This window comes from Streptomyces sp. NPDC001514 (assembly GCF_053597075.1).
This window is the reverse complement of record NZ_JBSFHO010000014.1, coordinates 60,528-117,300: the sequence shown is the minus strand read 5'-3', so window position 1 is coordinate 117,300 and position 56,773 is coordinate 60,528. Positions and strand designations below refer to the sequence as shown.

Annotated in this window: 51 protein-coding genes and 3 pseudogenes; 21 read left to right on the top strand and 33 right to left on the bottom strand. The window is 67.9% G+C overall.

The window, feature by feature from the left end:
* Window positions 1-172: 172 nt before the first annotated feature.
* The 7 genes from ACWCXB_RS17210 to ACWCXB_RS17180 form a co-directional block, all read right to left on the bottom strand.
* Window positions 173-1,327: a GNAT family N-acetyltransferase gene (locus ACWCXB_RS17210; protein WP_450723611.1), complete on the bottom strand. Its 1,155-nt coding sequence runs from the start codon at window positions 1,325-1,327 to the stop codon at window positions 173-175.
* Between the two features lie 363 nt (window positions 1,328-1,690).
* Window positions 1,691-2,962 (bottom strand): aspartate kinase, encoded by a 1,272-nt coding sequence (locus tag ACWCXB_RS17205; protein ID WP_450723609.1) that lies wholly within the window; start codon window positions 2,960-2,962, stop codon window positions 1,691-1,693.
* 38 nt (window positions 2,963-3,000) lie between these two features.
* Window positions 3,001-3,567, bottom strand: coding sequence for a nitroreductase family protein (locus tag ACWCXB_RS17200; RefSeq protein ID WP_450723607.1), 567 nt, complete (start codon window positions 3,565-3,567; stop codon window positions 3,001-3,003).
* Window positions 3,568-4,565: 998 nt separating this feature from the next.
* Window positions 4,566-5,342, bottom strand: a complete 777-nt coding sequence (gene dapF, locus ACWCXB_RS17195) for a diaminopimelate epimerase (RefSeq protein WP_450723605.1) — start codon at window positions 5,340-5,342, stop codon at window positions 4,566-4,568.
* 465 nt (window positions 5,343-5,807) lie between these two features.
* Entirely contained in the window at window positions 5,808-7,139 is a 1,332-nt protein-coding gene (locus ACWCXB_RS17190) for a cation:proton antiporter (protein ID WP_450723603.1), read from the bottom strand.
* Between the two features lie 797 nt (window positions 7,140-7,936).
* Entirely contained in the window at window positions 7,937-8,854 is a 918-nt protein-coding gene (locus tag ACWCXB_RS17185; RefSeq protein ID WP_450723601.1) for a phytanoyl-CoA dioxygenase family protein, read from the bottom strand.
* A gap of 603 nt (window positions 8,855-9,457) precedes the next feature.
* Window positions 9,458-10,417 (bottom strand): LysR family transcriptional regulator, encoded by a 960-nt coding sequence (locus ACWCXB_RS17180; protein WP_450723599.1) that lies wholly within the window; start codon window positions 10,415-10,417, stop codon window positions 9,458-9,460.
* Window positions 10,418-10,489: 72 nt separating this feature from the next.
* On the opposite strand from ACWCXB_RS17180, the gene dapA reads away from it, so the two are divergent.
* The 5 genes from dapA (at window position 10,490) to dapD (ending at window position 15,907) form a co-directional block, all read left to right on the top strand.
* Window positions 10,490-11,389 (top strand): 4-hydroxy-tetrahydrodipicolinate synthase, encoded by a 900-nt coding sequence (gene dapA, locus ACWCXB_RS17175; RefSeq protein ID WP_450723597.1) that lies wholly within the window; start codon window positions 10,490-10,492, stop codon window positions 11,387-11,389.
* A gap of 524 nt (window positions 11,390-11,913) precedes the next feature.
* On the top strand, window positions 11,914-13,125 hold the full coding sequence (locus ACWCXB_RS17170) for an ATP-grasp domain-containing protein (RefSeq protein ID WP_450723595.1): 1,212 nt from the start codon (window positions 11,914-11,916) through the stop codon (window positions 13,123-13,125).
* Window positions 13,122-13,430: a hypothetical protein gene (locus ACWCXB_RS17165; RefSeq protein ID WP_450723593.1), complete on the top strand. Its 309-nt coding sequence runs from the start codon at window positions 13,122-13,124 to the stop codon at window positions 13,428-13,430. The genes ACWCXB_RS17170 and ACWCXB_RS17165 overlap by 4 nt, the downstream gene beginning before the upstream one ends.
* 31 nt (window positions 13,431-13,461) lie before the next feature.
* Window positions 13,462-14,703 (top strand): MFS transporter, encoded by a 1,242-nt coding sequence (locus ACWCXB_RS17160; RefSeq protein WP_450723591.1) that lies wholly within the window; start codon window positions 13,462-13,464, stop codon window positions 14,701-14,703.
* Window positions 14,704-14,917: 214 nt separating this feature from the next.
* Window positions 14,918-15,907 carry a 2,3,4,5-tetrahydropyridine-2,6-dicarboxylate N-succinyltransferase gene (dapD, locus tag ACWCXB_RS17155; protein ID WP_450723589.1) on the top strand — a complete coding sequence of 330 codons (990 nt, stop codon included), beginning with the start codon at window positions 14,918-14,920 and terminating at the stop codon, window positions 15,905-15,907.
* 24 nt (window positions 15,908-15,931) lie between these two features.
* Here the strand turns inward: dapD and ACWCXB_RS17150 are convergent, their stop codons facing one another.
* Window positions 15,932-16,105 (bottom strand): hypothetical protein, encoded by a 174-nt coding sequence (locus tag ACWCXB_RS17150; protein WP_450723587.1) that lies wholly within the window; start codon window positions 16,103-16,105, stop codon window positions 15,932-15,934.
* Window positions 16,106-16,219: 114 nt separating this feature from the next.
* Between ACWCXB_RS17150 and ACWCXB_RS17145 the strand changes: the two genes are divergently transcribed.
* The 4 genes from ACWCXB_RS17145 (at window position 16,220) to ACWCXB_RS17130 (ending at window position 21,307) form a co-directional block, all read left to right on the top strand.
* Complete coding sequence (locus ACWCXB_RS17145; RefSeq protein WP_450723585.1) at window positions 16,220-17,191, top strand: GNAT family N-acetyltransferase; 972 nt, start codon at window positions 16,220-16,222, stop codon at window positions 17,189-17,191.
* A 328-nt stretch (window positions 17,192-17,519) separates the two neighbouring features.
* A complete protein-coding gene (locus ACWCXB_RS17140) occupies window positions 17,520-18,089 on the top strand; it encodes a 2Fe-2S iron-sulfur cluster-binding protein (RefSeq protein ID WP_450723583.1) in 570 nt (189 codons plus the stop codon).
* Window positions 18,086-19,069, top strand: coding sequence for an FAD binding domain-containing protein (locus ACWCXB_RS17135; RefSeq protein ID WP_450723582.1), 984 nt, complete (start codon window positions 18,086-18,088; stop codon window positions 19,067-19,069). The genes ACWCXB_RS17140 and ACWCXB_RS17135 overlap by 4 nt, the downstream gene beginning before the upstream one ends.
* A gap of 9 nt (window positions 19,070-19,078) precedes the next feature.
* Window positions 19,079-21,307 (top strand): molybdopterin cofactor-binding domain-containing protein, encoded by a 2,229-nt coding sequence (locus ACWCXB_RS17130; RefSeq protein WP_450723580.1) that lies wholly within the window; start codon window positions 19,079-19,081, stop codon window positions 21,305-21,307.
* Window positions 21,308-21,376: 69 nt separating this feature from the next.
* Here the strand turns inward: ACWCXB_RS17130 and ACWCXB_RS17125 are convergent.
* Both ACWCXB_RS17125 and ACWCXB_RS17120 read right to left on the bottom strand, forming a co-directional pair.
* Window positions 21,377-21,936, bottom strand: a pseudogene (locus ACWCXB_RS17125) (winged helix-turn-helix domain-containing protein); the annotation flags it as partial.
* 2,526 nt (window positions 21,937-24,462) lie between these two features.
* Window positions 24,463-24,954, bottom strand: coding sequence for a hypothetical protein (locus ACWCXB_RS17120; protein ID WP_450723578.1), 492 nt, complete (start codon window positions 24,952-24,954; stop codon window positions 24,463-24,465).
* A 193-nt stretch (window positions 24,955-25,147) separates the two neighbouring features.
* On the opposite strand from ACWCXB_RS17120, the gene ACWCXB_RS17115 reads away from it, so the two are divergent.
* From ACWCXB_RS17115 to ACWCXB_RS17105, 3 genes and pseudogenes are all read left to right on the top strand, one after another.
* Window positions 25,148-25,318, top strand: a complete 171-nt coding sequence (locus tag ACWCXB_RS17115) for a hypothetical protein (protein ID WP_450723576.1) — start codon at window positions 25,148-25,150, stop codon at window positions 25,316-25,318.
* Between the two features lie 167 nt (window positions 25,319-25,485).
* Window positions 25,486-26,025, top strand: a pseudogene (locus ACWCXB_RS17110) (helix-turn-helix domain-containing protein).
* A gap of 21 nt (window positions 26,026-26,046) precedes the next feature.
* Window positions 26,047-26,484, top strand: a complete 438-nt coding sequence (locus ACWCXB_RS17105) for a cytidine deaminase (protein ID WP_450723574.1) — start codon at window positions 26,047-26,049, stop codon at window positions 26,482-26,484.
* A 610-nt stretch (window positions 26,485-27,094) separates the two neighbouring features.
* On the opposite strand, the pseudogene ACWCXB_RS17100 reads toward ACWCXB_RS17105, so the two are convergent.
* From ACWCXB_RS17100 to ACWCXB_RS17060, 9 genes and pseudogenes are all read right to left on the bottom strand, one after another.
* A pseudogene (locus ACWCXB_RS17100) lies at window positions 27,095-27,253 on the bottom strand (ribonuclease BN); the annotation flags it as partial.
* Window positions 27,254-27,346: 93 nt separating this feature from the next.
* Window positions 27,347-28,063, bottom strand: coding sequence for a GAF and ANTAR domain-containing protein (locus tag ACWCXB_RS17095; protein WP_450723572.1), 717 nt, complete (start codon window positions 28,061-28,063; stop codon window positions 27,347-27,349).
* Window positions 28,064-28,147: 84 nt separating this feature from the next.
* Entirely contained in the window at window positions 28,148-28,876 is a 729-nt protein-coding gene (locus ACWCXB_RS17090; protein ID WP_450723570.1) for a GAF and ANTAR domain-containing protein, read from the bottom strand.
* 29 nt (window positions 28,877-28,905) lie between these two features.
* Window positions 28,906-29,511: a hypothetical protein gene (locus ACWCXB_RS17085; RefSeq protein WP_450723568.1), complete on the bottom strand. Its 606-nt coding sequence runs from the start codon at window positions 29,509-29,511 to the stop codon at window positions 28,906-28,908.
* A gap of 56 nt (window positions 29,512-29,567) precedes the next feature.
* A complete protein-coding gene (locus tag ACWCXB_RS17080) occupies window positions 29,568-29,993 on the bottom strand; it encodes an STAS domain-containing protein (RefSeq protein WP_450723566.1) in 426 nt (141 codons plus the stop codon).
* 790 nt (window positions 29,994-30,783) lie between these two features.
* A complete protein-coding gene (locus ACWCXB_RS17075; protein ID WP_450723564.1) occupies window positions 30,784-30,912 on the bottom strand; it encodes a hydrophobic protein in 129 nt (42 codons plus the stop codon).
* Window positions 30,913-31,234: 322 nt separating this feature from the next.
* Window positions 31,235-31,570 (bottom strand): hypothetical protein, encoded by a 336-nt coding sequence (locus ACWCXB_RS17070; RefSeq protein WP_450723562.1) that lies wholly within the window; start codon window positions 31,568-31,570, stop codon window positions 31,235-31,237.
* 87 nt (window positions 31,571-31,657) lie between these two features.
* Window positions 31,658-31,831: a CsbD family protein gene (locus tag ACWCXB_RS17065; protein WP_450723560.1), complete on the bottom strand. Its 174-nt coding sequence runs from the start codon at window positions 31,829-31,831 to the stop codon at window positions 31,658-31,660.
* 103 nt (window positions 31,832-31,934) lie between these two features.
* Window positions 31,935-32,117, bottom strand: coding sequence for a hydrophobic protein (locus ACWCXB_RS17060; RefSeq protein WP_328403548.1), 183 nt, complete (start codon window positions 32,115-32,117; stop codon window positions 31,935-31,937).
* Window positions 32,118-33,265: 1,148 nt separating this feature from the next.
* On the opposite strand from ACWCXB_RS17060, the gene ACWCXB_RS17055 reads away from it, so the two are divergent.
* Window positions 33,266-33,535 (top strand): hypothetical protein, encoded by a 270-nt coding sequence (locus tag ACWCXB_RS17055; protein ID WP_450723558.1) that lies wholly within the window; start codon window positions 33,266-33,268, stop codon window positions 33,533-33,535.
* A gap of 345 nt (window positions 33,536-33,880) precedes the next feature.
* Here the strand turns inward: ACWCXB_RS17055 and ACWCXB_RS17050 are convergent, their stop codons facing one another.
* Window positions 33,881-34,498, bottom strand: a complete 618-nt coding sequence (locus ACWCXB_RS17050; RefSeq protein ID WP_450723556.1) for a TetR/AcrR family transcriptional regulator — start codon at window positions 34,496-34,498, stop codon at window positions 33,881-33,883.
* 71 nt (window positions 34,499-34,569) lie between these two features.
* Between ACWCXB_RS17050 and ACWCXB_RS17045 the strand changes: the two genes are divergently transcribed.
* Window positions 34,570-35,046 (top strand): DUF1453 domain-containing protein, encoded by a 477-nt coding sequence (locus ACWCXB_RS17045; protein ID WP_450723554.1) that lies wholly within the window; start codon window positions 34,570-34,572, stop codon window positions 35,044-35,046.
* Between the two features lie 205 nt (window positions 35,047-35,251).
* Here ACWCXB_RS17045 and ACWCXB_RS17040 read toward each other — a convergent pair whose 3' ends face one another.
* Window positions 35,252-37,153: an ABC transporter ATP-binding protein gene (locus ACWCXB_RS17040; RefSeq protein ID WP_450723723.1), complete on the bottom strand. Its 1,902-nt coding sequence runs from the start codon at window positions 37,151-37,153 to the stop codon at window positions 35,252-35,254.
* Window positions 37,154-37,323: 170 nt separating this feature from the next.
* Here ACWCXB_RS17040 and ACWCXB_RS17035 point away from each other — a divergent pair, with 170 nt between their 5' ends.
* A complete protein-coding gene (locus ACWCXB_RS17035; protein WP_450723552.1) occupies window positions 37,324-37,890 on the top strand; it encodes a PadR family transcriptional regulator in 567 nt (188 codons plus the stop codon).
* 70 nt (window positions 37,891-37,960) lie between these two features.
* On the top strand, window positions 37,961-39,679 hold the full coding sequence (locus tag ACWCXB_RS17030) for an acyl-CoA dehydrogenase family protein (RefSeq protein ID WP_450723550.1): 1,719 nt from the start codon (window positions 37,961-37,963) through the stop codon (window positions 39,677-39,679).
* Window positions 39,680-40,168: 489 nt separating this feature from the next.
* Here the strand turns inward: ACWCXB_RS17030 and ACWCXB_RS17025 are convergent, their stop codons facing one another.
* The 10 genes from ACWCXB_RS17025 to ACWCXB_RS16980 all read right to left on the bottom strand — a co-directional run bounded on the left by ACWCXB_RS17025 (window position 40,169) and on the right by ACWCXB_RS16980 (window position 49,779).
* Window positions 40,169-41,440 carry an acyl-CoA dehydrogenase family protein gene (locus ACWCXB_RS17025; protein ID WP_450723548.1) on the bottom strand — a complete coding sequence of 424 codons (1,272 nt, stop codon included), beginning with the start codon at window positions 41,438-41,440 and terminating at the stop codon, window positions 40,169-40,171.
* A 206-nt stretch (window positions 41,441-41,646) separates the two neighbouring features.
* Complete coding sequence (locus tag ACWCXB_RS17020; protein WP_450723546.1) at window positions 41,647-42,105, bottom strand: RrF2 family transcriptional regulator; 459 nt, start codon at window positions 42,103-42,105, stop codon at window positions 41,647-41,649.
* Window positions 42,106-42,222: 117 nt separating this feature from the next.
* The gene (locus ACWCXB_RS17015) at window positions 42,223-43,134 is read right to left on the bottom strand and encodes a TauD/TfdA dioxygenase family protein (RefSeq protein WP_450723544.1); all 912 of its coding nucleotides are present in this window, start codon (window positions 43,132-43,134) and stop codon (window positions 42,223-42,225) included.
* Between the two features lie 14 nt (window positions 43,135-43,148).
* Window positions 43,149-43,373: an FAD-dependent oxidoreductase gene (locus ACWCXB_RS17010; RefSeq protein ID WP_450723542.1), complete on the bottom strand. Its 225-nt coding sequence runs from the start codon at window positions 43,371-43,373 to the stop codon at window positions 43,149-43,151.
* Window positions 43,370-44,725, bottom strand: coding sequence for an LLM class flavin-dependent oxidoreductase (locus ACWCXB_RS17005; protein ID WP_450723541.1), 1,356 nt, complete (start codon window positions 44,723-44,725; stop codon window positions 43,370-43,372). The genes ACWCXB_RS17010 and ACWCXB_RS17005 overlap by 4 nt, the downstream gene beginning before the upstream one ends.
* A gap of 46 nt (window positions 44,726-44,771) precedes the next feature.
* Window positions 44,772-45,725: an ABC transporter permease gene (locus ACWCXB_RS17000; RefSeq protein WP_450723539.1), complete on the bottom strand. Its 954-nt coding sequence runs from the start codon at window positions 45,723-45,725 to the stop codon at window positions 44,772-44,774.
* A complete protein-coding gene (locus ACWCXB_RS16995; protein WP_450723537.1) occupies window positions 45,722-46,603 on the bottom strand; it encodes an ABC transporter ATP-binding protein in 882 nt (293 codons plus the stop codon). The genes ACWCXB_RS17000 and ACWCXB_RS16995 overlap by 4 nt, the downstream gene beginning before the upstream one ends.
* A gap of 4 nt (window positions 46,604-46,607) precedes the next feature.
* Window positions 46,608-47,681 carry an ABC transporter substrate-binding protein gene (locus tag ACWCXB_RS16990; protein ID WP_450723535.1) on the bottom strand — a complete coding sequence of 358 codons (1,074 nt, stop codon included), beginning with the start codon at window positions 47,679-47,681 and terminating at the stop codon, window positions 46,608-46,610.
* 84 nt (window positions 47,682-47,765) lie between these two features.
* The gene (gene ssuE, locus ACWCXB_RS16985) at window positions 47,766-48,323 is read right to left on the bottom strand and encodes an NADPH-dependent FMN reductase (protein WP_450723533.1); all 558 of its coding nucleotides are present in this window, start codon (window positions 48,321-48,323) and stop codon (window positions 47,766-47,768) included.
* 964 nt (window positions 48,324-49,287) lie between these two features.
* Window positions 49,288-49,779, bottom strand: coding sequence for a cupin domain-containing protein (locus ACWCXB_RS16980; RefSeq protein ID WP_450723531.1), 492 nt, complete (start codon window positions 49,777-49,779; stop codon window positions 49,288-49,290).
* A gap of 224 nt (window positions 49,780-50,003) precedes the next feature.
* Between ACWCXB_RS16980 and ACWCXB_RS16975 the strand changes: the two genes are divergently transcribed.
* Entirely contained in the window at window positions 50,004-51,824 is a 1,821-nt protein-coding gene (locus ACWCXB_RS16975) for a glycoside hydrolase family 15 protein (RefSeq protein WP_450723529.1), read from the top strand.
* Window positions 51,825-51,902: 78 nt separating this feature from the next.
* On the opposite strand, the gene ACWCXB_RS16970 is transcribed toward ACWCXB_RS16975, so the two are convergent.
* A complete protein-coding gene (locus tag ACWCXB_RS16970) occupies window positions 51,903-52,124 on the bottom strand; it encodes a hypothetical protein (RefSeq protein ID WP_450723527.1) in 222 nt (73 codons plus the stop codon).
* 417 nt (window positions 52,125-52,541) lie between these two features.
* Window positions 52,542-52,706, bottom strand: a complete 165-nt coding sequence (locus ACWCXB_RS16965; RefSeq protein ID WP_450723525.1) for a hypothetical protein — start codon at window positions 52,704-52,706, stop codon at window positions 52,542-52,544.
* A gap of 188 nt (window positions 52,707-52,894) precedes the next feature.
* On the opposite strand from ACWCXB_RS16965, the gene ACWCXB_RS16960 reads away from it, so the two are divergent.
* Genes ACWCXB_RS16960 through ACWCXB_RS16945 form a run of 4 tightly spaced genes read left to right on the top strand, consistent with a single transcriptional unit; the run spans window position 52,895 to window position 56,677 of the window.
* The gene (locus ACWCXB_RS16960) at window positions 52,895-54,232 is read left to right on the top strand and encodes a beta-ketoacyl-[acyl-carrier-protein] synthase family protein (protein WP_450723721.1); all 1,338 of its coding nucleotides are present in this window, start codon (window positions 52,895-52,897) and stop codon (window positions 54,230-54,232) included.
* Entirely contained in the window at window positions 54,229-55,452 is a 1,224-nt protein-coding gene (locus tag ACWCXB_RS16955; protein WP_450723523.1) for a ketosynthase chain-length factor, read from the top strand. Before ACWCXB_RS16960 ends, ACWCXB_RS16955 begins: the two co-directional genes overlap by 4 nt.
* Before the next feature lie 20 nt (window positions 55,453-55,472).
* Entirely contained in the window at window positions 55,473-55,736 is a 264-nt protein-coding gene (locus ACWCXB_RS16950) for an acyl carrier protein (RefSeq protein WP_450723521.1), read from the top strand.
* Window positions 55,733-56,677 carry an aromatase/cyclase gene (locus ACWCXB_RS16945; RefSeq protein WP_450723519.1) on the top strand — a complete coding sequence of 315 codons (945 nt, stop codon included), beginning with the start codon at window positions 55,733-55,735 and terminating at the stop codon, window positions 56,675-56,677. Before ACWCXB_RS16950 ends, ACWCXB_RS16945 begins: the two co-directional genes overlap by 4 nt.
* The last annotated feature ends 96 nt before the right edge of the window (window positions 56,678-56,773 follow it).

Genomic DNA, 56,773 nt, shown 5'->3' with positions numbered 1-56,773 from the left:
ACGCGCGGTCGGCAGGTGCTTTTCAGATATGGAAGGCCAGCTGGGTGCACGACATTCTTGGCCGGATAATCCGCAGCATAGCCCCAACGAAGCCTGCCCTCCGCGAGTGGCCACTGATGGCACCGGATCCGTGCCGCCTGTGCGGCATCAGCACCGACTGGCTGACTCCCGTTCAGTGCTTCCCGAAAGCAGCCATGACCAGCGAGCGATCGCCCGATGCTGCCGCGTCCAGGCGCGCGCCGTTCCACTGCCGAAACGCGGGTTGCGCGTCAGGGGAGCCAGCAGTCGCTGACCAACATGCACCGAACAGGGGACGCGCCTTGGCACCCCGGAACATTTTGGCGTCATATGAGGCGCGCCCGTAGTGGACACGCTTGTAGGAATACTTGATCGCATACCGGATCGGCTCATATATTGCGAGGTTGAAATATTCGGATGCGCCGGCCAGGCGCTCGTAATCCAGGCCGAGCTGGCGTACGTACACCGTGTCGCCCCACAGGAAGGTCAGGCAGACGCCGAGGATCTCGCCTCTCGAGCGCATGACAAAGAGGTGACTGTAATCGTCGACCTCGCTCGCCAGAATACGCAGATACCGCGCTCGCTCCTCCAGCGATGTGGTGTCGCCGTACTTGCTCTGCAGCTTGGTGAAAAGTGAATTCGAGGTGTCAAGCAACTCGCTCAGCCGGACCGCCGAGACGTCATATCCGGCCTCGCTGAAGACCTGTGACTCGCGACGAGCCGCCGCCGAACGCTTCCGTCCCAGGGAGTGGAGATATTGCACGTACCCATCCCAGGAATCCCATTCGATGTCCACCTCACACTCGACATCGCAGACGAACGACGTCGACAGCCCCCGGACACCCTGGAGCTGTCGGCTTCCAGCCTCGTTCAGGTACAGAGCGGAGGTGGAGGGAGAGCCCCACTCTTGCCGCTGTGCGTCGGCTGCCCGAAGCATCTCCTCAAGAACCTCGGCCCCGGCCTCCGGTGTCACCGCGTCGACAAGGAACTCGTTCGAGTAGGCGGCGCTCTGGCCGAGCACCAGGTTCGGCGACCAGTCCTGAGCCTTGAACCCGCCCGCGGCGTGCAGGAAACCGCTGAAGGCGTCGTATGGAGCCAACGTACCCGGCCGTTGCCGGTAGACCGGCAGCACCCCGTCGAGCCGGCCGTCACCGTCCCTGTGCGTGATGTAGACGACGTCCGGCGCGCGAAGGTGCTCATATGCGCGAAGCCAGGGCCCGCTGACGTAGAAGGAACGGCCCTCCGAGAGAAGAAACAGGTCATCCTCATCGATCTCGCTGAGGCTTTGCACAAGATGGATCCCAGTCACCACAGCAACCTCACATTCCGCCTGCGAGCATGTCAATCCCTATCCTGAACTGGAGGTTTCCCTGTGACGCCCGTCCCGCCGAGCAACTCCCAGCAAACGTGACAGACTTGGCTTGCGAACATGCCTGAGCTGCCGTCAGCGCACTGCTGGCCCCCTTCACGCACGGGGCGCCCAGGCAGCCAAACACTCTCCTGGTGCAGCTGATGAGCGAATTGACGGGTCGTCATGCTCCACGAATCCGGTAGCTACACGCCTTTGCTCGCGTTCGGCACCATCAGCGGCGAGATCCACGAGAAGCCAAGGGCTCTGTCGCAGCGCCCGACCTGGCAAGCTCGGCTACCGAGGCGTGCGGCGGCTTCGGCGCTATCGCCCGGTGCCGCCATAGACAACGGCCTCGTCGGAGTCGCTGTCGAGCCCGAAGGCGGTGTGAACGGCCGTCACGGCCTCGTTGACGTCGTCGGCACGGGTGACGACCGAGATGCGGATCTCGGAGGTGGAGACCAGCTCGATGTTCGCGCCCGCGGCGGACAGCGCCTGGAAGAACCCTGCAGCGACGCCCGGGTTGGTCTTCATTCCGGCGCCGACCAGCGAGATCTTGCCGACATGGTTGTCGTAGCGCAGGGACTTGAAGCCTATGACCGAGCGCTGCTTCTCGAGGGCGTCAATGGCCTTGCGGCCCTCGGCCTTGGGGAGGGTGAAGGAGATGTCCGTCAGACCGGTGGAGGCGGCGGACACGTTCTGCACGATCATGTCGACGCTGACCTCACTACCCGCCATGGTGCGGAAAATGGCCGCGGCTTCGCCCGGCTTGTCCGGCACGCCGACGACGGTGATCCTCGCCTCGGAGGTGTCGTGGGCGACTCCGGAGATGATGGCGTGCTCCACCTTGCGGTCCCCTTGCGGTTCGTTGCTGACCCAGGTGCCCCGCAGCCCCGAGAAGGACGAGCGGACGTGGATCGGGATGTTGTATCGGCGTGCGTACTCGACGCAGCGGTGCAGCAGCACCTTGGAGCCGGAGCTGGCGAGCTCCAGCATGTCCTCGAAGGAGATCCAGTCGATCTTGCGGGCCTTCTTCACGACCCGCGGGTCGGCGGTGAAGACACCGTCCACATCGGTGTAGATCTCACAGACCTCGGCGTCCAGCGCGGCGGCCAGCGCGACGGCGGTCGTGTCGGAGCCGCCGCGGCCGAGGGTGGTGATGTCCTTCTTGTCCTGGGACACGCCCTGGAAGCCGGCGACGATGGCGATGTTGCCCTCGTCCAGCGCCGTCCGGATGCGGCCCGGCGTGACATCGATGATGCGCGCTTTGTTGTGGACCGAGTCGGTGATGACGCCTGCCTGGCTGCCGGTGAACGACTGGGCCTCGTGGCCCAGGTTTTTGATCGCCATCGCCAGCAGGGCCATGGAGATCCGCTCTCCGGCGGTCAGCAGCATGTCGAACTCGCGCCCGGCAGGGATCGGGGATACCTGCTCGGCGAGATCGATCAGCTCGTCCGTCGTGTCGCCCATCGCCGAGACCACGACGACCACTTGGTGGCCGTTCTTCTTGGCATCGACGATTCGCTTGGCGACGCGCTTGATGCCTTCGGCATCGGCAACGGAGGACCCTCCGTACTTCTGCACGACGAGGCCCACGTGTGCTCCTCGCTTGTTCCGGTTCCCACTCACCCGGCTTACACCCCTGCCGGCACTGGCCGCGAGTTGAAGGTGGATACTCTGTCGGCATAGTTCCCGCTCCGCCGGCGGTCCGGTGCCTGCGATGTGTCGGGTGTGCCGATGTCCAGAGAGCCAAGCAGTCGTTCTTCCCCCACCAGGCCCAAAAGATCACGAGCTGCACGGCTCTCGCACAGACGACCGGTGCGCCAGATGCTGCCGTATCCGCGGGCGTGCAGCAGCAGCATCAGTCCGTAGGCCATGGAGCTCACCGCAGCCATCTGCTCCCACTCTGCGACTTTGTGCCCCAGCGTTGGGCAGAAGACCAGTGTCGCCATCAAGGGCGCCCGCAGCATCTTCTGAGCAATGTGCTCTTGGCTCTCAGGGGGCGCCTCACTGGCCAGGCATGCTCCGAGGGCTTCTCGGTCTTCATCCCGTAGCAGGATCCAGCGCCACGGCCGCAGGCTCCCGTGGTCGGGAGCTGCTGCCGCCCCATTGAGGAGATAGGTGAACTCGGCATCACATGGTGCCGGTTCGTGCAATACGTGTCTACTGCGCCGGGTAAGGACAGCAGTCATGACGTCCATTACGTTGCTCCTTGAGGGGTCGGTGCCATAGGCGAATCTCGTTTGCTGGCGGCAGTCGCGCACGGTGGCGCACCCGGCCAGGCATGCCGAGGGAATCGCCGTGACCGTGTGGTCAGCCATGGCACCCACGTCGTCTGCTGGCAGCGAGTTCGACGAGGCCGTACCCGACGACAGGCTCAGGAGTTCCTTGATGAGACCGAGAAGCTCGCATGTGGTGATCGCACCCGCTCGAGTAACTGATGCCGAACACCCGTGAAGCGGATGGGACTTCGTCGTCCCCCGTGACCTAAGCCCGCTACTCGCTAGGAAGTCTGGGCCAGATGCAGCCGATGCATCTGCCGGGCACCATCTGGGCGCTGTAAGAGCCCCCGCTGGCACCTTGTCGATCATGCACTTTAGTCATACGTATGGGGTCAGGCAATGCGTCCCCGCAGATGTGAGATGCCGCACTGAGTCCTGGTCCTGAGCTGCCCCTTGGCAACACGATGGCCCAGCGCGGGCCGGGCGCACGGAGATTCCCGGCGTGGCCTGCCCGTGCCGCCCCTACGGCAAGTTCGTCATGCCGGTGTTGCTGGAGCTGTACAAAGGGAAGTCAGGCATGGCGCGATGAGATGTCGTCAGCGCCCCCGGGGTTGCCTGCGGGTGATGGGCTGGCCTTGCGCCACTCCGGGAGACCTGTGGTACGTAGGGGTGAACCGGGCAAGAGCCCTCGCCGTGGGAGGCTCTGATCCATCGCTGCGGCTGTCATGACCGGCTTTCCCAGCCCAGAGCACAGGACGCGTGGCCCGGCCTGGCGTCGCGTGTGCCGGCTCTTCACCAGCTACCCGCCTGGTTGCTCCGCGCTCCGGCGGGAACGTCCGGCTGCCGTGATCCGGCGGGAACGTCCGGCTGCCGTGATCCGCGCGCAAGGTGCCGTTCAGCGACCGCAGACTGCTGCGGACTGGTGTGGTGGGTGCTGAGTCTCTTCGCCGCTCCCGCCAGTCACCTACAGAGGCTGGTCACAGTGAGACCTCGCCCTCGGCGACGATGACTGCCGGGCCGCGCAGATAGGTCGACTTCTCGGCGAGGATGACCTGCAGCAACCCACCGACTACGCGGATCTCCCACTCGCCGCCGTCTTCCCCCACAGCCGCTGCAGCGGCGACGGCCGACGCTACTACTCCCGTCCCGCAGGACCACGTCGTCCCTACGCCCCGCTCGTAGACGCGCATCTCTGCACGACGGTCGCCGGTCAGTCGAATGACCTCGACGTTGGCACCCTGAGGAAATGTCGATCCGTCCAGCTCCGGTGCCCGACGCAGGTCGAACGCGTTCACCGGGCGGTCGACCACACATGCCAGGTGCGGATTGCCCAGCGTCACGTGGAGGCCGTCGACCGCTTGGCCGCCGATCGATGCGGTGGAGGTGCCCAGAACCTGGGCCGGCCCCATATCCGCCATCACCGCACCGGTAGCGCCGAGCTCCACTGTCCGCAGGCCGGCTCTGGTGGCTACATCGAACCGCCCCGGAGCCGCGAGGCCGTACTTCACCAGATACCGTGCGAAGACGCGAAGGCCGTTGCCGCACATCTCGGCGATGCTGCCGTCGGCGTTGCGGTAGTCCATGAACCACTCGGCATCCTGGCCGCGTACGACCCGCAGCACGCCGTCTGCGCCGATCCCCGTGCGCCGGTTGCACAGGTCCGACACAAGCTGCGGTGTCAGATCGAGTGCGCCATCCGGGTCGGGAAGAATGATGAAGTCGTTCTCGGTGCCGTGCCCTTTTGCAAATCTCACTCGTTCACCTTACGGCTTGTCCTGCGCTGCGCATAGTGGGTGCTGGAGCTGCTTCCGGGGCGAAACGACCAGGTCAGCGAGTTGACGTCGGACCAACCCGCCGAGCAAGACCCTTATTTGAGGGTTCATGGTGCGGCGAACGCGACTTGCCACCGACCGACTTCCGTGGATGCAGACGTACCCCCACGTTCCTGATGCCGCTGCTCGTTGTGAGGCCAGGTCGCCGGCCCGTGGCCAGGTCTTCATCTGATCACGGGCCGACGACTGGGGCCCCGGCAGCGCTAGGAGCTCCAGCCCACGCCAGTCCCGGGCCATGGGGGCCGGGCACACGCGGTGCTCAACTCCCAGCGCCCTCTGCATTGGCAAGGTGGCGACGAGCAGCATGGGGGCAGGTCATGAACTTCACGGGTGTACCGTCGCTCAGCCTGTCTGCGCTGCGGCGTGCGGGGCCTGATCGGAGCAAAATCAGCGGATGGCAGTGGGCCGGCGTGCGGGTGGGGCGGGCGAGTCCGCGGGATCGGGCTCTGCTCCGTCCGCAGGGTGCTCCGGCCGCTCGTCCTCGGGCAGCCGGCCGCGAATCAGGTTCAGCGCGGGCGACGTCACCGCCGTCGTCAGCAGAGCCATGAGCACGAGTATTGTGAAGAGATCGGGCCCGATGACGCCCAGGCTGAGCCCGATGTTCAGCACTACTAGTTCCGTCAGCCCACGGCAGTTCATCAGCGCACCGATCGACAGCGCGTCGCGCCAGTTCTGCCCGGCCAGCCGGGCTGCGCCGGTACCACCGCCCCATTTCGCGATTACGGCCACGGCGAGTACCGCGGCTGCCCAAAGCCACTGCCGCGGGTCGCTCGCCAGAAGAGACAAGTCGGTCTTCAGGCCTGTCGTCACGAAGAACAGTGGCAGCAGCACCGGCACGGTGAACGCCTGCAGCCGGGCTGCCTGACGCTCGATCATCCGGTTGCCTCGCGGCGTGGCGACGCCGAACAGGAAGGCCCCGAACAGAGCGTGCACCCCGATCTCCTCGGTGGCCAGTGCGGACAGGCACAGACCGCTGAAGAGCACGACCAGCACGACGCTGTCGGTGTATGCGCGCTCGGCTCGAGCAGCCCAGCGGGTGAGGGCCGGCCGTACCGCGAAGTACATGAAGAGGGTGAAGGCGAGGGCCAGGACGGCGGTCGTCACGGCGTCGAGCGGCGAGCTGCTCTTGGCCACTGCGACCACCAGGGCCAGCAGGCACCATGCGGTGACGTCGTCCACCGCTGCACAGGCCAGCGCGAGCGCCCCCACCCGGGTCCGGTACATCCCTCGGTCGGTCAGGATCCGGGCCAGCACCGGGAAGGCGGTAATGCTCATCGACACGGCGAGGAACATGGCGAACTGCAGACGCCCCACGCCCTGGGGCGCGAAAGACCCGTACATGCCCCATGCGAGGAGCACTCCCAGGACAAGAGGCAGGGCGATGCTTGCCTGGCTCACTGCCACGGCGGTTTTGCTGTGGCCGCGGAGCGAGCGGAGGTCGAGCTCCAGCCCGACCACGAACATGAAGGCCAGCAGTCCCAGGTTGCCCAGAATACTGATGTATGGCAGCACGGAGCCGGGGAACAGCCAGCTCTGTGCCTGCGGCCACAACCAGCCCAGCAGGGACGGGCCGAGCAGGATGCCCACCGCGATTTCGCCCACCACGGGCGGCTGGCCGATTCGGCGGACCAGCTGTGCCCCGGCCTTGCAGGCCAGGATCACCAGGGGCAGTGCTATGAGGAGATCGGAAAGTGGATCACGGATTGCGCCCGTTGCCATCGGGTCTCCAGGTGAAGGGAGGAAGCGTGCAGAAGTCGGATTCGGCGTCGCGTTCGGTGGTCGTCATGGCGTAAGAACGTGCTCTTGCACAGTGCGCGTGGACGCACCCGGGTGCGGGACCAGCTTCGTATCCGGGCTGCTGAGCCGCCGCCCGGAACAAGGGCCACCAACCAGTTCAGGAAAGCCGCTGGCCTTGAATTCGCCCGGCGAACTGATTCGAATTTCTCGCCATATGGAGGGTCGATGCCTGCTCCGAAGGCCGGCCCCAGAGTCTCGTGCGGTGGGATGCACTGGGCTTCGGCAGGCGGGGCGGGAAGCGCCCCATGAGAAGAGGGCGGTTGCCTGTATAGGCGGGTGTCGATTGCTGCTGCGACGGTGACCAGTGGGCACCGGAAGAGAGCCGATTCAAAAAGGAGACAGGCGGGCGGCCCGGTCGTGGGCCGCCCGCCTACATAACTCCGAGAATACGGGCTGCAGTATCAGCGTGGAGCATGCTCCTGGCGCTGTCGCCCAGGCTTGACCGGCGGCGAATTCTCTCCTGCCGTCGAAAGTCCTTCGACGATTTTCCGGAGCACCCTTCGCTGCATGCGATCCACGTGTGCCATGGGCGAAATATCGCTAGCGATATTTTCCAGTTGCGCATTATCGCAAGGCCTGACCATTCACCGATTGCAGCTATATTCGGAGCCCCTGCCAGATATGTCTACCGCAGTCTCAACGGCGCGATGCACCGAGAGGGAATCGCAGGACGGTGCAATGCCGATATGCAGGAGCGGGGGCACCGATTCAGGCGGAGTTCAGCCGGCGACCGGAGTAAGCGTGCGGGCCTCACGGCTGCCGTCGAAGTACGGGCTGTCGTAGATCCGCTCGCCGTCCACGGATGCGACGGTCTCGTTGTAGTTGCTGGGAACGGTGTAGTTGAAGACAGCCCGCGGGTAGCCGAGCTGCTCGACACGGTTCTTGTCGTACTGCGCGTCGGTGGAGGAGAACCGCAGCACGTAGGCCAGACGGGACGGGATCGGGCCGTCACCCAGAGGGACGCTGCCATGGAGAACGTACTTGTCGAATAGCAGGGCGTCGCCCAGCTCGAACGTGTCCTCGGTCGCGAAGTGGTCCAGAAGGGCCAGCATCTCAGGCGAGTTGATGATGTCGTTCTTCATCGCACTGAAGTGCTCCCAAGTGAGCTCCTTGCCGGCCTCGACCTGGTGCTTCAGGTACTCCGGAACCAGGTTGATCTGCTGGTAGATGAACTCGCCGGACAGCAGGTCCTTGGAGATGTACTTCATGCCACCGCGCTGCTCCTTGTTGATCTGGCAGAGCGGCGTCCAGAGCGTGTAGCCCCAGTCTTCGCGGCGCTGGTATCCGAAGCTCTGGCTGCCCACGTGCCAGGGAGCTCCGGTGCTCTTGTTCTTCTCAAGCTCGAATCCAAGCCCCTGCGTGAAGAAGACTTCGCGGCCCATCAGCGAGGTGAGAGCGTTGGAGAAAGCCGGGTCATCCATCAGCTTGAGAATGCCCGGGTCATCGTTGCACATGTCGTACTTCAGGCGGCTGAAGCCCTTGCCGTAGTTGTCGGACGGTGCGGAAACCTGGGAGGTGCCCAGACTCTGCATGTGCTCGACTACCTCAGGCGCAAAGAAGTTCCTGAGTTTTACGAAGCCGTGCTTCTTGAAGTGCTGAATGTCTTCTGCAGTGATGGAGAAGTTCGGGTTAATCACTAAAGCTCCCCGGAAGATTCATAAATGCCAGGGCGGCCCGCAATGGCGATCGCCGCGGCAACTGACACACACGACAGTACGTGTCGATGATCAACATAAACAACCCGATCAAAAGTGTCGTAGATCACACCGGTATCGATTGCGGCGAGTGAGGGATTCTTCTATTTCGCGCGAGGGTTTCCGGAGTTAAATACGCATACCTAGATGATCTTGTCCGTTTTGGTGATGCCGGTGGCGTATTGCGCGGAAACTGATGGGTTTTCAGCTGGTGTGTACGGCAGGGGTGCTGGCGGGTTGGGAGCCGCCTCTGGCGGGCGGATGGCGCCTGGCAGGGCAGCTGTACCTCACGGCTGAGAGGGCCTGGCGAACCGCTGGGTACGGCATCTGCGGTGAGCGTTTCAGCGGTTCGCCAGGGCGGGCGTCGGGGGTCTGCGCCAGGCATGGGACGGCCCGAAGGTGTGGGCCGTTGGCCCTCTGGCTGCCTTGCCGTCGCAGAGGCCCGGGGTACCGGGCCGGCATCGCTAGGTGCCGCCCCTGGTGGGTCTTGGCATCTGGGTAGCTGGCGGTTGCCTGTGCGGAGCAACCTGACTTGCCCAGGTTTGCCTATGCGGGTACGCCGACCCGCGGGTCTTCCGGCGCGCTCGGGATATGCGCCCGTCTGTTGATGAGACCCCCCTGCACCTCGTGAAGTGCGACCATGAAGGCCTGGATGGAGGGATCTGTTCCAGCGCCGCTGCGGAAGGCGACGGCACTGCGCCGCGTCATCGGGAGCGCGGTCAGCGTGATGCCGGGGGAGGGCAGTGCGCTGAGCTCGGGTACCACCGCGACACCTACGCCGGCCTTGACCAGCTTCAGAGTGGTGTCGTAGTCGTCCACGCGGTGCCATGAGTCGGGCTGGAAGCCGTTTGCCTCGCACAGGCGTGTCACGGCTGCGTGGCACAGGGTGTCCTCCGCGGGAAGGATCCACGGTGCGCGGCTCCACCTGCGGACGGGTTCAGCCACGTCAACGAGCTTCCACCCGAGCGTCGTTGGGTCGGCGGGAGCGGCCAGGAGCATGCGTTCCGTGAAGACCGGCTTGCTCTCGACACCCGCCTCGACCGGCGACAGGAAGCCTTCGTAGGAGTGGACCAGAGCCAGATCCAGCTGACCCGCGCGCAGGGCGTCGGGGGCGTCCACAGGGTCTATCTCCTGGATCCACAGCTCCAGTCTCGGGTGGGAGGCGCGCAGCGCGGTGTACACGCTGGCGGACAGGAATCCGGCTGCTGAGGGGTAGAAGCCCGTGCGCAGCGGGCCTGTCGCCCCCCGGCTTTCCACGAGTTCGGCCTGGGCCGCCTCTAGGTGTTCGAGTATGGCTTCCGCGCGGCGCACCAGCTTGGTTCCAGCTGGGGTCAGAGCCACCCGACGGCCGCTGCGTTCGAGGAGTGTGATGCCCGTCTTGCGTTCTAGCTGTGACAGCTGTTGTGAGACCGCGGAGGGGCTGTAGGAGAGAGCTTCGGCCACGGCGGCGATCGTCCCGCGGTGGGCGAGCTCCCTCAGGAGGCGGAGTTGGTGCAGGTTGAGCATCAGCCCAGCTTATGAGAACCATCAGATCTTCCTGCTGGACCGTGGTGTTGGTGCCGGGCAGGATCCATGCACATGGGAAGCAGCACGCTGGCAAGCGGGGTTTACATCCCGCTCATCACGCCTTTCACCGCTACCGGTGATGTCGCTCTCGGGGCTCTGGAGCGTCTGGCTCATGAGGTCCTGGATGAGGGAGCCGTCGGTCTGGTGGCACTCGGCACGACGGCCGAGGTGGCAACGCTCGATGCCGGGGAGAAAACGGCTGTCGTGGATGTGGTCGCCCGGGTGTGCCGCGAGCGGGCCGCCTCCTTGATGGTCGGTGCTGGAAGCAACGACACCGCGGCAAGTGTCGAGGCGTTGACTGCCCTCAAGTCGGTGCCCGAAGCAGTGTCGTCGCTGACGCTGGTTCCGTACTTCACAAGGCCCTCCGAAGAGGGCGTGGTCGCTCACTTCACCGAGTTGGCAGCCACTAGTCCAGTGCCGCTGACGATCTATCACATCCCGTACCGCACAGGCCAGGAGCTGAGCGCCCAGACGCTGCGGCAGCTGGGGGCTCTGCCAGGTATCGCCGGGGTGAAGTACGCGGTCGGCGGGATCACCCACGCCACTGTGGACCTGATGGCCGACTGCCCCGACGACTTCGCCGTGATGGCCGGGGATGACGCCTTCCTCTCACCGTTGCTGGCCATGGGTGCACACGGGGGCATCCTGGCCTCCGCCCATCTGGCAACCAGCGATTTCGCCGAGTTGGTCCGGGCCTGGCAGGCAGGCGACGCCCACCGCGCCAGGGGACTGGGGCATCGGCTCTCCGCCCTGTCGGCCGCGTTGTTCACCGAACCGAACCCCGCGGTCATCAAGGGTGTACTGCACGCACAGGGACGGATCCCCTCTCCCGCCGTCCGGCTGCCGCTGCTGCCCGCTGGGGCAGACAGCGTGGCCGGCGCCCTTCGCGCGCTCGCCATGATTGATCAGTAGAACCCCGGCAACTATGTCAGGTTGCCTGTTCTCTGATCCGTTTCGATCACGGGTGACGGCCCTGCGGTGGCTGCCGCCCGTCGCGCAGGAGGATCTGCGAGTGGCAGCAACCGATGGTGGAAGGATCGCGGGCAACATGCCAGTTCTCTAGTTCCCCCGGTGATCAGAGCAACCGCCGGTGAGGCCGCGGCCAGCAGATCCCAGAACGTACTCGCGGCGGTGGTGGAGCAAGGGGTGTGCAAGGGCGCGTGCCTCATCGACACCACCGAACTCAGACCTGATCACGGGCCAGGACCGCAACGGGTTGAGTAACGCGCTCACCGAAGAGCCGTCCCGGCCACAGAGTGGTGGCGCCAGTCCGGGCCTCGACGTCCATGAGACCAGCGAGCACTCACCGCTTGGACAGGCTCCGCCCAGGCCGCACAACGGGGTGTCGGCACAGGCCGCGTAGAACACCGGCCGTCCTGCACGGAATGAGACCACACCCCTACATCCCGGCCTCGCCGGACGAAAGGTCACCAGCTATGAATGTCGTGCTCGTGCACGTAAAGAACAACCTGCTCCCGGACCACATCCGCACAGCTCCGGAGATCGGGCACCTCACCGTGATCACTGAGCCCGGTCACGTGCAGCAGTACGGTCCCGAGGTTGACGTCCGCGTCATCGAGAGCGTGGAGAATCCCGAACTCCTGCGGCTTGAGGTGCTCAAGCTGCTGCGCGAGCGCCACATCGACCGGATCTACGCTCCGTTCGAGCGGGGCCAGGCGCAGGTCGGATACGTCCGCACCTACTTCGGCATCCCCGGCATCGGGTCGGAGGTCTCCCACGCCTTCTCCAGCAAGTACGCGATGAAGCAGCAGATGCGCGAGGCCGGACTGCCTGTCGCAGACTTCCGGCTCGCACCCGGGCTGGATCAGGTGGCCGAGGCCGGCGCCGCGCTGGGCTGGCCGGTGGTCATCAAGCCGATGGTCGGCGGCGGAGCCATGGACGTCTGCGTTTTCCACTCCGCCGAGCAAGTTGAGGAGTTCATCGCCTCGCCGGACGCCGAGCCGATGCATGCCCTGCCCTGCCCCGTGGTCGTCGAGAAGTTCGTCGAGCTGACCGGCGAATACCACTGCGACGGTGTTGTGCAGGAAAGCGAGGTCGTCTTCGCGGCCTCCTCCCGATACCTTGCTCCGGTTCTGGGACACGGCGCTCTGTTCGGCTCGATGACCCTGCCCGCCGGCGATTCCGTGCGCACCCGCATGGAGGAACTGCACGACCAGGCGGTGGAGGCGCTAGGACTCACCGACGGTGTCACACACATGGAGTTCCTGGACACCGCCGACGGGCTGATCGTGGGCGAAATCGCCTGCCGAGCCGCAGGCGGCGGCATCCCACACGCCCTCGCACTGCACAGCGGTGTGGATGTGTGGAAGGCATCCCTTCAGCTCGCGCTCGGTCTGGACCCGAAGGTGGACCGCGCGCCCGAGCAGGGCGTGACTGCGCACTGCTACCTGCCGCTTCGGCCCGGCCGTATCGTCTCGATGACCGGAGCCGCAGAACTGCAGGCCCTGCCGTTCGTCACCGACGTGCAGATGCTCCACAAGGTCGGTGACGTCGTCCCCAAGCGCCTCACCTCCGCCGCCGCCAGCGCCCTGGTCTTCCTGCAGGCCCAATCCACCGAGCAGGCTGAAGAAGCGATCGCCCGCGTTTACGAGGCGTTCCACATCGAGATCGAGACCCTGTCACCATGAACTACCTGATCCTCAACCGCAGCTCTCTCGCCTTGCGGCCCCGCCCCAGGTTGCTGCGCAAGGTGCCTGACGAGTGGTGCCGCATCCGCGGTGTCACTGAATCCAAGGTGGCCGCCCAGGCCGGCGCCCGGCTGCGCCACGCAACCGCAAGCATGGAGACCGTCGCCTCGGCACTGGTCGTCAGAACGACCCGCGCAGAGGTAGAACGTACGCTCGACGAGCTGAAGGCTTGGGTTGAGGCAGGGACCGGCATCGAGCCCGAATCGCCGGCGAATGAAGCATCGGCCGAAGGCGCCGAGCGGTGACCGCCCACCGCTTCGCGCTCCGGAGGCACTGATGCGAGAAACCTTTGCCCTTGTCCGTAAAACCCCGGGCTGTCTCTTGCTGCTGTTCGGGAACGTCGCGATCACCTTCGGTACCAACCTGGTACTTCCCTATTTGGCCGTCTACCTCACTACCGAACAGGACATCTCCCCCTGGGCTGTCGGCGTCGCCTTCACCGCTAAGCTCTGGGCCCAGCAGGGCCTGATGGTTTTCGGCGGATCAATTGCAGACCGCCTCGGCATCGTACGCACGATTTGCCTCGGGATCCTCCTGCGTGCTCTGTCATATGTGCTGATCGTGACCGCGACCTCGGGAACGGCTGCTGTAATCGCCTGCGGCATGGTGGGACTGGGCAGCGCTCTATACATCCCAGCGGGCAAGGCGGCCCTAGCCCGACTGGTTGACGGCCGCGCGGAGACCACCGCCATTTTCGCCCTGCGCAGTACCGCGAATAACGTCGGCACCGCTGTGGGCCCTCTAGCAGGCGGGCTACTACTATTCCTGGCTTCACCGGGCATCGGTTTCCTTGCCGCGGCCGGATTGTTCCTCGCGCTGCTGTTTCCGTTCTGGCAGCTGCGCCACCGCATCCCGCACACCCCGGCAGAGCCCGCTGGAGACGGGGGGGTCAGCGCCGAAACCAAACCAGGTGTATTCGGGATCTTGCGTTCCTACCCGCAAATGATCTGGGTACTCGCCACGGCGATCGTCTTCGGTTTCTGCTATGTGCAGATTGAATACGCCATGCCGATCACGGCAGCCAGCGAACAGGGTCAGGCGTTCGTTGGTGTGCTTTACACCATTAATGCGGTGGCCGTAGTGGTGATGCAGCTGGTGCTCTCCGCACGCCTGAGCCGGATCGCGAACGCGGCGGCCGTCATTGTGGCCGGCTTGGGGGCGATGGCCGTTGGCTTCGGCCTGTTCAGCCAGGGCTCCATTGCCTTCCTGGTACTCGGCGTACTGCTCTTCACGGTTGGCGAGGTGATCGTCGACCCTCGGCTGGATGGCGAGGTGTCCCGGGCCGTGCCGGCCGCGCAGCGTGCTACCGCGTTCGGCATGGTCGGTCTCGGTATGGCCGTAGGCGGCACCCTTGCCAACGCCGCTGCTTCCTCAGCGCTCGGCCCGGGCCGACTGGGGGACCGTTACTGGCTACTGCTACTCGCAGCTGCCGCCGTGCTCGCTCTCGTCACCTGGGTGACCGCGCCGCGACGTGGTCGCACGGCCACTGTCGAGCCATCGGCGCAGGTCGCGGGCTGACCTCTAGCTGGTGGCGGGACTGAAGCAGAACGGATGAGACCCTGCCAGTCCTGCGCAACAGCACTGCCACAAGCAGTATTCCGTTGAACGATGTACGAACCGCTTGTGTGGCTGCAACTCACCCGCCCACGCTTGGACAGCCGCAGGAACCGCACCCATAACCACCACATCAAGCGACCAAATCAAGCAACCGTCACGCCAAAGGTTTCCTGTCATGACCGACACCACTGCTTCCTGCACCACCGGCGCCGTCGCCGCCGGCCTTGCCACCATCGCCGCCGACGGCACCGTCCTGGACACCTGGTTCCCCGCCCCCGAGCTCACCGCCGAGCCCGGCCCCGCCGGGACCGAGCGCCTCACCGCCGAGCGCGCCGCCGAACTGCTCGGCACCGCCACACCCAAGACGACCGGCCCCGACCCGCGCCGCGGCGTGGAGGTCGTCGCCGTCCGTACGGTCATCGCGTCCCTGGACGACAAGCCGCTGGACGCGCACGACGCGTACCTGCGCCTGCACCTGCTCTCGCATCGCCTGGTGAAGCCCCACGGCCAGAATCTGGACGGTCTCTTCGGGCTGCTCTCCAACGTCGCCTGGACCTCGCTCGGTCCGATCGCGGTCGACGACGTCGAGACGGTACGCCTGAACGCCCGCGCCGAGGGCCTGCACCTGCAGGTCACCTCCGTCGACAAGTTCCCGCGGATGACGGACTACGTGGCTCCCAAGGGCGTCCGCATCGCCGACTCCGACCGGGTCCGCCTGGGCGCCCACCTCGCCGAGGGCACCACGGTCATGCACGAGGGATTCGTCAACTTCAACGCCGGCACGCTCGGCGTCTCGATGGTCGAGGGCCGCATCTCCGCGGGCGTTGTCGTCGGCGACGGCTCCGACATCGGCGGCGGCGCCTCCACCATGGGCACCCTCTCCGGCGGCGGCAACGTCCGCATCACCATCGGCGAGCGCTGCCTGATCGGCGCCGAGGCGGGCATCGGCATCGCGCTCGGCGACGAGTGCGTCGTCGAGGCGGGCCTGTACGTCACGGCCGGCACCCGCGTCACGCTGCCCGACGGCCAGATCGTCAAGGCCCGTGAACTGTCCGGCGCCTCGAACATCCTATTCCGCCGCAACTCGGTCTCCGGCGCCGTCGAGGCCCGCCCGAACAACGCGGTCTGGGGCGGTCTGAACGAGATCCTCCACAGCCACAACTGACCGTCGGCCGCCGGAGCCGAGCCATCAGTCTGACCGCAGCAGCTCCTCGTACGCCGCCCGCATCCCGTCGACCGTCTCCCGGCCGGTGCGTTTCAGAGGTTCGCGGACGTGGCAGTGGCTCTTCCCGTCCGCCCGCTCGTCGCTTGCGCCAAACGGAGACTCGTTGACCTTCTGGGCACCGACGAGAGCGCGCTTCACTGACGCGCGATGACGCAGAGCACTACGACCAGGACTCCGTCCTGACCTTAGGCGATACCGACCCATAACTCGCGCCCGCCTTCCGCGCGCGAGCCCTACCCGAGCGAGGACGCCATGCAGCGTGAATCGAACCACGGCCTCACCATGGCCGTGGTCAGTGAACAAGAGGCCGTGACCACCGACTGGGCGCGGCACCGTGACGAGATCGACATCGTCCAGGTGGTCGAGCCGACCGACCGCGCGGTGCCCGCACTCGCCGCAGCGGGATTCGTGGTGAAACCGGACCACTTGGTCTGGATCGCCCCGGCGGGAGGCAGCGAGGAGGAGTTCTTCAGCCGCTTGTCCCAGAACAGCCGATACCTGTTCCGCAAGTCACTGCGCAGGACCGAGGCCGACGGGGTCCAGATCAGCGTCAGGCATCCGCTGACGCCGGAGAGCCTTGACTCCTTTCTCGATGTGTACACCTCGCGCATCGGCGAAATGCACAATGGCCTCATGCTCGCACCGCTCGAGCGGGACGACTTTCTTGCCCGAGGGGACGAATACCTCACCGTCAGCGCCCTCCGGGACGGGAGCGTGGTTGGCGGCTGTATCTGCCATTACTCCGCCGCGGACGATCTTCTCCGTCTCCGCTATGCGGCAGTGGCCCCGGGACACCACGGTGACAGCCTGACCCGGAGCATCTACGCGACTGTCTTTCGGGTCGCCCGCGAGCTGGACTGCCGGACCATCTCCCTGGGGATCGACTTCAACCTCTACGGGCACGTGGTGCGCACGGGCCTGTTCCGGTTCAAGACACAGTTGGGCTTCACACCGATCCCGCGCCAACAGTTCTCCGGCGCCATCGGCAGGGATGTCGCTGAACGAGTGCTGCGGCTGGACAACCTCAGCGATCCCAGCCTGATCCTGGGATACGCGATGTCCGGCCCGAACGGCACCATCGACCGCACCAGGTTGAAGGGGGAGGCTGTCTCCAGTACTCCGGAACTTGATCTGCGTCCCTTCGAGGCAGACTTTCTGGCCGGGTTGAGCGTCACCGTGGTCAGCCCTGACGCGGAAACTCCCGAACTGACCTTCCCCTCATAGCGTAGAGACCCTGACTGCAGGGGAAGTGGGGAGTCATGGCGGATAAGCGACGGGAGTTTGATGCTGCAGCTTCCCCTTGATCGCGGACACCTGGAAGGCTGGGACAGGGGGCCAGAGAAAGAAGTAGTGAGCTGAACCGGGTCAGCGCACCCCGCGGTGCCGCTGACGACGCGTCCACAGACCCGGTCAACGGTATGAATCGCGGTGCGACGGCAATTGCGAGATCCTGGGGAGGAGCGCGCCCGGCAGTGGCGAACGGGCAGCGCGCCCGACAGCGGCGACGCATACCCAGCGTGACACCCGCACCTAGCGCGGAAGGCGGGCTGTGATGAGCGATTCAGATACGGGCGCCGCCGGGCGGAGCCAGGGCGAGATGGCCCCACTCTCGGCGATAAGGTTGAGCGTCAATGATCAGGTGCGGCGGCTTGAGGTGGATCCACGGACCTCGCTGCTCGACGCGCTGCGCGAACATCTGCGTCTGAGCGGAACCAAGAAGGGGTGCGATCACGGGCAGTGCGGCGCCTGCACCGTGCTGATCAACGGCCGGCGCGTCAACTCCTGTTTGACGCTCGCCGTCATGCACGAGGACGACAAGATCGTGACGATCGAGGGCCTGGGCGATCCCGATGGCCTGCACCCCATGCAACGCGCCTTCATCGAGAGTGACGGCTTCCAATGTGGCTACTGCACTCCCGGCCAGATCTGTTCGGCTGTCGGAATGCTCGCCGAGGCGGAGGCGGGTTGGCCCAGCCACGCCACCGCTGACGTGGCCTCGCCGCGGATCGCGTTGACCGATGAGGAGATCCGCGAGCGGATGAGCGGCAACATCTGTCGGTGCGCCTCCTATCCGAACATCGTCGCGGCCATCCGTAGCATCGCGGGGGGAGTCCCGGGATGAGGCCCTTCACCTACGAGCGAGCGACGGATGTACAGGCCGCCGTCGCCGCGGTGTCCCGAACCGGCGCGAAATTCATCAGCGGCGGCACCAATCTGCTCGACCTGATGAAGCTCGACATCGAGAAACCCAGCCATCTGGTCGACATCAGTCGGCTTCCGTTGCGGGACGTCGAGGAGCTCCCGGACGGCGGACTGCGCATCGGCGCGCAGGCGGCGAACTCCGACGTGGCCGCCGATGCCCGAGTGCGCACCCGCTATCCGGTGCTGTCGGAGGCGCTGGTGGCAGGCGCCTCGGGCCAGTTGCGCAACAAGGCGTCGACCGGTGGAAACCTGTTGCAGCGCACTCGCTGCCCCTTCTTCTACGACACTGCCGCGGGCTGCAACAAACGGAATCCCGGATCCGGATGCTCGGCGATCGGCGGGTTCAACCGGATACACGCGATCCTCGGTGCCAGCGACTCCTGCATCGCTACCCACCCCTCAGACATGGCCGTCGCGATGACCGCGCTGGAAGCGGAGATCGAGCTGCTCGACTCCGATCAGGCGGTACGCCGCGTGGCCATCACGGACTTCTACCGGCTGCCGGGCGATACGCCGCACATCGAGACCGTGCTGCGGCCCGGCGAGATGATCACGAGCGTCGTCCTGCCACCGCCCCCGCCGGGCCGGCAGAAATACCGCAAGGTGCGCGACCGGGCGTCGTACGAGTTCGCGCTGGTCTCCGTGGCGGCTGTCGTCTCGACAGACCAGGGAACGATCAGTGAGGCGCGGGTGGCGTTCGGCGGTGTGGCGCACAAGCCGTGGCGGTCCATCGAGGCGGAGGCCGCGTTGACCGGCCGTCCGGCCACGATGGCTACCTATCGCGCCACCGCCGAAGCGGCGATGCGCGACGCGGTCGGGCAGGGGCACAACGACTTCAAGATCGAGCTGGCCAAGCGCACGCTGTGCCGCACGCTGGCGCAAGTGGCAGGGGCGAGCTGAGGAGACGGCATGATCGGGCAAGCTCTGAACCGCGTCGACGGCCCGTCGAAGGTCGCCGGCCGGGCCACCTACGCCTACGAGCACTGGGAGGCCGGCCAGCCGGTCTACGGTTTCATCGTCGGCGCGACGATCGGCAAAGGCCGCATCACCCGGATCGACACCGAGAACGCCGAACGCGCACCCGGCGTGCACATGGTGATGACCCATCTCAACGCCCCGGAGCAGGGCCTCCGCGATGAGTCCGTTCCGTTCGAGTACTGGCGCGCCCAGCCGGTGCTGACCAGCCCCGACATCCACTATTACGGCGAGCCGGTGGCACTCGTCGTCGCCGCGACCCTCGAGCAGGCCCGAGCGGGGGCCGGTCTGGTCGAAGTCGAATATACCGGCGGACAGGGGCGTTTCGACTTCGCCGAGCAGGAAGACGAGGTGTACATCCCGAAAGTGGTCAATGCCGGTCTCCCCACCGACACTGCGGTGGGCGATTTCGATGCCGGGTTCGACAGCGCGGCGGTCAAGGTCGACCAGCACTACACGACGCCGTACGAGTTCTCGATGCCGATGGAACCGCACGCATGTCTGGTGGAACCGCGCGACGAGGACCTGGTCGTCTACGTCAGCTGCCAGATCGTCGACGCTGCGCGGGCCTCGATCGCCAGCACGCTTCGGATCGACCCGGCGCGGGTTCACATCGTCACCCCCTTCGTCGGCGGAGGGTTCGGTTCCAAGCTGGGCATCCATTCCGAGACGATCCTGGCGGCCCTCGCCGCTCGCGCGTTGCGCCAACCGGTCAAGGTCGCGATGACCCGGCAGCAGATCTTCCAACTCGTCGGCAACCGCCCCACGTCCAGCCAGCGGGTTCGACTGGGCGCGGAGCAGGACGGACGGCTGACCGCGATCGCCCATGACGTCACCATGCACACCAACCCCGACGTCGAGTACGCCGAGCAGACCGCCGCGACGACCCGCAGCCTCTACGCCGCGCCCCACCGGCTGACCAGCCACCGGCTCGCGCCGCTCGATCTGCCGCCCGGGACGGACGTCCGGGCGCCGGGCGAAGCGCCGGGCATGCTGGCGGTCGAGTCGGCGATGGACGAGCTGGCCCATGCGCTCGGGATGGACCCGGTCGAGCTGCGGATCCGCAACGAGCCCACCGTCGATCCCGAGCGAGACGTGCCGTACAGCGACCGGCGCCTGGTCGAGTGCCTGCGCGAAGGCGCGCGCCGGTTCGGCTGGGAGCACCGCCCCGCCACCCCGGCGAGTGTGCGCGACGGACGGTGGTTGGTCGGCTACGGCATGTCGGCCGCCATTCGCGGGCATTTCCAAGGGCCGACAGCGGCGCGGGTGCGGTTGGAGGCTGACGGCACCGCCGTCGTCCAGACGGACATGACCGACCTCGGCACGGGCACGTACACCGTCCTGACCCAGGTCGCGGCCGGCGGGCTCGGACTGCCGCCCGATCGGGTGCGCATCGAGCTCGGGCGTTCCGAGTTTCCCACCAGCTGGGGGTCCGGCGGCTCGTGGGGCGCCGCCAGCTCGAGCAATGCGGTGCACGGTGCGTGTATGGTCCTGCGCGAGCAGCTCCTGGCCGCGGCGCGCGGCGACACGCGCTCCCCGCTGCACGGCCTGGACCCGGCGGACGCCGTGTTCTCCGATGGCAACGTGGCTATCGGCGGCGCGTCCGAGGCGCTGAGCGAGATCGTCGCACGCAACCATCCGGAAGGTGTCGAGGCGGAGGGCGGTACCCGCTTCATGGGCGATGATCCGAACTACACGGACTACTCGATCAACACCTACGGGGCCCATTTCGCTGAAGTGGGGGTCGACGCGGACACCGCCGAGATCCGTCTGCGGCGGATGCTCGGCGTGTTCTCGGTGGGCCGCGTGCTCAACGCGAAGACGGCTCGTTCGCAGCTGATCGGCGGCATGATCTGGGGAGTCGGCGCGGCCCTCGAAGAAGAGGCCGTGGTCGACCTGCGATCCGGCGCCTTCGTCAACCGGGACTTTGCGCAATACCTTGTGCCGGTCCACGCCGACATCCCCGACGTCGACGCGGTCATCCTTGACGGGTACGACGACAAGGCCAACGTCCTGGGCGCGAAGGGCGTCGGCGAGCTGGGCATCTGCGGGGCCGGTGCGGCGGTCGTGAACGCGGTGTTCAACGCCACCGGCGTGCGCGTGCGCGACTTCCCCATCACCATCGAGAAGGTGCTGCCCGGTCTACCACTGATGGATACCTGAATCCGTGACGACGGTGCCGGTTCGCCGGCCATTGGGCGTGAGCTGGCAGTGTCCGGGCCCGTCGTCGTCGGTGCGAGTGACGAAGGCCCAGTCGTGGAGCCGGGGTCCTTGGCGCACGCCCGCCTCCTCGCGGAGGACGTCGGTGGCGCCGCCGAGGCGCTGGAGTTCGTGTGCCGCGATGCTCTTACCCGCGGCCAGACCTCCTTCTTCCAGAGGTCCACTGCATCGTCGTCGCGATCGATCGCTCGCCGTGCTGGCTGCTGCCACGACCAGCCGTGCCACTTCAACAATCGCCACGTGCCCTCCACGGTGTAGGAGACGTGGAACATCCGACCGATCAGGGTCTTCACACGGGCCAACGTCCACCGCTGATCAGCCCAGCCATGCGCGAGTGGACCGCGCTCCAACTCCCGTTCCAGCCTGGAAATTTGGTCGTCGGATGGCCGGGAGCGGCCAGGCGACCCTTTCGAGGCGACACCAAGTGCACCGCCCTCACGCCACTGACGTCGCCACCGCTCCACCGACCGCTCCGACACCCTGAGCGCGGTCGCGATGGCTCTGGTCGTCTGCCCAGCCTCGAACCGGGCCACCGCATCCAGACGCACTCGCTCGCGGGCATGTCTCGACATGGTGGGTACGAAATCAAAGGCGTCCTCGCCAGTGGCGTTCCGGAGCTGCTCCACACCCGGGGCCGTCGCGGCGGAGGCACGTCTCGACAGGCCGGCCGCAGCGTCGTGCTGACCGGCAGCCTGCATGGCTTCGAGAATGTGAGAGACCGCGAACGGATTGTTCAGGGGGGCTTGGCCTGCAGCCCGGTCGGACAACGTGGCCACGGCCTTGTGTGCTTGAACGTGCCGCAGCGCGTGGAGCAAGGGTGCGATCCCGTACTCGTGTTTCAGCTGGACGAGCTCGGCGGGCTGACGCTCCAGCAGGGCGGCCACCGCCTGAGAGGCATTGAGTTCCCGCAGCGCACACAGCAGCTGAGCGACATGGAACGGATCATCGAGGCGCATGTGGCCGGCGGCGCGGTCCGCCAGGGTCCCGGCGGCCTCCGTGGCTTCAGTGGCGTCCAGCACCCGCAAAAGCTGCGCCATGTCCGGCCCGTCGTCGAGTGCCACGTGTTCGACTGCGCGGCCGGCGAGAACAGCGTGCGCCGCCCGTTGACCTCCGTCGTACAGTTCGGACAGCAGCCCGGCGACCACGTCCGCCTCGTGCAGGGGAGCGGTGCGGGCGGCGCGGTCGGCCAGGGCGGTGATGGCGCGGCTCGGTGCCTCCGCCTCGCGCATGGCGCGCAGGAGCCAGACGACGTTCTCGACGTCGGTGATCGGAACGCCCTCCGCCGCGCGCTCCGACAGCCTGCCGAGGGCATCGGCCGCCTCCGGACCCTGCATGGCATGGAACTCGCTGAGGAGAGCCGCGACGGCGTAGGGGTGATCGAGGTGAGCGCATGTGACAGGGCTGCGCTCCATCCACAGCGCGACAGCCCTCTCCGTGCCGAGGAAACGCAGCTGCTGAGCCAACTCCGCGCTTGCGTAGGGATCGTCGAGGGGCGAGTCGGCCGCGGCACGCTCGGCCAGGATGCTCGCCTCCAGGTACGCCCCTGCCTTTCCCAGCATTGCTATCAGCCACGCGACGCCGTCCGTATCGTCGAGCCGGACATGTACTGCAGGGTTCCGGTGCAGGAGGGCGTCCAGAGTCGTCGAGGCGTCGGCGCGCGCCTGCCGGATGTCACGCTGCACGCTGCGCAGGTCCTGCGTGCCCGGCACACGTGCACGGTGAGCCCCCATGGCGGCAGGGCTCGGGTCTCTCAGCAGTTCTTCCAGCAGGCGGGCCACACCGCGGGCTTCGTCCAACTGGATGTGCGCGGCAAGGTCACGAGCGAAAAGCGCCCTGATCGCCTGCGGTGCGTGGACGTACCGCAGGACGGACAGCAGTTCGCCAACGCCTTCGCCGTCGTTCAGCGCCACGTGTTCAGCGACCCACTGGGCCCCTGTGCGCCGAGGATCGCGCCCCAGCGTGCTCAGGTCCATCAGGAGACTGAAGGCTGCGCCGGTATGGCCGGCGAGGATGGCCTGTCGATGCAACAGGATCGATCGGCGGTACAGGCCCCGGCGCAGAGCCTCACGCGCGAGCGACGCCAGATCGGCCGGGTCGGTGGTGTGCCGGGCCAGAGCGTCCCAGAGGGCGGTACCGCCGATGATGTCCCGGCGCTGCCGGCGGGTGTTCTGGTCCAGGTAGCCGTTGGGTTCGTAGCGAGGGTCGGCACCGGAGCGGCTCCTGACCGTGGTGAGGACGGTAAGAGTACGGCGGACATCCGTTCGGGTTCCGTCCTGTTCGCGGTGGCCGCGGCAGAGGTCGTCGAGTGCTGTGCGAGCCCAGTCCGGGGCGCCGGGCCGCTGCGTGTCGGCGAAGTAGTCCTCGGCACTGGCCGCCAGCACGGCCGCGGGCAGGGCGGCATGGTGGCCGAGGCGGCGGGCGTCGAGGGCGGCACTGATGAGCGCCTGCTCCGAGGCGGTGAAGAGATCGCCGTCCGTGAAGTGGTCCAGGAGCTCCGGGCCGCCGGTCAGGTGTTGGAGCACCCGTCCGTCCGCGGCACCGGCAGCGACGGCCCGGACGACGCGGGGATCAGGACGGCCGTGCGGGCCCTGCAGCCGGAGCAGCTGGTTCAGTTCCTCGTACTTCAGATGGTCGGGAACCTTGATGAGGCGTGTCAGAGGACCGGTGAGGAGCGCACGGGCAGCGGCATGGGTGTCCGGCACATGGCCTTGAGCGGTCAGCTCGTCCAGGTACGGACGCTTCCACAGGGCGCCCACGGCCACGATGCCCGGCGTACGGGCGAGCAGCCGTTGCAGGTGACCGGCGGCCGTGGAGCCCGCATCGTCGTCGAGGAAGCGTTGCGTCTCGTTGAGCCACAGAACCGTGCCGGCGGCGACCTCGTCGCTCACCAACAATCGCTGCAGCTCGGCGGCGTCGTTCGGCCGTAACAGCGGCCAGTCCGGCGTCGCCGCCATCAGGGCTTCATAGAGAGCGCGGGTCTTGCCGGTGGCCGAATCACCGACCAGCACCGCGAACACGGACCGACCACCAAGCGCGGCCCGTGTCACCGCCTCTCGCAGTATCTGGTCGTGCGGACGCAGCAGGTAGGGCGGTAAGGATTACCGGACCTCGTCATCAGCGTCGTCGTCTCCGGGGAAGGCGGCCCGGAGAACGCCGAGTTCCAGGGGATCGGTCTGCCCGACCCTCGCCCAGGCATCCCCCGTAGAGCGATCCGCGGTCGGATCCGGCAGCCTGGCCTGTCTGTACAGCAGGTCCCACCGGGCTTGCTCCTCTTTACGCTGTGTATCCGCCCTGAGACGTTGCTCGTCGGTGAGACGTGCTCTGGCCTGCGGCGTCTCGTTCCAGTCGAGAAGGGCCTCCACAAAGCACCATGTCTTCAGCCACTCCCCCGGGGCCTTACCCCAACGGAACCAGTCACTCACAGTGCTGTCTGAGAGAACGATGCCGTGCTTCTTCTTGACTCTGGCAAAGACGCGCTTGCGTGAATAACTCCCGGTCGAGACGAGCCTCGCCGCCTGTTCGGCCTCATGCAGGGCGCGCGCGAACTCCCTCTTGCCGGGATGTCTGATGTGCGTGAGATCCTCGTCCATGCTCCCCTGCCCCCACACGTCACCTTGTCCGCCGCGTCCGGCCGGACACTCCGGACAGCGGCGCTGACCTGCCCCGACTCCCCAAGTGTCCGGCGGCGTCCGGGGAATGCAGACAGGCGGCGGTCGCGTCCCCAGGCTGAATCCTGCCCGCCGTTGAAGCGCAGCGTGCGGGAAACGAGGAGGTTCGAGGAACATGGAGCTGACGTGGCTGGCCTTTGCGGTAACCGTGGTCGCCGTCGCCGTCGCCGTCGCCGTCGCCGTCGCCGCCGTGGGACTCGCGGCGATGAACGGCACCGAGTCACGGCACCGCGCGGCCGTACTGTACGCGCTGGCCGAGGTCGTACGCGCACTGCGCAGGAAATGACGCGGCAGAACGAGGCGCTGCTGCGCAGCGCCACCGCGCGCACCCACAGTCAGGCTCAGGACGCCTCTCTCACCCCGGAACGTCTTCCTGGGAGGCCCGGTCGGTCGTGCCCCGTACGAGTAGCAGAAGGGCGTCGCCCAGGTCGTCCCCGGGGCCCCCGGCGGGGAGTGGCCGGCATTGTGGCCGCAGACGAAGCCCGGGTCCGGGACGTGATCCACAACTTGAACGCCGACGGCTTCGACTCCCTCTACCCGAAGTACAAAGGTGGTCGGCCGAGGACGTTCACCCTCCGAGCGGCGAGAGATCAAGAAGATCGCCAAGTCCAGGCCGGCCGAGCACGGCCTGCCATTTTCGACCTGGAGCCTGGCCAAGCTGGCCGACTTCTTGGTCGCCGAGGGGGTGGTCGACGACATCAGCCACGAGGGCCTGCGCATCCTGCTGCGCGAGGAGGTGTCGTTTCAACCACCCGGGTCGGCGACTGGGCCGCGGCCAACAACGTCGAGTTCGCCTACACCCCGACCAACAGCTCCTGGCTGAACCGCATCGAGGCCCAGTTCACCGCCCTGCGCTACTTCACGCTGGACGGCACCGACCATGCCGGCCACAAGGAGCAGGGCAGCATGATCCGCCGCTACATCATCTGGCGGAACAAGCACACCGCCGATATTCGCTTGCACGCAATCGTCACTCGGGCCAACGTCGCCTGACATCCGACGAAGGCAGAGAAGATGACCACGCAGACCCACCCCGTCGACCACGAACTCATCCAGGCCGCAGCGCACGTCGCTCGCACACGCTGCCGGGGTGACAACCACACCATGGCAGCCGCAGCCCGCGCCCGGGACGGCCGGATCGTCACCGCGGTGAACGCTTACCACTTCACGGGAGGACCCTGCGCTGAACTCGTTCTCATCGGCGCGGCAGCCACCCAGGGCGTCTACGAACTGGACACAATCGTCGCCGTGGGCGACCGCGACCGAGGGGTTGTTCCCCCGTGCGGCCGGTGCCGTCAGGTCCTTCTCGACTACTTCCCTGCCCTCAAGGTCATCGTCGGCGAGGGGGACCGCATCCGAACCGTCCTCATCACCGACTTGCTGCCCGAAAGCTACGTCTGGGCCGACCATCAGCTCGAGGCCGAGAAAACCGCGCCACTCAGCACGGGCTGACACCGCCAGCCGACAACAGGGCGAACGTTGTCTGATGCGGCACCAGACCGGGCTCCTTCTCGTCTCCCACCCAGCACGAGATTCTTCGGTGCTGGTTTGGTGCTGACTTCGGAGGGCCAATGGCGGCAAAACGGCAGGTCTTAGCTCTGAGCGGATGAGTCGTCGTACCACTCGATGGTGGTGCCGATCAGGCTCGCGGCGACGATGCGCTTGAGTGAACTGGGGGTGGGTGGAGCGGTTGCCGAGGCGGCCATGGTCACCACTTCCGAGCGGGGACGGGGACGTTTACGTGTCGCCACACCGTAGAAACGCGCAGGTCAGTGGCACATGTGCTGGGACACCATACTTCGGCCGCCCGCTGTGCGCGCGACCACCATGATGGGAGTGCGGGGGCTGGGGGCAGGGTCGAATTGGCGCAGGGAAGGGGCCTGCCGGAGTTGCGCGATACGCCACAGTTTGGTGACCCGCTGCTGATTCCCGTGCTGGTTCGGTGCTGACCTGAAACCCCACGTCAGCACCCCTGATCACCCCTCCCGTGCTGACTTGGTGCTGACCACGCAGCGTTGAGCTTTGACAAGGGTGATGCCCGTACCAGCTCCGGGTCCGTATCTCATTCTCGACGTTTCAGCGCACGTGCCACGCGTGGGAGTTCCTCGTGCAGCAGTCGGCCGGCCAGGGCGCCGCCGAATACGACGAGGCCGACGCCGACCAGCCAGGACTGGAGGACCAGGACGGTACCGATGGCGCCGTAGGTGACGGCGTTGGATGCGTCTTCAGCACGGGCGCCCCCTCCAGGTGAGCCGCTGTCGGGTCGAGCCCGATGCACGGCGAGCAAGCCAGAAGTGGGGCCCGGCGACCGTGGTCAAGTGTTCAGGCCGGTGAGGGGTTCGGTTCCGTCGATGAAGGCGCAGGCCAGGTCGGACAGGCGGCGGTTGTGTGCACGGGCGTAGCTGCGTAGTGCGGTGAAGGCTTGTTCCATGTCGATGCCCTGGCGTTCTGCGAGTTTGCCTTTGGCTTGTTCGATCAGTACGCGGCTGTTCAGCGCGGTCTGCAGCTGTTCGTTGAGGACGTTGCTGCGGTGGGTGGATCGTTGCTGCAGGAGGCTGATGGTGGCGACGTCGGCGAGGGCTTGTGCGACGGGTGTGCCGACCGGGTCGAAGGGGCCTGGGTCGGTGTGGAACAGGTTGAGGGCGCCGACGACCTCGTCCCGCAGGCGCATCGGCAGGGCTTGGACTGAGGCGAACCCGCTGTGGTGGGCCTGCGCGACGAAGCGCGGCCAGCGGTCGGCCTCCGTACGAAGGTTGGGGACGGTTACGGGTGCGCCGGTGCGGAAGCATTCCAGGCACGGGCCTTCGTCGTTCTGGAGCTGGAAGAGCTCGAGCAGGCGTACTTGTTCGTCGGAGGCCGCCATGACGCGGAGTTCGCCGTCCCGGTTGGCGAGCAGCACTCCGGCCGCGCTGGCGCCGAGCATGCCGACGCACCGGTCGGTCAGCAGACGCAGGAAGTCGATCAGGTCGAAGTCGGCGACCAGGTTGTCGGCGAGTTCGACGAAGGTCTTTGCGAGGAGCTGCTGATTCATTGTGGACACCTTCTGTTGAGACCAGTCCCGCCGGAATGGGGCGGGAAGTGCAGCGCAGTGCATCCATCGGCCCATGCGGGGGTGTCAGGCATCGTCATCGCCTTGATCCGGATATGTGTCGGGGGAGAAGCTGAGCCGGCGGGCGACCACGTCGGCGGCCACCTCGGCGAGTCGGCGCCCTTGGGCATAGGCATAGGCGCGGAGCCGGACGAAGGCTTCTTCGATGCCGACGCCGAGTTGGACGGTGAGGATGCCGGTGGCCTGGTCGATCTCGGCCCGGTACGCGCCCAGGTCCTCGAAGCGCCCGTCCAGCAGCATTCCGCCGGCCGTCGCGCCTGTCTCGTCGATCTGCGTATCGAGCAGGACCAGAGTCGCGATATCGGCGAAGGTCAACGCGTCGGCCAGTTTCTCCGCGTCCAACTGGACCGGCACTCGGGAGTACAGGTCCAGAACTCCAGGACTGATCGCTCCCAATTGCAGGGGGAAGGCGAAGACCGCGCGCGCTCCGGCTTCTTGGGCTGCATCGGCGAACACGGGCCAGCGGTGGCGCAGTTCACCGGTTCGCAGATCCGGCGTCAAGACGGCCGCGCCCTGCGTGAAGGCGTCCACGCACGGCCCGTCACCCAGGGTGAGTTGCAGCTCTTCCAACTGCTGGCTGATGTCGTCGGTGCTGCACAACGGATGGCTGGCCGCGGTCCGGGACATCGCGGACACCCCGGCCCCGCCGACCGACAGGGCTGCCACCGCGGCGGTGCACACATCCACCATGCCGACCCGGGAGCCCCGTCGGGCTGCCTGCTCGGCGACCAGCACCCGGATCCGGGCCGTCCGGCTTTGAGGCATCACCCCGGCCACCGAGTCCAGGCATGGCGGGCAAGCTTGTTCAGTCTCATGGTCGTTCGCTCCCCGAAGGGAAGAACCAGCGCACGGAACATGGTGGGGCCGGGCGGCTTCCAGACCTCCCCGATGTCCTGCCATCCCCAGGACTGGAAGGCAGCGAGGGACGGATGGTCGGCCTCATCGACCAGGGTGACACCGAGCGACGCATGGTGGTCGGTCAGCAGCCGCTGCTGCAGTCGGCGGGCGATGTCATCGTCCTGCTCGTGCGAAGCGACCAAGATCTTGTTGACCGCGAAGGCATTGTCGGACTCGGTGAGCTGCTCGATGCCGGGCGGGAGTGCCCCGTCGAACCCGAGCCACCAGAAGCTGTCGCTCCTCACGGGGAATCCGAAAGCACATCCCACCAAGGCAGTTGACTCCGCGATCGCCATGGCGAACCCCGGCCTCCGGATGTCGCCACTGAGGCGGTGCAGGAACTCTTCCCGGCTGCGGCTGCGGTGTCCCTCACTCGGCGACGGGTCCGAGGACTCCAGGTAAAGATCCGCCAGATTCTCACACAGCTCCTCGGCCTGCCAGCGGTTCACTCGACGCAGCCGCACCGCGTCCATGGCAGACGAATCGGGACCATCAGGGTCCCGCGGCTGCCCCTGCCGGGACCAGGCCATCACAGCACACCGCTCGAGACGGCAGGCACGACGGGAGCAAGCCGACGCGGCGCGGCTGGGGCGGTCGGGACCGGTCCGCCCTGGAGAGGAGCGGGCAGGCGTCCGAACGGGAGGCCGAGGAGCAGGGAGCCGGAGCCGGTGAGTTCGACGAGCCGAGCCACCAGCGCCGGCGGGTGGTGCAGTTGGAGGGACCCGCCGGCTGCGGTGGTCTGTTGTGACGCGTGTAGGAAGGCGTTGAGGCCGCTGCAGTCGCAGAAGGTGACAGTGATGAGGTCGATGTCGATGGTGCGGATGCCGTCGCGCAGGCACCCCTCCAGCGATTCGAGCACCAGCGGGGCCGTGTCGAGGTCGATCTCACCGGCCAGGGTGATCAGCGCTCGGCTCTCTCTGTCGTGCCGGTAGACGTTCAGCTGCGGAATGGGCATGGCGCCTCGGTTCAGGAGGCCAACCGGGCAACGGATGCGGCGGTGCCGGACTTCCGGCGCCCCGTAACGCGCTCCCGGCAGGGGGCGTACTTTCGGCGGAGGCAGGCGAATGACCGATCCAGCAGCCTGTGTACCAGGACAGGGGACCCACCCAGTTCCCTCCAGGGGGATGCGCCGGGTGACCGGACGAAAGATCCGCTCCCCGCAGCCATCTGTGTTGAGCAACAACATGCCGCCGGGGTCTGGGACGTCCACACAGCAGCATAGTCCTCAGTCCGGTCCGATGGACGACCGAAAGCCCTCATTCTCAGGGACTGGACACTGTCCAGGCGGCGGCAACGCGTGTACATATCCGTTGCGCCGCACGGTACTTGGGGACGCACTCCACCGGCCGTAGACGGTCGGCATGAGCAGACCGGGCGCCCCCGTCATCTCGCCCAGACCCTCTACAACATAAGGGGCCGAGAGATCCAGGTCAGTGGACGGGCAGTGCGTAGCGCAGGATGCGCCCCCAGGTCGAGCCGTACTGCCGTGACAGTGGGCCGGTGCTGTGAGGTTGCCCAGCAGGCACGGAAGCGCAGAGGGGCCTGCGAGGAGCGGGAAGAGGACGTAGTCCTTGACGAGTTGTCGGCCGGCCTTAGAGAGAAGCCCCGCCAGATCGGCGAAGAGGTCACGCAGCGGCTTCCGGCCAGCGATAACGACGCCGGTTTCCAGGTCGTACAGCGCGATGCCCCATTCGAAGAAGGGGCAGGGCGCCTGGTTCCGCGGGCGGGACGGTGACTGGCCCGGGCTACCTGTGGCTGTGGGCGGACCGGCCACCGCCGCGGACGGCGAAGCGGAGGATCCAGACGGCCACGAGTACGACCGCGACGTACCAAAGGATCAGGATCGGGAAGCCGAGCCCGAACAGAGTCAGCAAGAGAAGAAGAATCCAGAGAAGCATGGCCAGGCCTCCAGCTCGCGGAAGATTTTCTTGTGTTCCGCGGGGTCCCGGCGAAGCGGAAGGAGGAGGACTTCGCCCGGAGTATCCGAAGCGTCATAGCCCTGCGCCGTCGTCGTCAGTCAACGCCGGGCAACGTCTCCTGTCAACGGGCCAGTAGGACGGGGGAGTTCTGTCGGCGACGCATTGGCCCAGGCCGCTGGTGTGAGGAGCACCTTCGGTGGAGGCCCGGCCGGGGCGGTGGCAGGAGACATGCGCTGCTGTGCGCATTCGGGGTCGTACGTCATCGCGTGCCACTTCCCTATGCGTGGTGGCGGCTGCGAGTCCACGGCGTGTGTCGATGGTCGTCGGGGGATTGCTGGCGGTGTCGGCCCGAGTCGGCCGACTCTTCGGTGATCAGTGTGTCGAAGAGGCCGCGGGCCTCGACCATGGCCTCCCGCGCCTCTTCCGTGCCGCCCTGGCCACGCACCGCCGTGTGCATCCTGCGGTAGCCCTCGACACGGTCGGCGTGGTGCACCGGGATCGCGGCTGTCTGCTCCTCGAACTGTTCGCCGTCGGGGAAGCCTCGGTCTTTTGCCAGCAGCGCGTCGGCCTCGGTGGCCGCCTGGCTCTCGTGTCGTAAGTCGCTCTGCTGCATTCCCATCAACCCTCTCGGCTCGTGCTCCGCATCGGTGCCTGCCGGGTGGTGCCCACGCGACGTGGGCACCACCCGGGGCGGTCGCGGTCAGCGCCTGAACGCGTCCTTGGCCTTGCCGCCGGACTGCTTCAGGTTCCCGGCGACTCGGTCGGTCTTCCCTTGCCTCTTCAGCCGCCTGTTGCGGGCGGCTCGGCCGATGCTTTCCGTGATCCGGCCCTTGAGTTCCTGTGCCTTGTTCCTGATCTTCTGTTCAAAGCTCATGGCTGCCCTCTGTTCGTCCACTGGGTGAGGCTTGGGTGGGGCTCCCGCGCGGGATTGCCGTGCAACTCGCCATTACCGCACGTGGGATAGGGCCTGGTACGGGCTACGCGCGGCTTCGGCCGTATCGACGCCCGCCGCGACTGCGACCACCACGGCGGCCGCGCATGGCGAACCCGGCGATCCAGACGACCAGCAGCACCAACGCGACGTACCAGAGAATCTGCATGGTGAAGCCGAACCCGAACACAATCAGGATCAGCAGAAGGAGAAGAACCCAGAGCAGCATGGCTGTGCCTCCACGCGGTCACAAAGACATGTCCTGCGTTCCGCGGGGGCTGGGCGAAGCGAAGGTGAAGGCTTTGCCCGGAGATTCCGGAGCACCACAGCCCTACGCCGTCGGTATCAGTCAACTCCGGTCGGCGACCCCTGTCAACCTGCCGGAGCTGCTGGGGAGTTGTGCTACGGCGGTTGGGGCCGCTGGTGTCGACGGAGCATCGGCAGGGGCTTCCGCCGGCTCCTTGGGCGGTGGCAGGACATGGTCCTCCCACCAGGACAGGCCCATCACGGTGCCGAGCAGGACGAAGGGGACTGCAGCCGGAACGATCAGCGCGTACATGCGTACCGCCAGTTGTCGGACACGTGCGACGTGGCGGGCAGCGGAAAAGGTGCCCACATGGGGCGCATCGAGGCGGCGCCGGGATCGCATGGCGAAGGCGACTGCGGAACGGCCACGCTCGTGACGAGGCGGGCTCCGGCATCGATGCGCAAGGTGCGCCCCGAGGGAGCGCGGTGACTTCTCGACGCTGCCGGGGGCCCGGGCCGCACCACACAAGCTAGTCGTCGACGCACTCCCTGAACAGGCGTCAGGGGCATCTGGCGACGGGCAGGGCTGTCCCACGCACGGCTGTCAGCGGCGTACGGGCAGGACTACGCTGGTCGGAGAGTCCCGAACCTGCGGCAGCGACGAGCTGTTCCGCTCCGAGGAGCTCGTGGCGCACAGAGGCCGGTTTGTTCCCCGTAGTCCTGGGGGCTCTCCACTGGGCGGCGGGGAGGCTGCGCAAGATCAACCCGAACGTGCCAGGAGACGGCCGCGGCCGGCGAGGGTCGCGACGACCTGATCGACCAACGAGAGACCTCCAGCGCAGGGACGCCGAATGCGCAGGGGAACCACTCACTCCAAGGCGATCGCCCTCTCGACCGGGGCGCGGTCGTCGGAGCAGGCCGTACTGGCTCGGGCCCCGATCTGCCCCCCAGTAGGCCGCCTCCAGCTGTTCGCGTATGGACTCGTCCCCCAGCTGGTGTCAAGTAGGGGTCTACGCTCGGCAGTACGAGTCGACAGGGGGCGCTATCCGCAGCCCTTGGGCAGCGGCTACGCTGTTCGGTGAGGCCCCAGACCCCGGCAGCGATGACCTGTTCCGCTCCGGGAGGCCCGACATGTTCGTTCTGCTTCTCATCTTCGTGGTGGCTCTGATCGGCTTCGGCTTCCTCAACCCCATGTGGTGGGTGGCTGCGGGCGTGTTGATCTTTGGCCTCGCCCATTTCGGCCGCGGTGGTTCCGGGCGCCGGGGCCATGGTGGCGATCCCGATTACCGGGACTACCGGGACTACCGCGATCAACAAGACCGCTGGGACCGCCGATACAGTAGGCAACGCCGGAGCCGCTGGAATCGCCAGGACCGTCGGGACCACGATCATCGCAGGTGAACGGTGGGGTGACCCTGTATCCAGGCGCTTGGGGGTGTGCTTCGCTCCGGCGCAAAGTCGCAGGTCCTAGCTCTGATCGGATGAGTTGTCGTACCACTCGATGGTGGTGCCGATGAGGCTCGCGGCGACGATGCGCTTGAGGGAGCCGGGGGCGGGTGGAGCCGTTGCCGAGGCGGTCATGAACACCACTCCGAGCGGGAACGGGGACGATTTCGTGTCGCCACACCGTAGAAACACGCAGGTCAGTGGCACATGTGGTGGGACACCATTCGTCTGCTGTGCGCGCGGCCACCATGGGGGCGATGCCGGAGCCCCTGCGAGGGCCTCGACGAGGTTGGCCGGAGGTCAGATGTCGGCTTTGAGTGCGTCCAGGTGCCGCCGCAGTACCTGCCGGAGCAGCTTCGGCGGATAGCGGTCCGGTAGCAGCGTCGCCTGGAGAGTGAGTCCGTCGAGGAGGGCGGCCAGTCGCGTGCTTTCCAGTTCGACGTCCATGCCGGCCGGCAGCCCGCCGGCGCTCCGAGCTTCGTGCAGCACGCGCGACATCAGGGTGTGCAGGTCGGCCTGCATCTCGGCTGCGCAGGGCCGCAGTTCGGGGCGGGTGTGTGCTGCGGCGGTGAAGGCGAGCCAGAGTGCGGCCTCCTGGCGGCGGGCGTCGTCCAGGGGTAGGAACTCGGCCAGGAGCTCTTCTGTTGCGGCCCGGCGGTCGGTGCGGCCGTCGGGTGCCATGAGCCGCTCGGCGTGCGTGCGGATGCGGTCGCTGATGCGCTGGCTCAGCTCCCTCATCGTGAAGGTCATCAACTCGTCGTGGTCGGCGAAGTAGTGGCGGACCGAGCCGATGGCGAGTCCCGCTTCATCGGCGACGTTGCGCAGCGACGCATGCTCCAGCCCCTGCCGGGCGACGACGGACAGGACGGCCTGCGCCACCGCCCTGCGGCGGGCCACGGGATCGACGATCTTTGGCACGTTGCTGTTATAGCACGACTGGGCTAACATCGTTTTAGCTCAGTCGTGCCATAAAGATGGGTGGTATCTGCGTGAACCCCTGGCTACTCGCCGCGATCATCGCGGTGGTCGTGATCGCGGTCGTGATCAAACGGATGATCGGTGAACCGGTCAATGCAAGGGACCTCTTCGCGGCCCCGGCGATCCTGACCGGGATCGGCGTCCTGTCCCTCGTCAAGATGACGGATCTGACCGGCACCGACCTCACCTGGGTCATCACGGGCGCCGTCCTCGGCGCGGCACTCGGCGCACTCCGCGGCGCCACCGTTCAACTCGTCGACAAGGGAGGCGTCCTGTGGCAGCGGTACACGGGTCGCACCTTCCTCGCCGTGATCGGCACCCTGGCGGTCACGGCCGGCTTCGGTGTCCTGGCGGTGAAGATGGGCATGCATGAGCACGCACGCCCCCTCCAGCTCTCCATCGGCGTGAGCTTCCTCGGCGAGTCCCTCATGGTCGGCCGCCGCGGCATGGCTTCGGGAATCCCCTTCGCCCCGGCACGTACTCGCTGACTCATTGCCATACCCCGTGCCCGCACATGTCGGACCCGCCTGCTTGCTGCCGCGCCCGCCGCCCTGGCCTGTAGCGCCCAGGGCGGCGAGGTTCGAGGGTGCGATGGCCGTGCGCGGGGCGCGGAGTCGCGCCCCGCGCGCCTGTTCACCCTGGCCACGATGCTGGACCTGGACGAGCACGCGCCCGAGTGGTTCCGAATCTTTCCTACGCCAACGCCTCCTCGGCGGCCTCTGTCACGCCCTGCCCATGAGCCGGCCTGGTGAACTGGGTGCGGTACAGCTCCGCGTACCTTCCGTCCAGGGCGAGCAGTTCGTCGTGGGTGCCGCGTTCGGCGATGCGGCCGTCCTCGATGACGAGGATCTGGTCGGCGGCGCGGATCGTGGACAGCCGGTGGGCGATCACGACGGCGGTGCGGCCCTCCAGCGCCTCGGCGAGCGCCTCCTGCACGGCGGCCTCGGAGGTGTTGTCGAGGTGTGCGGTGGCCTCGTCGAGGATGACCACGCGCTGCCGGGCCAGCAGCAGGCGGGCGATGGTCATGCGCTGGCGCTCGCCTCCGGAGAGCCGGTATCCGCGCTCGCCGACCACGGTGTCGAGCCCGTCCGGCAGGCTGCGCACGAGGTCGTTGAGGCGGGAGCGCCGCAGGACGTCCCACAGGTCGCCCTCGGTCGCCTCGGGGCGCGCGAGGAGCAGGTTGGCGCGCACGGTGTCGTGGAAGAGGTGCCCGTCCTGGGTGACCATGCCGAGGGTGGCCCGCAGGGATTCGGCCGTCACGTCGCGTACGTCGACGCCGCCTATGCGGACGACACCCTCGTCGGCGTCGTACAGCCGTGGCAGCAGCTGTGCGATGGTCGACTTGCCGGCGCCGGACGAGCCGACGAGGGCGACGGTCTGGCCGGGGTCGGCGCGGAACGAGATGCCGTGCAGGACCTCGGCGCCGCCGCGCGTGTCGAGTGCGGCGACCTCTTCGAGGGAGGCGAGGGAGACCTTGTCGGCGGACGGGTAGCCGAAGCGGACGTCGTCGAACTCGACGGAGACGGGTCCGTTCGGCACGGGCCGGGCATCGGGCTTCTCCTCGATCAGCGGCTTGAGATCCAGGACCTCGAAGACCCGCTCGAAGGAGACGAGGGCGCTCATGATCTCGACGCGGGCGCCGGCGAGCGAGGTCAGTGGCGCGTACAGGCGGGTGAGGAGCAGGGCGAGGGAAACGACGGCGCCCGGTTCGAGGGAACCGTGCAGGGCGAACCAGCCGCCGAGGCCGTACACCAGGGCGAGGGCCAGCGCGGAGACCAGCGTGAGCGCGGTGATGAAGGCCGACTGCGCCATCGCTGTGCGGACGCCGATGTCCCGGACCCGGCGGGCCCGGGCCTCGAACTCCAGCGACTCCTCGTCGGGCCGCCCGAACAGCTTCACGAGCGTGGCGCCAGGCGCCGAGAAGCGCTCGGTCATCCGCGTCCCCATGGCGGCGTTGAGGTCGGCGGCCTCACGCTGGAGCTTCGCCATGCGGGTGCCCATGCGGCGCGCGGGCACGACGAACACCGGCAGCAGGACGAGAGCAAGCAGGGTGATCTGCCAGGACAGGGTCAGCATCACGGCGAGTGTGAGCAGCAGCGTCACGATATTGCCGACGACCCCGGAGAGGGTGTTGCTGAAGGCGCGCTGTGCGCCGATCACGTCGTTGTTCAGGCGGCTGACGAGCGCGCCGGTGCGGGTGCGGGTGAAGAACGCGACCGGCATGCGCTGGACATGGTCGAAGACGGAGGTCCGCAGGTCCAGGATCAGCCCCTCCCCGAGCGACGCCGACAACCAGCGGTTCAGCAGGCCGAGCGCAGCCTCACCGAGCGCGATCAGGGCGATCAGCAGCGCGAGCCGGACCACCACGCCCGGGTCGGACCCCTGCACGATCGCGTTGACTACGCGTCCGGCGAGGATCGGCGTCGTCACGGCGAGCAGCGCGCCCACGATGCTGAGCAGCACGAACTGGACGATGCGACGGCGGTGAGGTCGGGCGAAGGCGCCGATGCGGCGCAGGGTGGCCCGGGCGAAGGGGCGGCTGTCCCGCTGCGCGTTCATGACACTGTGCAGCTGCATCCAGGCTGTGGTCTCCATGCTCATGAGATGACCGTAGAACCTCATGTTTTGTTCAAGTCAAGAGCAAACCCTTCGAGGATCCACTCGGACGCGGCGAGCGAGCTGTTCCGGGGGTGCGCCGGGTGAGCCGTGTCTCATCCGGGCGCTGCCGCTTGTCTATGCAACGAGTTGCATAGAAGGATCGGGGTATGGCGCTCGAGCACGCGATCCTCGTCTCTCTGCTGGAGAAGCCGGGCTCCGGCTATGAGCTGGCCCGGCGGTTCGAGCGGTCCATCGGTTACTTCTGGACCGCCACCCATCAGCAGATCTACCGCGTTCTCAAGCGCATGGAGGGCGACGGCCTGCTGGACGTCCGCGAGGTGCCGCAGCAGGGCCGGCCGGACAAGAAGGAGTACTCGGTCGCCGGCCTCGGCCGCGCCGCCCTCTCCCAGTGGCTGCACGAGCCGGTCGAACCCGAGAGCCTCCGGCACGACCTCGCCGTGAAGATCCGCGGTGCGGCCTTCGACGACCCGGGCGCACTGCTCCGCGAGGTCGAGCGGCACCGCCAGGTGCACAGCGACCGGCTGGCGCACTATCTCGCGGGGGAACTGCGTGACTTCACCGGGCCCGAGGCACCCGCACCGCCCGACGCCGGTCAGGAGCTGCAGCATGTCGTGCTGCGCGGCGGCATCGCGTACGAGCGGATGACGATCGCCTGGCTCGACGACGTACTCGCCACCCTCCACCGGCTCGGCGCGGCGCAGCCGCACTCCTGAACCGCCCCGCTTCCCTCTCCCCTCGCAACCGTCAACGCCCGATCCTCAACTCCTCGGAAGGCGAACCTCCATGGCCGATCCTCTGCTGTTCAACCCGCGGACCTACGACCCGGCGCACTTCGACCCCGAGACCCGCAGGCTGCTGCGCGCCACTGTCGACTGGTTCGAGGACCGCGGCAAGCGCAGGCTGATCGAGGACTACCGCTCCCGTGCCTGGCTGGCGGACTTCCTCGCGTTCGCCGCCAAGGAAGGGCTGTTCGCCACCTTCCTCACCCCGTCCTCCGCCGCTGGACGGGAGGACCAGCGCTGGGACACTGCCCGGATCGCCGCGCTCAACGAGATCTTCGGGTTCTACGGCCTCGACTACTGGTACGCGTGGCAGGTGACCATCCTCGGTCTCGGCCCGGTCTGGCAGAGTGACAACACCGCTGCTCGCACCCGCGCGGCGGAACTCCTCGCCCAGGGCGAGGTGTTCGCCTTCGGCCTGTCCGAGAAGACCCACGGCGCCGACATCTACTCCACCGACATGCTGCTGGAGCCCGACGGTAACGGGGGCTTCCTGGCCAGCGGCTCCAAGTACTACATCGGCAACGGCAATGCAGCAGGGCTCGTCTCCGTCTTCGGCCGCCGCACCGACATCGAGGGCCCGGACGGCTACGTCTTCTTCGCCGCCGACAGCCGCCACCCGGCGTACCACCTCGTGAAGAACGTCGTCGACTCCTCGAAGTACGTCAGTGAGTTCCGCCTCGACGACTACCCGGTCGGTCCGGACGACGTCCTGCACACCGGCCGTGCCGCCTTCGACGCCGCGCTCAACACCGTCAACGTGGGCAAGTTCAACCTCTGCACCGCCTCGATCGGCATCTGCGAGCACGCGATGTACGAGGCCGTCACCCACGCGCACAACCGCATCCTCTACGGCCGCCCCGTCACCGCCTTCCCGCACGTGCGCCGCGAGCTGGCCGACGCGTACGTCCGCCTGGTCGGCATGAAGCTGTTCAGCGACCGCGCCGTCGACTACTTCCGCTCCGCCGGCCCCGACGACCGCCGCTACCTGCTGTTCAACCCGATGACGAAGATGAAGGTGACCACGGAGGGCGAGAAGGTCATCGACCTGATGTGGGACGTCATCGCCGCCAAGGGCTTCGAGAAGGACACCTACTTCGCCCAGGCCGCTGTCGAGATCCGGGGGCTGCCCAAGCTCGAGGGCACGGTCCACGTCAACCTCGCGCTGATCCTCAAGTTCATGCGCAACCACCTGCTGCACCCGGCCGAGTACGCGGCCGTGCCGACCCGCCTCGACGCGGCCGACGACGCGTTCCTCTTCCGGCAGGGACCGGCCCGCGGGCTGGGCTCCGTACGCTTCCACGACTGGCGCACCGCCTACGACGCGTATGCCGCGGTGCCCAACGTCGCCCGCTTCCGCGAGCAGGCCGACGCCCTGTGCGAGTTCGTCGCCGCCGCAGCGCCCGACGAGGAGCAGAGCCGCGACCTCGATCTTCTGCTCGCCGTCGGCCAGCTGTTCGCGCTGGTGGTGCACGGCCAACTGATCCTTGAGCAGGCCCGCCTGAAGGACGTGGACGAGGACGTGCTCGACGAGCTGTTCTCGGTCCTCGTACGCGACTTCTCCGCGCACGCCGTCGAGCTGCACGGCAAGGACTCCGCCACCGAGGAACAGCAGCGCTGGGCGCTGGGCGCGGTCCGGCGTCCCGTTGTCGACGAGGCTCGCTCGGCGCGCGTCTGGCAGCGCGTCGAGTCACTGTCCGGGGCGTACGAGATGGCGCCGTAACAACGCAGCCACTGGGCCCGTCGACACGTCGGCGATCATGTCCCCGTGGCCGGTCCCCACCCACTATGGCCCACCGTGCGGCAGCCGCACGGTGGGCCGTACTGCTGCCCGGCATACGCCACGTAGGAGACCGCTCACCAGCCTCGGTCCAGGCGGGCCGCCCGCTCCCGCAGTGACAATGCCCGCCTCTGCCCCTCGCGCGCCTCCTGATCCCTGTCATGGCGCTCGTGCAGGTGAGGTGCGCCATGGCCGAGGGGACGCCGGTACGGTTTCGTCTGCTCCTCCATACCGGGCACAACGACCGAGGCTCGACGGCGACACACCTGGCCCCGAATCCGGTTCGAAGGCGGGACGTCATTCATGTCCGTGGCAGGAAGACGCAGCTCGAATGCAGCGCCCTGGTGGCAGACAGGAAGCTCTCTCACTTCTCGTCGACAACGCTGGTCGCGCGGGGCACTGACCGCCTTGGACGGTCGGCGGGATCCGATGTCAGATGCCCAGCGTGAAGGGAGGGTGAGCTCCATTGAGATAGTGGTCGCCGATGTCGCGAAGCCTGTGGGTGGGCGAGCTCTGTGCTGTCAGGACGCGTGCGTTGCGCCAGAACCTGTCCAGCCCCGCGCCCTCGTCGAGCGAGCCGGCGTCGTCGGTGAGTTCGAGGACGCGCGTAGTGATGTGCACAGCGGACCGGCTCGTGACGGCTTCGGCGGCGGCCACGAGGACCGCGATGTCCGCACGATCGTCGACGCCGAGTCCATGCCCCGTCACGAGTCCTCCTGCCAGGGCTTCTGTCGCACGGTCGACGACCGCTGCGGCGGTGTGGGCGGCGGTCGCCAGTTCTCCGTAGGCGAGGAGGAGGTAGGGATCGTCGCTTGGTCGCTCGGCGTACTCGTCGTTGCCCGGGCCCATGGACGGCGGGGCGGGCGACGCGGTTCGGCTGATGTCACGCGCCTCGGCCAGTGCCCCTTCAGCGATGCCCAGGCCGACATGGACGAGCAGGAGCCGGAGCGCGAGAGGGGCGAGCGAAGTGAAGGGGGAGACGGCGTGCTCGTCGCGGGGAATGGCGCCGAGCACATGATCCGCGCTCACCGGTACGTTGTCGAAACCGAGGCGGCCGGCTCCCGTGAGCCGCTGACCGAGGCGTTCGTTCGCCGTGTCGGCCAGTACGCCGGAGTGAGCCGGGTTCACGAGGGCGATGAGTAACTCACCGGTCTTCGTGCATATCGCGCCGAGGATCAGCCGGTCGGCGACGGTGACGCCTGCGGCGAAGGCCCTTCGGCCGTTGAGGACGTATCCTCCGTCGGCCGGTGTGAGAGTGAGTTCGGGCCCCGTATCCGTCTCCAGAAGGTCCGTGCTGCCGCCGAGGAGCCACTGTTCCTCGGCCGCCCGGGACTCGTACCGTGCGGGCTTCTCCGGCGTGCCGAAGAAACGGGCGCTCAAGGACAACACGTAGTGGCGAGCGAGCAGTTCGGCGATGGAGCTGTCGGCCCTTGCGATCTCCCGGATCACGCTACAGGCGGTGCGCCAGCCGGTCCCTTGATGATTCGGGTGGGACGGGATCAGCAGCGCCAGTAGGCCGGATTCGCGCAGCCGCGACACCTCGTCGAACGGGGGTTTGCCCGCGCGGTCTCGGGTGAGGGCGTCGACGGCGAGGTCATCCGCGAGTTCCTGGCTGATGCGCGGCCATATCGCGTCGCCGACACATGGGTTCGCCCGGGTGGAGACCTTGCCTGCGGCGGATTTCTTCGGCACTCCGCCGCTCACCGCCCCATCACAGCGCCGGGAACGGCGGACCGTGGGCGTGGCTTCGGTATGGGGGTCAGCGTTCGCACGGCATACCTCGAAATCCCTAGTATTCCCATCGGATTACTAGGAATCTTGTCAGAGGTCATGCCCCGTCCCAAGGGGGTGTTCAAAGAGCGGACGCCCGGTTTCGGCCTCCGGGACGGCGGAACAGCCGACCCGGACCGTCAGGGGTTCGTCCAGGCGTCGGGGTCTTCGGCCAAGGCGGTCACGCCGGTGGGCAGTTCGGCCGAGGCGACGTCGGCGAGCGTCACAACGTCCAGGATCTGGCGGACGTTGGCCCGTAGTGCGATCCACAGCGGCAGCAGTGACTCGGCGGGGCCGTTGTAGGACAGATCCGGCGGGCGGACCCCGCACACCGAGACGAGGGGCCCGTCAACGACCCGTATGACGTCGGCGATGGTGATGGAGTCCGCGGGTTTGGCCAGCCGGTAGCCGCCGTTGCCGCCACGCTGGCTGAGCACGAGTCCGCCCCGGCGCATGTCGTTCAGGATGCCTTCGAGGAACTTGTGTGGAATGTCCTGAGCGTCGGCGATCGACTCTGCTTTGATCGGCCCGGCATCCCCCGAAGCTGCGAGTTGCAGTGCGGCACGCACCGCATAGTCCGCCTTGGCCGAAATCCGCATGCCCGCATTATCCCGCACCACCTCGAGCGCACCCCCAGTCCCTCAAGACCGGCCGGCCGGCCGGCGTGCGGCCGGGGCGGAAACCGGATCTCCCGGTCTCCGCCCCGGCGGTCGGACTCAGGCCGCGGCGGGTGTGTAGTGGGCGGCGTCGTCGCCTTCGACGGCGTGGCTGAGCGTGCCGTCGATGCCCACCGGGACGTCGCCTGCGACGGTCACCCGGTGCAGCAGGCGCGGCAGGTCGCCGTAGTCGTCGGGGGCGTAGTGCTGGGTGATGCGGTTGTCGAACAGGACGAGGTCGCCGGGCGTCCAGGCCACCCGCACGATGTTCTCCGGACGCGTGACGTACGACTGGAAGAGGCGCAGCAGGTCGCGGGAGTCGGACGGGCCGAGGCCGACGATGCTCTGGGCGAAGCCGCCGATGAACAGGCCTCGTTCCCCGGTCTCGGGGTGAACGCGTACCACGGGGTGCGCGGTGCGGTACTTCCGCGAGACGAACTGCCTGCGGTGCTCGGCGGCCTTCTCGCTCCTCGGTGCGGCGTAATCGTAGTCGTTGGTGTGGATCGCCCACAGCTTGTCGGCCAGCTCGCGCAGTGGCTCGGGCAGATCCCGGTAGGCAGCGGCCGAGTTGGCGATGAGCGTGTTCCCGCCGTAGGGCGGTACCACGATGCTGCGCAGCGTGGATGCCTTCGGGGGTGTACGGACGAAGGTGACGTCGGTGTGCCAGTGGTTGGCGCGAATGCCCTCATCGCCGTCGACGGGAAGGATACTGGGCTGGCCGTCGACGGAGGGGACGGTGGGGTGCGCGGTGGTGAGCTCGCCGAAGAGCGAGGCGAAGCGGAGCTGGCCGGCGTCGTCGAGCTGCTGGTCGCGGAAGACGAGCGCCTTGTGTTCCAGGAGCGCGGAGTTGATCTCCTCGACGATGGTGGGGTCGAGGTCGGTGGAGAGATCCACGCCGATGATCTCGGCGCCGATGCGTCCGCCGATCCTGCGGATGTCGAGGCTGGTGCTGCTGATGCGGCTGGTGGTCATGTGCGGGTGTCCTTTCAGGATTTCAGGAGGTGATGAGCAGGGGAGGGGCTCTGGTTGCCCGGTGCGTCGAGCGGCGGGCCGGCGGCCGGCAGGGCGCCGGGTGTGCGGCCTCGTCCGCAGTAGCCTTTGTCAGCGAGCACGACGTCGGCCCCGGCCCGGGCAGTCCTGAGCGCGGCCCAGGTGGCGGCGGGCCCGCCGCCGACGATCAGGACGTCCGTGGTCAGGTCGAGTCCCGTCATACCCGGTTCCCTTCTGCTGCGGCCGATGCGACGAGCCGGTTGGCGGGGCGTGCCAGGCCGTAGTGTTCGCGCAGGGTCCGCCCGGTGTATTCGGTACGGAACAGGCCCCGGCGCTGGAGGACGGGGACCACGTGGTCGACGAAGTCCTCGAGGCCGCCGGGGAGATGGGGCGGCATGATGTTGAAGCCGTCGGCGGCGCCGTGGGTGAACCACTCCTGGAGCTGGTCGGCTATCTGCTCCGGGGTGCCGGCGAAGACCCGGTGGCCGCGTCCGCCGCCGAGGCGGGCGATGAGTTCGCGCAGGGTGAGGCCGTCGCGGCGGGCGAGTTCGGCGACGAGTGTGAAGCGGCTCTTGTTGCCGTTGATGTCCCGCTCTTCGGGCAGCTCGGGCAGCTGCCCGTCCAGGGGCAGCCCGGTCAGGTCGGTGCCGAGCATCCCGGACAGCTGGGCGAGCCCGTACTCGGGGACCTGCAGCTCGGTCAGCTCCTCCTCCAGCGCGCGGGCCTCGGCCTCGGTCGAGCCGATGACGGGGCAGATGCCGGGCAGGATCTTCAGGCTGTCCTCGGACCGCCCGTACCGGGCCAGCCGGGACTTGAGGTCCTTGTAGAAGGCCTGGCCGTCGGCGAGGGTCTGCTGGGCGGTGAAGACGGCCTCGGCGTACTCGGCGGCGAACTCCTTGCCGTCCTCCGACGAACCGGCCTGCACGAGCAGCGGATGGCCCTGCGGGGTGCGCGGTACGTTCAGCGGGCCCTGCACTCCGAAGTACTCCCCCCGGTGGTTGATCTCCCGAACCTTGTCCGTGTCGGCGTAGACGCCGCGCTCGCGGTCGAGCAGGATCGCGTCGTCCTCCCAGCTGTCCCACAGCTTGGTGGCGACCTCGACGAACTCCCGCGCCCGCTCGTAGCGCAGCCGGTGCTCCAGGTGCTCGTCCTGGCCGAAGTTGCGGGCCTCGTTCACGGTGCCGGAGGTGACGATGTTCCAGCCGGCCCGGCCACCGCTGATGTGGTCCAGGGAGGCGAACTTGCGGGCGATGTGGAAGGGTTCGTTGAAGGTGGTGGAGACGGTGGCGATCAGCCCGACGTGCTCGGTGACCGCAGCCAGGGCGGACAGCAGGGTGAGCGGTTCGAAGCCGCCGAGAGCGTTGTGCCGGACCTTGCCCCACAGGGCCAGGCCGTCCGCGAGGAAGACCGAGTCGAGCAGGCCGCGCTCGGCGGTCTGCGCGAGCTGCTGGAAGTAGCGCGGATCGGTGACCCGTTCGGGCTGGGTGCTGGGGTGCCGCCATGCGGCGTCGTGATGGCCGGCGTTCATCAGGAACGCGTTGAGATGCAGCCGACGGGGGGTGGTTGCGGGCATGAAGGCTCCTCGGAGCAGTGGTGAGTGGGTCGTGTGGGGCGCCGGGTCAGCCGGACGTCGGGACACGCCAGGAACTGAGCCGCTGTTCCACGGCCACCAGGAACTGGTTGAACGTCACGCCGATGGCGGAGATCGTGATGATGCCCGCGTACATCTGCGGGATGGCGAAGTTGTACTGCGAGGCGTTGATCAGGTAGCCGAGCCCCGCCTTGGCGCCGATCATCTCGGCAGCGACCAGCACGAGGATCGACACCGCTCCGGCCAGCCGGATGCCGGTGAACATCACCGGCACCGAGGCCGGCAGGATGACCTTCTGGAACAGGCGCGGGGCCGACAGATCCATAGACTTGGCCAGGCGGAGCAGGGTCGGGTCGACATTGCGTACGGCACTGATGGTGTTGAGCAGGATCGGCCAGGTGCAGGCGTACACCACGATGGAGATCTTCGAGGTCTCGCCGATACCCAGCAGCAGTACGAAGACCGGCAGCAGGGCCAGCGCCGCGGTGTTGCGGAACACCTCGAGCAACGGACCGAGGAGGTCCGCGACCGGCCGGTACCAGCCGATCAGCAGACCGAGTGGGACGGCGACGGCCACGGCCAGACCGAATCCACTGAACGACCGCGTCAGGCTGGCAACCGTGTTGTCTGCGAGCCGGCCGTTGACGGCCAGCTCCCACCAGGCGCCGGCGACCTCGCTGAACGGCGGCAGGAACGTCCGGTCGACCAGACCGAGCCGCGGCGTGGTCTCCCACAGGAGCAGCAGTGCGGCGACCGCCACGGACTTGGTGGCCCCCTTCAGCAGCAAGTACGGCAGTCGGCGGGCCGCCCGGCCGAAGAGGGCCGTTGAGGCAGGTGCGTGGCGTACGACGGCCGGCAGCAGTGCGGGGGGTGGCGCGGACACGGAGAGGGAAGTGGCCGGGGTGGCGTCGGCGACGCTCTCCGGACCCGGCGTCCGGGTCTTCTCGGCGTTCGCGGTGCTTGTGCCGCTTGCGGGGCTCATACGGAGACCTCCTCCTTCTCCAACTGCTGGGCCCTGGTCACCTCGTCGTGCAGCAGCGACCAGATCTCGTGCCGGTAGCGTGCGAACTCGGGACTGGAGCGGAGATCGTCCGTCTCGGAGCGGGAGTCGAAGGCGATCGGCACGACCTGCTTGATCCGGCCGGGCCGGGAGGTCATGACGGCGACCCGCTGGCCCAGATACACGGCTTCCTCGATCCCGTGCGTGATGAAGACGACCGTCTTGCCGGTGCGCTCCCAGATCCGCAGCAGCTCGTCCTGCAGCGACTCCCTGGTCTGGGCGTCCAGTGCGGCGAACGGCTCATCCATCAGGAGCACATCGGGGTCGTAGGCGAGGCTGCGGGCGATCGCGACCCGCTGCCGCATCCCGCCCGACAGCTCGTGCGGATGGCGGTCCTCGAACCCGGACAGACCGACCAGGTCCAGGAACTCCCTGGCCCGTGCGGCGCGCCCGCGCCGCGGCACCCCGATGGCCTCCAGGCCGAACTCGACATTGCCCTGCGCCGTGCGCCAGGGCAGCAACGCGTACTGCTGGAACACGATGCCGCGGTCCAGACCCGGGGCGGTGACGGGCTCGCCGTCCAGAAGGATCCGCCCGCCGGTGGGACGGGCGAGACCGCCGAGCAGATCCAGCAGTGTCGACTTTCCGCAGCCGCTGGGACCGACCAGGACGACGAACTCGCCCGCCGCTATCTCCAGGTCGATGCCGTCGAGGGCGGTGAACGCGGTTGACTGCCGCGCCCCCGCTCGGTCCTGCCTCGCCCGGTCCTTCCTCGCCGGGCCCTTCCTCGACCGGCTCCTGACGGTGAAGTCCTTCCGTACGCGCTCGAACACGATCTTCGACGTGGTGGATTCCGGCATGGGATCAACTCCCGCTCGTCGACGCGGATGAGGATGGCGAAGCGGACGGCGCGCTGCCCCCGCTGTTGGCGTTGAACTCATTGGTGTACAGCTCGGACAGCGTGACCTGGCCCTTCTCGATGTCGCCGCGCTCGGTCAGCCAGTCGATCCAGAGCTGGAGTTCCTTGCCGGTGATCCGGCCCGCCGTCTCGGCGACGCCGTAGGACCGCCAGTACTTCAGGGGTGCGGTGTCCTCGTTGCGTCCGCGCTTCTTCACGATGTCCGTCATCCGGGCGATGACCTCTTCGTGTGGGGTGGAGCGGGACCACTCGATGGCCCGCCCCACGGCGGTGACGAAGATCCGGGCCGTGTCGGGGTTCTGTTTCAGGAAGCGGTCCGTCATCACATACGTGCCGGCGCTGAACGCGCCGAGCAGTCCGTAGTCCGTGAACAGCGGGCGGATTCCTCCGGCCGCCAGCGCCTTGTCGCGCAGAATGCCGCCGAGCACGGCCACCTCGATCTGCTTCTGGCGCAGCGACTGCTCGGTGTTGACCGGCGGCACCACCAGTGGCTCGACCTTGCCGATCTCCGCCCGGGAGAGGCCGCCCCGCTGCAGATAGATGTCGAGCATCGCCTCGGCGTGGGCTCCGAGGGTGTTCATCCCGACCTTCGTGCCGATCAGATCGCGGGCCGAGCGGATCGGGCTGTCCTTGAGGACGTAGTAGCCGCTGTAGGCGTCCTTGTCGGAGCCGTAGTAGCTGATGACGGCCTTGACGGGAGTCTTGTTCGCAGCCAGTTTGACGACCGCCCCGTTGAAAGCGCCGCCGAAGTCGGTCTGACCCGTGGCCGCGGACTGGATGTCCTGCGGCCCGCTGATCGTGTTGCCGACCCACTCCAGCTTCACGTCCTCCAGATAGCCGAGATCCTCGGCCAGCTCCGGCAACGTGACCTGACCGGCCCAGCCCTGGTAGCGGAGCGTCTTGGTCCGGCCCTTGCCGGAAGATCCTGCGGTTGCGGTCGTGCCGCAACTCACGGCGACCGCCGATAGACCGAGCAGGGTGAGGAACTGTCGTCGGGACGATGCGGTCGACGTCGTCATGGGAGAGTCCTGTTCAAGGTTGGTGGGAGCGGCTGGAGTGCGAGGTGCTGAGAGCTGTTGGGGAGGGCGAGGGGGACTGACGGGCTACGAGGCGGCGGTGGCCAGCGGCGCCCCGGTCGTGAGTGCTCGGGTGAACCCGTCCACGGCCTGGAACAGACGCAGTTCCGTCTCCGGCTCGAGCCGGACCGAGCCGCCGTCCAGACGCTCGACCGCCTTGTCGAGCAGGAAGCAGCCCGCGACGACATGCCGGGCGCCGAGTGCGGAGAGCACCGGACGAAGGGCGTAGTCGATGGTGAGTACGTGCGCGAGGCTGCCCCCTGTGGCCAGCGGCAGCACCGTCTTCCCGGCCAGCCCCGACTGCGGCAGCAGATCGAGGAACGCCTTCAACAGGCCCGTGTACGAAGCCTTGTAGACCGGGGTCGCGACGATGAGCCCCTCAGCGGCCGCCACCTCGTCCACCGCCCGGCGCAGCGCGGGGCCGGCCCCCCTGCCGCTCAGGAGGTCCGCCGCGGGCAGATCACGTATGGCGAGATGGCTTGTCTCATGGCCGGTCAGCGACAGTCGTCGCACGACCTGGTCCACGACAAGGGCGGTTCCGGAGTCGGCCGACGGGCTTCCTGAAATGGCGAGAAGTGACGTCAAGATGGGCTCCTTGGCATGATGGGCACCGCGAATTGAATGGTGGGCCACGGGATTCGCAAAAGGGCACGACAAATACCGGATGGTGGGAAAGGCGTTCCGTCAGGAATTGCCTGTAGGAATCCGTCGTTCACAGAAGTGGACGAGAGTCGGACGGTTCCTCCGAACGGCCGTCCGACGTCACGGAAGACTGCACACGCCGTCGCCGGCATGAGTAGTGGCTCGGCGCGGCATGAACTGTGGAAAGAGTCAGGAGATGGCGCCCGTCGGCAGGTCTAGCGCCCGGCGGCACAGATGGCGCTGGCTTGACGTCGCAGATCGACGTGCAGCCGCGCGGCGAGGTTCTCGGACTGGCTCACATCCCAGAGGCTGGCAGCGAAAACCGGCCACGTCAACGACTCTTTCGGATGCATCTCACATTCTGAATGACACGTCACACGAGTGAAGCACGGTGTTCATGACCGCGCCGAAGTGAATCCTCGCGGACAACGAAGAAGCCCCAGGTCGCCGTCCTGGGGCTTTCGTTCGGAGTGGGTGACGGGAATCAAACTCGCACTCTGGGCTCGGGAATCATCGCGGGCGCCCGGCCCAGCAGCCGACAGCCGCTGGGCCGGCTCGTCGAGTGCTGCTGATTGAGTCCACGAGGTGGTGTTCGCGTTCCGTCCGCCGGCGCGCCGGTGTGTGCACCGGGGACACCTGCCGGCGCCGACCGTTGCGAGGGTCGGGCTCGGTGTCGGTGAGTGTTGCCGCGTCTGCGGCGATGCGCGGGAGCCGACGGCCGACGGCGCCGATGCACCGCTCGCGGTCGACTGCGAGTTCCGTCCTTGTCCCAGCTGCCGGCCCAGGCACTGGTGGATGCCGTGGCCGAAGCCGAGATGCCCGGTGGCCTTGCGGCGCAGGTCGAGGGTGTCGGGGTCGGGGAACTTCTCCGGGGACCGCCGGGACCGTGCCCGGGTTGTGGCAGCGGTCAGGGCCTGTCCGAGGGGACCTGGTGGGAGCGGGTCCGGTGACGGCTGCGGAATTCGGCCAGCAGCTCGTCGGTTGTCTCGGCCCCTGCACTCACGGCGGCGTGGACCTCGCGGAAGTAGTTTTCGTAGCCGGCGGGGGTGTAGAGGCACAGGGCGCGTGCGGGGACCGGGCCCGCGTTGCGGAAGCCGTGCGGGGTGCCGCGCGTGGCGGCGAGCAGATGTCCGGGGCCGGCCGTGACCTCGCCGTCTCCGGTGTGGAGCGTCAACTCGCCCTCAAGAACGTAGAAGTACTCGTCGTGTCCGTCGTGCACGTGTGGCCTGGCGCCAATGGTGCCGGGGGCGAGGCTGAACTCCTCGAAGGCGAAGTGCCCGCCCGTGTGCTCGCTGGTGAGCCGGAAGAAGTGCGCGACACCGGCGACGTCTATGAGTTCACCGTCCTGGGGGCGGCGCAGCAGCGGACGGGCGGGAGTGTGCGCCTGATGATCGGTCATGGGGCGATTGTGGCGTACATCGGGCGGTCGAAGCCTGCGGTCCGGCCGGCCGATGGACGTCGGCCCCCTTCGCTCGCCAGGTGGAGCGGCCCAGGGCCGCATCCCCGCGGCGTTGCACAGGCCGGCCACGGCGACCCGGAATGCGCGGTGCCCGGGTTCGGGCTCCCGGCGGCTCCGACCGGGCTCCTGCTTAGGGAAGCGGCACTGCGGGAACACGCCAGAGCGTGAACCAGCGCATCGAGGACTACGCCGTTATCGGCGATCTGCAGGCTGCGGGCCTGGTCGGCAGGGACGGTTCCATTGACTGGCTCTGTCTGCCGCGCTTCGATTCGGGCGCCTGCTTCGCCGCGCTGCTCGGCGACGAGAACAACGGCCACTGGCGGCTCGCTCCGAAGGGCGCCGGTAACTGCACCGCCCGCGGCTATGTGCCCGGCACGCTCGTCCTCGAGTCCGTCTGGGAGACCAGAACCGGCACGGTCAAGGTCATCGACTTCATGCCGCAGCGCGACGTCGCGCCCGATGTCGTACGGATCGTGGAGGGTGTCAGCGGTCGTGTCGAGATGCTCGCGACACTGCGGCTGCGTTTCGACTACGGGTCGATCGTGCCGTGGGTGCGCAGGGCCGACGGGCACCGGGTGGCGGTCGCCGGGCCCGATTCCGTATGGCTGCGCGTCGAGCATGCGGAGTCCGTGGCGGTCAAGACCTGGGGTCAGGAGTTGAGCACTCGCTCGTCGTTCACGGTGGGTGAGGGCGACAGGGTGGCGTTCGTCCTCACCTGGCACCCGTCGCACCAGCCGCGGCCGAAGCTCATCGAGCCCTTCCGGGCGCTGGAGCAGAGCGTGGAGGACTGGCGGGCGTGGTCCGGTAAGTGCCGGTACGAGGGGCCGTACCGCGAGGCCGTGCTGCGGTCGCTGATCACCCTCAAGGCACTGACGTACGCCCCCACGGGCGGAATCGTCGCCGCACCCACCACCTCCCTGCCGGAGGACCTCGGCGGCGTACGGAACTGGGACTACCGCTTCTGCTGGCTGCGGGACTCCACGCTCACGCTGGACGCGCTGCTTGCCACGGGCTACGTCGAGGAGGCGGCGGCGTGGCGGGACTGGCTGCTGCGGGCGGTGGCCGGCGACCCGGCGGACCTACAGATCATGTACGGGGTGGCCGGGGAACGGCGGCTGCCCGAGATTGAGCTGCCCTGGCTGCGCGGTTACGAGGGCTCGGCTCCGGTGCGGGTCGGCAACAACGCCGTCAGCCAGCTTCAGCTCGATGTGTACGGCGAGGTCATGGACTCGCTGCAGCTGGCCCGCGAGTCGGGGCTGGAGCCCCAGCCGCACTCATGGAACATCCAGCTCAGCCTGCTGAGTTTCCTCGAGTCCAGGTGGCGCGAGCCGGACGAGAGCCTGTGGGAGGTGCGGGGGCGGCGACGGCATTTCGTCTACTCCAAGGTGATGGCGTGGGTCGCGGCCGACCGTGCCGTACGGGCCCTGGAGGCCGACCGCTCGCTGCGCGGCGACGCGGGGCGGTGGCGGGCGCTGCGGGACGAGGTGCACCGGGAGGTGTGCGAGAAAGGTTTCGACCCGGTGCGGAACACCTTCACGCAGTCGTACGGCTCCGAGGAGCTGGACGCGGCGACGCTGCTCATCCCCCGTGTCGGGTTTCTGCCGCCGGATGATCCGCGGGTGATCGGGACGGTCGACGCGGTACGGGCCGAGTTGAGCGACGGCGGGCTGATCCGCCGCTACAGCCAAGGCAACGGCAGCACGGTGGACGGGCTGCCGGGCCGTGAAGGAACGTTCCTGGTCTGCTCGTTCTGGATGGTCGACGCGCTGCGGATGACGGGGCGGGTGAACGAGGCCAGAGAGCTCTTCGAACGGCTGCTCTCGCTGCGGAACGACCTCGGCCTGCTGGCGGAGGAGTACAACCCGGCGACCGGAAGGCATTTGGGCAACTTCCCGCAGGCGTTCAGCCACATCGGATTGGTCGGGTCCGCCCTCGGGCTGGCCGCGCACGACGCGGCAGGACAGGGCCAAGGGTCCTGGGAATAGCGGCACACGCCCGATCCGGCAGATGCCGAGTCGTCGCCTGCCGCTTCCGCGCCGAGCGAGGGCCGGGATGTTCGACCTTCATGGCGGCGAATCGGCCCATGCCTCCGGGCCGCCGCCCCGCCATTCGATCAGCTCCGGATCGTCGACTGCGGTGTCGGCTTCCGGCAGATTCGCGCGGCGCAAGAACTCCAGCACGTCAAACAGGTCGTACGCGGTGCCGACCGTCTTGCCATGGATCGTCACCCTCCTGCCGCCGCTCGGCGCCAGCGGATGAACGATCACAGGAGGGTTCCTTGTCATGATCCCAGCGTCCGTCCGGATCGGTCAGGATGCATCCCGGACCGGCACGGCCGGACCCGGAGCTGCGCAAGCAAGCACCCCGAGCGTGGTGTCCGCCGACAGAACGCGCACGGGGATCACCCCTCGCACTGCTCAGCGCGCGGTCCAGGCCCGCGACAGCACCTGCGAGGGCAGGCCTGCGCACCTTCAGCCGCCTGGACAGCGCACCGCAGGCCAGAGCGCCGAGGCCGATCCCGGAGAGCACCGGACCCCAGGACTTCGCGCCGCCGTCGTCGTGGTGAGCGTGGGGCCGGAACGGCCTGGGAGCCGAAGCGAACCAGCTCCGCACCGATCATCACCCTGCGCCGGGGAACCGGTCGGCGATCACGCCGCCGAGGATGAGGAAGGCCGCGAGCGAGACGCCCTCTGCCGCCGGCACTACAGTTCGGACTCGCCCCACAGGCTGACGACCATGTCGTCGCCGACGGACACTTTGCCGGGCCGCAGTACGGAGAACTTCGCGCCGAACGCGACTCCGCACGGGGCCGCCCGGCGGTAGTCGGCGAGTGTGCGGAGCGGTTCCGGGCCCCCGGACCTGGCCACCCTGGACCACTGGGCCCGCAAGCACTGGACCGCACCGGCAGAGCCACCGCGCTTGGCCTGAGATCTGCCTCATCACGGCCGTGCAGTGTGCGCGAGTCCTTGTCGGCTCGGCCGCACGCCCGCCGCTCGTCCCGTACCCGGCCTTGCTTCGAGCCCGGCTCGAGGGGGGTGCCGGAGCCTGCTGAGGCATCCCGGGCATCCGGGTCTGGCAGGCGAAAGGAACGAGCAGCGATGTTGAGCACCACAGGACGCCGACGGTGACCCGCCGCGTCGTCATCACCGGAATCGGCGTACGGGCGCCCGGAGGCGCCGGGGTGAAGGAGTTCTGGGGGCTGCTGTCGGAAGGCCGTACAGCCACCCGCGCCATCTCCTTCTTCGACGCCTCGCCCTTCCGCTCCAGGATCGCAGGCGAGATCGACTTCGACGCCGAGGCCGAAGGGCTGAGCCCCCGCGAGATCCGCCGCATGGACCGCGCCAGCCAGTTCGCCGTCGTCTGCGCGCGTGACGCGGTCGCCGACAGCGGACTGCGCGTCGACGCGCTCGACCCGCACCGCGTCGGCGTCAGCCTCGGCAGCGCGGTGGCCTCCGCGACCAGCCTGGAGAACGAGTACCTGGTCATGTCGGACGCCGGCAAGGAGGCGGTGGTCGACCCCGGCTACCTCTCGCCGCACATGTTCGACTACCTCAGTCCCGGCGTCATGCCGGCGGAGGTCGCCTGGACGGTCGGCGCCGAAGGCCCGGTCACCATGGTCTCCGACGGCTGCACCTCCGGGCTCGACGCCGTCGGCTACGGCGTCCAGCTGATCCGTGAGGGTACGGTCGACACCGTCGTGGCCGGGGCCTCCGACACCCCCATCTCGCCGATCGTCGTCGCCTGTTTCGACGCCATCAAGGCGACAACCCCGCGCAACGACGACCCCGCCCACGCCTCCCGCCCCTTCGACGGCTCGCGCAACGGCTTCGTCCTCGCCGAGGGCGCCGCCATGTTCGTCCTGGAGGAGTACGAGGCGGCCAGGAAGCGCGGCGCGCACATCTACGCGGAGATCGGCGGCTACGCGACCCGCTGCAACGCCCACCACATGACCGGCCTGAAGAAGGACGGCCGCGAGATGGCCGAGGCCATCCGCGTGGCCCTGGACGAATCACGGCTCGACGGCACCGCCGTCGACTACGTCAACGCCCATGGATCGGGGACCAAACAGAACGACCGGCACGAGACCGCCGCGTTCAAGCGGAGCCTCGGACAGCACGCGTACGAAGTGCCCGTCTCCTCCATCAAGTCGATGGTCGGGCACTCGCTCGGCGCGATCGGCTCCATCGAGATCGCTGCCTCCGCGCTGGCCATCGAGCACAACGTCGTACCGCCCACCGCCAACCTCCATACGCCCGACCCCGAGTGCGATCTGGACTATGTGCCGCTGACCGCGCGCGAGCAGCGGGTCGACACCGTGCTGTCGGTGGGCAGCGGCTTCGGTGGTTTCCAGTCCGCGATGGTCCTGCACCGGCCGGAGGTGACCGGGCGATGAGTACCCGAACCGTGATCACAGGGCTGGCCGTCGCCGCGCCCGGCGGCCTCGGCACCGAGGAGTTCTGGAAGTCCGCCCTGACCGGCCGCAGCGGGATCACGGAGCTGACCCGGTTCGACACGTCCGGCTTCCCGTCCCGGCTCGCGGGCCAGATCCTCGACTTCGAGGCGAAGGAGCATCTGCCGAGCCGGCTGCTGCCGCAGACGGACGTCTCCACGCGGTACGCGCTGGCGGCGGCCGACTGGGCGCTGGCCGACGCGGGCGTGGCCCCCGGCGCGCTGCCCGACTACGAGATGGGGGTCGTGACCGCCAACGCGCTCGGCGGCTTCGACTTCACCCACCAGGAGTTCCGCAAACTCTGGGCGCAGGGACCGGAGTTCGTCTCGGTGTACGAGTCGTTCGCCTGGTTCTACGCCGTCAACACCGGCCAGATCTCCATCCGTAACGCCATGCGCGGTCCGAGCGCGGCCCTGGTCGCCGAGCAGGCGGGCGGCCTGGACGCGATCGGCCACGCCCGCCGTACCGTCGCAGCCGGCACCAGGCTGGTCCTCAGCGGCGGTGTGGACTCGGCGTTCGACCCGTGGGGCTGGGCCTCGCAGCTCGCCGGCGGACTCGTCTCGACGGCCGACGACCCGGCGCGTGCGTATCTGCCCTTCGACGCGCAGGCATCGGGCTATGTGCCGGGCGAGGGCGGGGCGATCCTGATCGTGGAGGACGCAGGCTCCGCCCGTGAGCGGGGTGCCCGCACGGTGTACGGAGAGATCGCCGGGTACGCCGCGACGTTCGACCCTCGTCCCGGCTCGGGCCGGCCGCCCGGCTTGCGCCGTGCCGCCGAACTGGCGCTCGCCGAGGCCGGGACGGCCCCGCGCGAGGTGGACGTGGTCTTCGCCGACGCGGCAGGGGTCCCCGGCCTCGATCGCGCCGAGGCCGAGGCCATCACCGGCATCTTCGGCCCCGGCGGCGTACCCGTCACCGCCCCGAAGGCGCTCACCGGCCGTATGTACGCGGGCGGCGGCCCCGTCGACGTGGCCGCCGCGCTGCTGGCGATGCGCGACCGGGTCGTACCGGGCACGCGGGGCACGAGCGAGGTTCCGGAGGAGTACGGCATCGATCTCGTCCTCGGCGAGCCACGCGAACTGCCCGTCGAAACAGCACTCGTGCTGGCACGCGGCCGCTGGGGCTTCAATTCGGCCCTCGTCGTGACCGCACCCCGCAACTGACCCATGAGGAGACAACTGCCATGACCCAGCTGACCATTGACGACCTCCGGCGCATCCTCGTCGCCTGCGCGGGCGAGGACGACGGCATCGACCTGAGCGGGGACATCCTCGACGTCACCTTCGAGGACCTCGGCTACGACTCGCTCGCCCTGATGGAGAGCACCGCCCGCATCAAGCAGGAGTACGGCATCGACCTGTCCGACGACGACGTCGCCGACGTCGGGACGCCGCGCGCCCTGCTCGACATCATCAACGGCTCGGTGACCGCCGGGGCCCGGCCGTGACCGCGGTCCATCGCACCGAGCACTCCCTCGTCGTCGAGGCGCCGCCCCGCACCCTGTACGGGCTGGTCGCCGACACCTCCGGCTGGCCGGCGATCTTCGGCCCCAGCGTGCACGTCCACCATCTGGAACGCGGCGAGCGCGACGAGCGCTTCGAGATCTGGGCGCAGGTCAACGGGCAGGTGGCGAGCTGGGTTTCGCGCCGCGTCCTGGACCCGGAGCGGCTGTACATAGCCTTCCGGCAGGAGCGCAGTGCGCCGCCGTTCGCCTGGATGGGCGGGGGCTGGCTCTTCCGGGAGCTGCCCGGCGGCCGTACCGAGGTGGTGCTGCGACACCGGTTCACGGCCGTGGACGACGACCCGGCGACGCTGGAGCGGATCCACCGGGCGCTGGACCGCAACAGTCCCGAGGAACTGGCGGCACTCGCCCGTATCGCCGAGGCCACGGATGACGTCGGCGAGTTGGTGTTCTCCTTCACCGACACGCTCCAGCTGGCGGGTACGGCCGCGGCGGCGTACGACTTCGTCAACCGGGCCGGGCTGTGGGCCGAGCGGCTGCCGCACGTCTCGCGAGCCGTCCTGACCGAGACGGTCCCCGGTGTGCAGACGCTGGAGATGGACACGGTCACCGCCGACGGCAGCGCGCATCGCACCCGCTCGGTGCGGGTGTGCCGGGAGCCGTCGTGGATCGCGTACAAGCAGCTGGAGACGCCGCGGTTGCTGACCGGGCACAGCGGGCTGTGGACGTTCCACGACGGCCCGGACGGTCCGGTCGCCGAGTCCCGGCACACCGTGGCCATCGACCCGGCGGCCGTTCCCGAGGTGCTGGGCGAGGGCGCGACACTCGCCGACGCGCGGAGGTATCTGCGTGAGACGCTCGGCCGCAACAGCCTCGCGACGATGACGCACGCGGCCGCGTATGCGGAGGAGAGCGCGTTGCGCTGACGGCCGTCCACAGGCACGTGCCCGGCCCTTCCGGAAGGGCCGGGCACGTGCCCAGTCTCCATTATCAATTTTACTAATTTCTTTATGGAAATTATC

Excerpts from the sequence above, each read along its gene's own strand:
- ACWCXB_RS17200 (WP_450723607.1), bottom strand. The coding sequence starts at position 3,567 with ATGGACGTCATGACTGCTGTCCTTACCCGGCGCAGTAGACACGTATTG.
- ACWCXB_RS17190 (WP_450723603.1), bottom strand. The coding sequence starts at position 7,139 with ATGGCAACGGGCGCAATCCGTGATCCACTTTCCGATCTCCTCATAGCA.
- ACWCXB_RS17180 (WP_450723599.1), bottom strand. The coding sequence starts at position 10,417 with ATGCTCAACCTGCACCAACTCCGCCTCCTGAGGGAGCTCGCCCACCGC.
- dapA (WP_450723597.1), top strand. The coding sequence starts at position 10,490 with ATGGGAAGCAGCACGCTGGCAAGCGGGGTTTACATCCCGCTCATCACG.
- ACWCXB_RS17170 (WP_450723595.1), top strand. The coding sequence starts at position 11,914 with ATGAATGTCGTGCTCGTGCACGTAAAGAACAACCTGCTCCCGGACCAC.
- ACWCXB_RS17165 (WP_450723593.1), top strand. The coding sequence starts at position 13,122 with ATGAACTACCTGATCCTCAACCGCAGCTCTCTCGCCTTGCGGCCCCGC.
- ACWCXB_RS17160 (WP_450723591.1), top strand. The coding sequence starts at position 13,462 with ATGCGAGAAACCTTTGCCCTTGTCCGTAAAACCCCGGGCTGTCTCTTG.
- dapD (WP_450723589.1), top strand. The coding sequence starts at position 14,918 with ATGACCGACACCACTGCTTCCTGCACCACCGGCGCCGTCGCCGCCGGC.
- ACWCXB_RS17145 (WP_450723585.1), top strand. The coding sequence starts at position 16,220 with ATGCAGCGTGAATCGAACCACGGCCTCACCATGGCCGTGGTCAGTGAA.
- ACWCXB_RS17140 (WP_450723583.1), top strand. The coding sequence starts at position 17,520 with ATGAGCGATTCAGATACGGGCGCCGCCGGGCGGAGCCAGGGCGAGATG.
- ACWCXB_RS17135 (WP_450723582.1), top strand. The coding sequence starts at position 18,086 with ATGAGGCCCTTCACCTACGAGCGAGCGACGGATGTACAGGCCGCCGTC.
- ACWCXB_RS17130 (WP_450723580.1), top strand. The coding sequence starts at position 19,079 with ATGATCGGGCAAGCTCTGAACCGCGTCGACGGCCCGTCGAAGGTCGCC.
- ACWCXB_RS17120 (WP_450723578.1), bottom strand. The coding sequence starts at position 24,954 with ATGGACGAGGATCTCACGCACATCAGACATCCCGGCAAGAGGGAGTTC.
- ACWCXB_RS17115 (WP_450723576.1), top strand. The coding sequence starts at position 25,148 with ATGGAGCTGACGTGGCTGGCCTTTGCGGTAACCGTGGTCGCCGTCGCC.
- ACWCXB_RS17105 (WP_450723574.1), top strand. The coding sequence starts at position 26,047 with ATGACCACGCAGACCCACCCCGTCGACCACGAACTCATCCAGGCCGCA.
- ACWCXB_RS17095 (WP_450723572.1), bottom strand. The coding sequence starts at position 28,063 with ATGAATCAGCAGCTCCTCGCAAAGACCTTCGTCGAACTCGCCGACAAC.
- ACWCXB_RS17085 (WP_450723568.1), bottom strand. The coding sequence starts at position 29,511 with ATGGACGCGGTGCGGCTGCGTCGAGTGAACCGCTGGCAGGCCGAGGAG.
- ACWCXB_RS17080 (WP_450723566.1), bottom strand. The coding sequence starts at position 29,993 with ATGCCCATTCCGCAGCTGAACGTCTACCGGCACGACAGAGAGAGCCGA.
- ACWCXB_RS17070 (WP_450723562.1), bottom strand. The coding sequence starts at position 31,570 with ATGCAGCAGAGCGACTTACGACACGAGAGCCAGGCGGCCACCGAGGCC.
- ACWCXB_RS17065 (WP_450723560.1), bottom strand. The coding sequence starts at position 31,831 with ATGAGCTTTGAACAGAAGATCAGGAACAAGGCACAGGAACTCAAGGGC.
- ACWCXB_RS17060 (WP_328403548.1), bottom strand. The coding sequence starts at position 32,117 with ATGCTGCTCTGGGTTCTTCTCCTTCTGCTGATCCTGATTGTGTTCGGG.
- ACWCXB_RS17055 (WP_450723558.1), top strand. The coding sequence starts at position 33,266 with ATGTTCGTTCTGCTTCTCATCTTCGTGGTGGCTCTGATCGGCTTCGGC.
- ACWCXB_RS17040 (WP_450723723.1), bottom strand. The coding sequence starts at position 37,153 with ATGGAGACCACAGCCTGGATGCAGCTGCACAGTGTCATGAACGCGCAG.
- ACWCXB_RS17035 (WP_450723552.1), top strand. The coding sequence starts at position 37,324 with ATGGCGCTCGAGCACGCGATCCTCGTCTCTCTGCTGGAGAAGCCGGGC.
- ACWCXB_RS17030 (WP_450723550.1), top strand. The coding sequence starts at position 37,961 with ATGGCCGATCCTCTGCTGTTCAACCCGCGGACCTACGACCCGGCGCAC.
- ACWCXB_RS17020 (WP_450723546.1), bottom strand. The coding sequence starts at position 42,105 with ATGCGGATTTCGGCCAAGGCGGACTATGCGGTGCGTGCCGCACTGCAA.
- ACWCXB_RS17015 (WP_450723544.1), bottom strand. The coding sequence starts at position 43,134 with ATGACCACCAGCCGCATCAGCAGCACCAGCCTCGACATCCGCAGGATC.
- ACWCXB_RS17010 (WP_450723542.1), bottom strand. The coding sequence starts at position 43,373 with ATGACGGGACTCGACCTGACCACGGACGTCCTGATCGTCGGCGGCGGG.
- ACWCXB_RS17005 (WP_450723541.1), bottom strand. The coding sequence starts at position 44,725 with ATGCCCGCAACCACCCCCCGTCGGCTGCATCTCAACGCGTTCCTGATG.
- ACWCXB_RS17000 (WP_450723539.1), bottom strand. The coding sequence starts at position 45,725 with ATGAGCCCCGCAAGCGGCACAAGCACCGCGAACGCCGAGAAGACCCGG.
- ACWCXB_RS16995 (WP_450723537.1), bottom strand. The coding sequence starts at position 46,603 with ATGCCGGAATCCACCACGTCGAAGATCGTGTTCGAGCGCGTACGGAAG.
- ACWCXB_RS16990 (WP_450723535.1), bottom strand. The coding sequence starts at position 47,681 with ATGACGACGTCGACCGCATCGTCCCGACGACAGTTCCTCACCCTGCTC.
- ACWCXB_RS16980 (WP_450723531.1), bottom strand. The coding sequence starts at position 49,779 with ATGACCGATCATCAGGCGCACACTCCCGCCCGTCCGCTGCTGCGCCGC.
- ACWCXB_RS16970 (WP_450723527.1), bottom strand. The coding sequence starts at position 52,124 with ATGACAAGGAACCCTCCTGTGATCGTTCATCCGCTGGCGCCGAGCGGC.
- ACWCXB_RS16955 (WP_450723523.1), top strand. The coding sequence starts at position 54,229 with ATGAGTACCCGAACCGTGATCACAGGGCTGGCCGTCGCCGCGCCCGGC.
- ACWCXB_RS16950 (WP_450723521.1), top strand. The coding sequence starts at position 55,473 with ATGACCCAGCTGACCATTGACGACCTCCGGCGCATCCTCGTCGCCTGC.